General features: G+C 42.4%; 48 protein-coding genes (2 of these 48 cut by a window edge). 22 read left to right on the top strand and 26 right to left on the bottom strand.

Annotated features, from left to right (window positions below):
* On the top strand, window positions 1-2,046 hold the 3' portion of the coding sequence (gene mutS, locus ACROAE_RS00520; RefSeq protein WP_432398964.1) for a DNA mismatch repair protein MutS. It extends 531 nt beyond the left edge of the window; only the last 2,046 of its 2,577 coding nucleotides appear in the window; its start codon lies beyond the left edge, outside the window; its stop codon occupies window positions 2,044-2,046.
* An 88-nt stretch (window positions 2,047-2,134) separates the two neighbouring features.
* Here mutS and rpoS read toward each other — a convergent pair whose 3' ends face one another.
* The 13 genes from rpoS to rlmD all read right to left on the bottom strand — a co-directional run bounded on the left by rpoS (window position 2,135) and on the right by rlmD (window position 16,497).
* Window positions 2,135-3,106, bottom strand: coding sequence for an RNA polymerase sigma factor RpoS (rpoS, locus tag ACROAE_RS00525; RefSeq protein ID WP_432398965.1), 972 nt, complete (start codon window positions 3,104-3,106; stop codon window positions 2,135-2,137).
* Between the two features lie 78 nt (window positions 3,107-3,184).
* Window positions 3,185-4,117 carry a peptidoglycan DD-metalloendopeptidase family protein gene (locus ACROAE_RS00530; protein ID WP_432398966.1) on the bottom strand — a complete coding sequence of 311 codons (933 nt, stop codon included), beginning with the start codon at window positions 4,115-4,117 and terminating at the stop codon, window positions 3,185-3,187.
* Window positions 4,118-4,215: 98 nt separating this feature from the next.
* Complete coding sequence (locus tag ACROAE_RS00535) at window positions 4,216-4,851, bottom strand: protein-L-isoaspartate(D-aspartate) O-methyltransferase (RefSeq protein WP_432398967.1); 636 nt, start codon at window positions 4,849-4,851, stop codon at window positions 4,216-4,218.
* Window positions 4,848-5,597 carry a 5'/3'-nucleotidase SurE gene (surE, locus tag ACROAE_RS00540; protein WP_432398968.1) on the bottom strand — a complete coding sequence of 250 codons (750 nt, stop codon included), beginning with the start codon at window positions 5,595-5,597 and terminating at the stop codon, window positions 4,848-4,850. The genes ACROAE_RS00535 and surE overlap by 4 nt, the downstream gene beginning before the upstream one ends.
* A 3-nt stretch (window positions 5,598-5,600) precedes the next feature.
* Window positions 5,601-6,698, bottom strand: coding sequence for a tRNA pseudouridine(13) synthase TruD (gene truD / locus ACROAE_RS00545; protein WP_432398969.1), 1,098 nt, complete (start codon window positions 6,696-6,698; stop codon window positions 5,601-5,603).
* Window positions 6,699-6,720: 22 nt separating this feature from the next.
* Window positions 6,721-7,206, bottom strand: coding sequence for a 2-C-methyl-D-erythritol 2,4-cyclodiphosphate synthase (gene ispF / locus ACROAE_RS00550; protein WP_432398970.1), 486 nt, complete (start codon window positions 7,204-7,206; stop codon window positions 6,721-6,723).
* A 126-nt stretch (window positions 7,207-7,332) separates the two neighbouring features.
* Window positions 7,333-8,034 (bottom strand): 2-C-methyl-D-erythritol 4-phosphate cytidylyltransferase, encoded by a 702-nt coding sequence (ispD, locus tag ACROAE_RS00555; protein ID WP_432398971.1) that lies wholly within the window; start codon window positions 8,032-8,034, stop codon window positions 7,333-7,335.
* A 61-nt stretch (window positions 8,035-8,095) separates the two neighbouring features.
* Window positions 8,096-8,395 carry a cell division protein FtsB gene (gene ftsB / locus ACROAE_RS00560; protein ID WP_432398972.1) on the bottom strand — a complete coding sequence of 100 codons (300 nt, stop codon included), beginning with the start codon at window positions 8,393-8,395 and terminating at the stop codon, window positions 8,096-8,098.
* A gap of 98 nt (window positions 8,396-8,493) precedes the next feature.
* On the bottom strand, window positions 8,494-9,795 hold the full coding sequence (gene eno / locus ACROAE_RS00565; RefSeq protein WP_432398973.1) for a phosphopyruvate hydratase: 1,302 nt from the start codon (window positions 9,793-9,795) through the stop codon (window positions 8,494-8,496).
* Window positions 9,796-10,070: 275 nt separating this feature from the next.
* Window positions 10,071-11,708: a CTP synthase gene (locus tag ACROAE_RS00570; RefSeq protein WP_432398975.1), complete on the bottom strand. Its 1,638-nt coding sequence runs from the start codon at window positions 11,706-11,708 to the stop codon at window positions 10,071-10,073.
* 115 nt (window positions 11,709-11,823) lie between these two features.
* A complete protein-coding gene (mazG, locus tag ACROAE_RS00575) occupies window positions 11,824-12,636 on the bottom strand; it encodes a nucleoside triphosphate pyrophosphohydrolase (RefSeq protein WP_432399204.1) in 813 nt (270 codons plus the stop codon).
* A 104-nt stretch (window positions 12,637-12,740) separates the two neighbouring features.
* Window positions 12,741-14,948 (bottom strand): GTP diphosphokinase, encoded by a 2,208-nt coding sequence (gene relA / locus ACROAE_RS00580; RefSeq protein WP_432398976.1) that lies wholly within the window; start codon window positions 14,946-14,948, stop codon window positions 12,741-12,743.
* 184 nt (window positions 14,949-15,132) lie between these two features.
* A complete protein-coding gene (rlmD, locus tag ACROAE_RS00585; protein ID WP_432398977.1) occupies window positions 15,133-16,497 on the bottom strand; it encodes a 23S rRNA (uracil(1939)-C(5))-methyltransferase RlmD in 1,365 nt (454 codons plus the stop codon).
* Window positions 16,498-16,617: 120 nt separating this feature from the next.
* Between rlmD and barA the strand changes: the two genes are divergently transcribed.
* The 6 genes from barA (at window position 16,618) to ACROAE_RS00615 (ending at window position 24,769) form a co-directional block, all read left to right on the top strand.
* Complete coding sequence (gene barA / locus ACROAE_RS00590; protein WP_432398978.1) at window positions 16,618-19,479, top strand: two-component sensor histidine kinase BarA; 2,862 nt, start codon at window positions 16,618-16,620, stop codon at window positions 19,477-19,479.
* Window positions 19,469-20,065 carry a YjaG family protein gene (locus ACROAE_RS00595; protein WP_432398979.1) on the top strand — a complete coding sequence of 199 codons (597 nt, stop codon included), beginning with the start codon at window positions 19,469-19,471 and terminating at the stop codon, window positions 20,063-20,065. Before barA ends, ACROAE_RS00595 begins: the two co-directional genes overlap by 11 nt.
* A gap of 235 nt (window positions 20,066-20,300) precedes the next feature.
* Window positions 20,301-20,474 carry a DUF3319 domain-containing protein gene (locus tag ACROAE_RS00600; RefSeq protein WP_432398980.1) on the top strand — a complete coding sequence of 58 codons (174 nt, stop codon included), beginning with the start codon at window positions 20,301-20,303 and terminating at the stop codon, window positions 20,472-20,474.
* 286 nt (window positions 20,475-20,760) lie between these two features.
* On the top strand, window positions 20,761-21,729 hold the full coding sequence (locus tag ACROAE_RS00605; protein ID WP_432398981.1) for an AEC family transporter: 969 nt from the start codon (window positions 20,761-20,763) through the stop codon (window positions 21,727-21,729).
* Window positions 21,730-21,910: 181 nt separating this feature from the next.
* On the top strand, window positions 21,911-23,569 hold the full coding sequence (recN, locus tag ACROAE_RS00610) for a DNA repair protein RecN (protein ID WP_432398982.1): 1,659 nt from the start codon (window positions 21,911-21,913) through the stop codon (window positions 23,567-23,569).
* A 69-nt stretch (window positions 23,570-23,638) separates the two neighbouring features.
* Window positions 23,639-24,769, top strand: coding sequence for a hypothetical protein (locus tag ACROAE_RS00615; protein WP_432398983.1), 1,131 nt, complete (start codon window positions 23,639-23,641; stop codon window positions 24,767-24,769).
* A gap of 105 nt (window positions 24,770-24,874) precedes the next feature.
* Here ACROAE_RS00615 and ACROAE_RS00620 read toward each other — a convergent pair whose 3' ends face one another.
* The 9 genes from ACROAE_RS00620 to glyA form a co-directional block, all read right to left on the bottom strand.
* Window positions 24,875-25,366, bottom strand: coding sequence for a phosphatidylglycerophosphatase A family protein (locus tag ACROAE_RS00620; RefSeq protein ID WP_432398984.1), 492 nt, complete (start codon window positions 25,364-25,366; stop codon window positions 24,875-24,877).
* A gap of 6 nt (window positions 25,367-25,372) precedes the next feature.
* The gene (gene thiL, locus ACROAE_RS00625; RefSeq protein ID WP_432398985.1) at window positions 25,373-26,332 is read right to left on the bottom strand and encodes a thiamine-phosphate kinase; all 960 of its coding nucleotides are present in this window, start codon (window positions 26,330-26,332) and stop codon (window positions 25,373-25,375) included.
* A gap of 87 nt (window positions 26,333-26,419) precedes the next feature.
* Window positions 26,420-26,824, bottom strand: a complete 405-nt coding sequence (nusB, locus tag ACROAE_RS00630; RefSeq protein ID WP_432398986.1) for a transcription antitermination factor NusB — start codon at window positions 26,822-26,824, stop codon at window positions 26,420-26,422.
* 13 nt (window positions 26,825-26,837) lie between these two features.
* Complete coding sequence (gene ribH, locus ACROAE_RS00635) at window positions 26,838-27,314, bottom strand: 6,7-dimethyl-8-ribityllumazine synthase (RefSeq protein WP_160053672.1); 477 nt, start codon at window positions 27,312-27,314, stop codon at window positions 26,838-26,840.
* 123 nt (window positions 27,315-27,437) lie between these two features.
* A complete protein-coding gene (ribBA, locus tag ACROAE_RS00640) occupies window positions 27,438-28,541 on the bottom strand; it encodes a bifunctional 3,4-dihydroxy-2-butanone-4-phosphate synthase/GTP cyclohydrolase II (protein WP_432398987.1) in 1,104 nt (367 codons plus the stop codon).
* Window positions 28,542-28,635: 94 nt separating this feature from the next.
* Window positions 28,636-29,295 carry a riboflavin synthase gene (locus tag ACROAE_RS00645; protein WP_432398989.1) on the bottom strand — a complete coding sequence of 220 codons (660 nt, stop codon included), beginning with the start codon at window positions 29,293-29,295 and terminating at the stop codon, window positions 28,636-28,638.
* A gap of 64 nt (window positions 29,296-29,359) precedes the next feature.
* Window positions 29,360-30,505, bottom strand: a complete 1,146-nt coding sequence (ribD, locus tag ACROAE_RS00650; protein ID WP_432398990.1) for a bifunctional diaminohydroxyphosphoribosylaminopyrimidine deaminase/5-amino-6-(5-phosphoribosylamino)uracil reductase RibD — start codon at window positions 30,503-30,505, stop codon at window positions 29,360-29,362.
* 72 nt (window positions 30,506-30,577) lie between these two features.
* On the bottom strand, window positions 30,578-31,027 hold the full coding sequence (gene nrdR / locus ACROAE_RS00655) for a transcriptional regulator NrdR (protein WP_432398991.1): 450 nt from the start codon (window positions 31,025-31,027) through the stop codon (window positions 30,578-30,580).
* A 102-nt stretch (window positions 31,028-31,129) separates the two neighbouring features.
* Entirely contained in the window at window positions 31,130-32,383 is a 1,254-nt protein-coding gene (glyA, locus tag ACROAE_RS00660; RefSeq protein ID WP_432385522.1) for a serine hydroxymethyltransferase, read from the bottom strand.
* A 249-nt stretch (window positions 32,384-32,632) separates the two neighbouring features.
* Here glyA and ettA point away from each other — a divergent pair, with 249 nt between their 5' ends.
* The 8 genes from ettA (at window position 32,633) to ACROAE_RS00700 (ending at window position 46,254) form a co-directional block, all read left to right on the top strand.
* Window positions 32,633-34,300, top strand: coding sequence for an energy-dependent translational throttle protein EttA (gene ettA / locus ACROAE_RS00665; protein ID WP_432398992.1), 1,668 nt, complete (start codon window positions 32,633-32,635; stop codon window positions 34,298-34,300).
* Between the two features lie 319 nt (window positions 34,301-34,619).
* On the top strand, window positions 34,620-35,858 hold the full coding sequence (locus tag ACROAE_RS00670; RefSeq protein ID WP_432398993.1) for a hypothetical protein: 1,239 nt from the start codon (window positions 34,620-34,622) through the stop codon (window positions 35,856-35,858).
* Between the two features lie 357 nt (window positions 35,859-36,215).
* Entirely contained in the window at window positions 36,216-37,319 is a 1,104-nt protein-coding gene (locus ACROAE_RS00675; protein ID WP_432398994.1) for an efflux RND transporter periplasmic adaptor subunit, read from the top strand.
* Entirely contained in the window at window positions 37,319-40,423 is a 3,105-nt protein-coding gene (locus tag ACROAE_RS00680) for a multidrug efflux RND transporter permease subunit (protein WP_432398995.1), read from the top strand. The genes ACROAE_RS00675 and ACROAE_RS00680 overlap by 1 nt, the downstream gene beginning before the upstream one ends.
* Window positions 40,424-40,439: 16 nt before the next feature.
* On the top strand, window positions 40,440-40,913 hold the full coding sequence (locus ACROAE_RS00685; RefSeq protein WP_432398996.1) for an NYN domain-containing protein: 474 nt from the start codon (window positions 40,440-40,442) through the stop codon (window positions 40,911-40,913).
* Window positions 40,914-41,032: 119 nt separating this feature from the next.
* Window positions 41,033-44,845 carry an EAL domain-containing protein gene (locus ACROAE_RS00690; protein WP_432398997.1) on the top strand — a complete coding sequence of 1,271 codons (3,813 nt, stop codon included), beginning with the start codon at window positions 41,033-41,035 and terminating at the stop codon, window positions 44,843-44,845.
* Window positions 44,846-44,978: 133 nt separating this feature from the next.
* Window positions 44,979-45,794, top strand: coding sequence for a substrate-binding periplasmic protein (locus tag ACROAE_RS00695; RefSeq protein ID WP_432398998.1), 816 nt, complete (start codon window positions 44,979-44,981; stop codon window positions 45,792-45,794).
* 19 nt (window positions 45,795-45,813) lie between these two features.
* Window positions 45,814-46,254, top strand: coding sequence for a thioesterase family protein (locus tag ACROAE_RS00700; protein ID WP_432398999.1), 441 nt, complete (start codon window positions 45,814-45,816; stop codon window positions 46,252-46,254).
* Window positions 46,255-46,278: 24 nt separating this feature from the next.
* On the opposite strand, the gene ACROAE_RS00705 is transcribed toward ACROAE_RS00700, so the two are convergent.
* Both ACROAE_RS00705 and ACROAE_RS00710 read right to left on the bottom strand, forming a co-directional pair.
* Window positions 46,279-47,757, bottom strand: a complete 1,479-nt coding sequence (locus ACROAE_RS00705; RefSeq protein ID WP_432399000.1) for a putative bifunctional diguanylate cyclase/phosphodiesterase — start codon at window positions 47,755-47,757, stop codon at window positions 46,279-46,281.
* Window positions 47,758-47,914: 157 nt separating this feature from the next.
* Window positions 47,915-48,757, bottom strand: coding sequence for an HDOD domain-containing protein (locus tag ACROAE_RS00710; RefSeq protein WP_432399001.1), 843 nt, complete (start codon window positions 48,755-48,757; stop codon window positions 47,915-47,917).
* A 249-nt stretch (window positions 48,758-49,006) separates the two neighbouring features.
* Between ACROAE_RS00710 and yegQ the strand changes: the two genes are divergently transcribed.
* Both yegQ and ACROAE_RS00720 read left to right on the top strand, forming a co-directional pair.
* Window positions 49,007-50,371 (top strand): tRNA 5-hydroxyuridine modification protein YegQ, encoded by a 1,365-nt coding sequence (gene yegQ, locus ACROAE_RS00715; protein WP_432399002.1) that lies wholly within the window; start codon window positions 49,007-49,009, stop codon window positions 50,369-50,371.
* 6 nt (window positions 50,372-50,377) lie between these two features.
* On the top strand, window positions 50,378-50,626 hold the full coding sequence (locus tag ACROAE_RS00720; RefSeq protein ID WP_160055203.1) for a YfhL family 4Fe-4S dicluster ferredoxin: 249 nt from the start codon (window positions 50,378-50,380) through the stop codon (window positions 50,624-50,626).
* 98 nt (window positions 50,627-50,724) lie between these two features.
* On the opposite strand, the gene ubiT is transcribed toward ACROAE_RS00720, so the two are convergent.
* Window positions 50,725-51,231 carry a ubiquinone anaerobic biosynthesis accessory factor UbiT gene (gene ubiT / locus ACROAE_RS00725; protein WP_432399003.1) on the bottom strand — a complete coding sequence of 169 codons (507 nt, stop codon included), beginning with the start codon at window positions 51,229-51,231 and terminating at the stop codon, window positions 50,725-50,727.
* 140 nt (window positions 51,232-51,371) lie between these two features.
* Here ubiT and ubiU point away from each other — a divergent pair, with 140 nt between their 5' ends.
* The 4 genes from ubiU to ACROAE_RS00745 all read left to right on the top strand — a co-directional run bounded on the left by ubiU (window position 51,372) and on the right by ACROAE_RS00745 (window position 55,583).
* A complete protein-coding gene (ubiU, locus tag ACROAE_RS00730) occupies window positions 51,372-52,373 on the top strand; it encodes a ubiquinone anaerobic biosynthesis protein UbiU (RefSeq protein WP_432399004.1) in 1,002 nt (333 codons plus the stop codon).
* An 8-nt stretch (window positions 52,374-52,381) separates the two neighbouring features.
* A complete protein-coding gene (locus ACROAE_RS00735; RefSeq protein WP_432399005.1) occupies window positions 52,382-53,311 on the top strand; it encodes a U32 family peptidase in 930 nt (309 codons plus the stop codon).
* A gap of 458 nt (window positions 53,312-53,769) precedes the next feature.
* Complete coding sequence (locus ACROAE_RS00740) at window positions 53,770-55,047, top strand: YjiH family protein (protein WP_432399205.1); 1,278 nt, start codon at window positions 53,770-53,772, stop codon at window positions 55,045-55,047.
* A 170-nt stretch (window positions 55,048-55,217) separates the two neighbouring features.
* On the top strand, window positions 55,218-55,583 hold the full coding sequence (locus tag ACROAE_RS00745; protein WP_432399006.1) for a PilZ domain-containing protein: 366 nt from the start codon (window positions 55,218-55,220) through the stop codon (window positions 55,581-55,583).
* A gap of 85 nt (window positions 55,584-55,668) precedes the next feature.
* On the opposite strand, the gene radA is transcribed toward ACROAE_RS00745, so the two are convergent.
* Window positions 55,669-57,048 carry a DNA repair protein RadA gene (gene radA / locus ACROAE_RS00750; RefSeq protein ID WP_432399008.1) on the bottom strand — a complete coding sequence of 460 codons (1,380 nt, stop codon included), beginning with the start codon at window positions 57,046-57,048 and terminating at the stop codon, window positions 55,669-55,671.
* Between the two features lie 463 nt (window positions 57,049-57,511).
* Here radA and ACROAE_RS00755 point away from each other — a divergent pair, with 463 nt between their 5' ends.
* Window positions 57,512-57,671, top strand: the 5' end (the start) of a protein-coding gene (locus ACROAE_RS00755) for a PilZ domain-containing protein (protein ID WP_432399010.1). The gene runs 2,228 nt beyond the window's last position; 160 of the gene's 2,388 nt are visible here — the first part of the coding sequence; the start codon lies at window positions 57,512-57,514; its stop codon lies off the right edge, out of view.

Consider the following 57,671-nt stretch of genomic DNA (forward strand, 5'->3'; position numbering starts at 1 on the left):
GCTGAATTACTTTACAGCGAAGATTTTACTGACATGCTGTTAATCAATAACATGAAAGGGATCCGACGCCGCCCTGAATGGGAATTTGATTACGATACCAGTGTCAATTTATTGCTCAATCAATTTGGCACTAAAGATTTGCATGGCTTTGGTATTAGCGATGCGCGCTTAGCATTACAAGCTGCAGGCTGCCTAATGCAGTATGTCAAAGACACCCAAAAAATGGCCTTACCGCACATCAATTCGATTGTGCGCTTTAATCAATCTGAATCAATCATTTTAGATGCTGCGACTCGTCGCAACTTAGAGCTAACCCAAAATTTATCTGGCGGCCGTGATAACACCCTGGCATGGGTACTCGACAATACAGCGACGCCTATGGGCAGCCGCATGTTGCAACGTTGGATCCATGAACCACTTCGCGACCGTAAAGCCGTTCAATTACGCCACGGGGCTGTAAATGAATTAATTGAACAAGACCTTTACCACACTCTGCATGAGCAACTGAAAAGCTTAGGTGATATTGAACGTATTATGGCCCGCCTTGCTTTGCGCAGCGCCAGACCACGAGATTTTTCGCGTTTAAAGCAAGCTTTAGCATTACTGCCGACCATTCAACAAACGCTATCAACTTGCCAGCAACAGCAAATGTCTACGTTAGCGGCGCAGTTGGGTGAGTTTCCTGAGCAGCACGACTTGCTCGAACGCGCTATTGTCGATAACCCACCGATGTTAATTCGTGATGGCGGCGTGATTAAAAGCGGTTACCATGCTGAGTTAGACGAATGGCGTAAGCTGAGTGAAGGCGCCAATGATTACTTGGTCGAAATGGAAGCTCGCGAAAAACTGCAAACTGGGATCAGTACCCTCAAAGTGGGCTATAACCGCGTGCATGGCTATTACATTGAAGTCAGTCGCTTACAAGCAGATAAAGTCCCATTAAGTTATCAGCGCCGCCAGACACTAAAAGGAACTGAACGCTATATCACCCCAGAGCTTAAAGAATACGAAGAAAAAGTACTTTCAAGCCAAGGTAAAGCGTTGGCAATAGAAAAACAGCTATGGGAACAACTGTTTGACTTACTGTTACCTAAATTACAAGAACTGCAAATCTTCGCCACTGCAGCCGCACAGTTAGATGTATTAAGTAACTTTGCCGAACGAGCAGAAACCCTCAATTATCAGTGTCCACAAATGACTGACGGTATTGGGATTCATATTGATGCAGGTCGCCACCCTGTGGTTGAGCAGGTGAGTCAATCTGCCTTTATTGCCAACCCAGTTAGCCTGACGCCTCAGCGCAAAATGTTGATCGTAACCGGCCCCAATATGGGCGGTAAGTCAACTTATATGCGTCAGGTAGCACTTATCACTTTAATGGCTCACATTGGGTGTTTTGTGCCCGCAGATTCTGCTCAAATAGGTGAAATTGATCGAATATTTACACGTATTGGTGCATCAGACGATTTAGCATCGGGTCGTTCAACCTTCATGGTAGAGATGACCGAAACAGCCAATATTTTGCATAATGCGACAGCCAATAGTTTGGTATTAATGGATGAAATAGGCCGAGGAACCTCAACCTATGATGGTTTGTCGCTAGCGTGGTCTGCTGCTGAATATCTCGCTAAACAAGTCAGTGCGCTGACCTTGTTTGCAACACATTATTTTGAGCTAACTCAATTGCCAGAATTATTACCAGCTGTCGTCAATGTGCACTTAGATGCGATTGAACATGACGATACCATTGCCTTTATGCATGCCGTTCAAGAGGGTGCAGCCAGTAAAAGTTATGGTTTGCAAGTTGCCGCATTAGCCGGTGTGCCAAATCAAGTGATCAACGCGGCTAAACATAAACTGCATCAACTCGAAAACCGTGATAGTGCAGTATCAGAACATGCACCATCACAAGTGAGCATGAATTTACTTGCGCCGATGCCGGAGCCTTCACCCGCTTTAGTTAAGCTAACGCAAATAAATCCTGATGATTTTACGCCTAAGCAAGCTCTTGATTTATTGTATGAATTAAAACGTTTAGCACGCTAGGACCACAAAAAGCAGGCCATAAAAAGGACACTAAAATGTGTCCTTTTTTATTGTGGGCAAGTTAACATTACTCTTAATATGCTAAATATTAGTCCCTAAAAAGCGCTTCTACTGACAACCCTTGCGAGCCGAGTAAATCTTTTAGACGCTTTAACGCTTCAACCTGAATTTGACGAACTCGCTCGCGCGTTAGCCCTATTTCAGCACCCACGTTTTCAAGTGTTGATGGTTCATAGCCTAACAAACCAAATCGTCTTGCAAGCACTTCACGTTGTTTCGTATTAAGCTCATTTAACCAACCTACAATTGAGTTAGATAAATCTTCGCTTTGTACTCGATGATCTGGCCCAACGGAATCGTCGTCAGCAATCACATCTAATAATGCTTTTTCATTATCGCCACCTAACGGTGAATCAACGGAGGTAATTCTTTCATTCAGTTTAAGCATGCGACTCACATCGCCCGTTGAAACATCGAGTTTTTCAGCGATTTCTTCCGCGGTGGGTTCATGGTCAAGTTTTTGTGCGAGCTGCCTTGCAGTGCGAAGATAGACATTTAATTCTTTTACAACATGGATAGGAAGCCTGATCGTGCGAGTTTGATTCATAATGGCACGTTCAATGGTTTGTCTAATCCACCAGGTCGCATAAGTCGAAAAGCGGAAACCACGTTCAGGGTCAAACTTTTCTACCGCTCTGATCAGGCCTAAATTGCCTTCTTCAATGAGATCGAGCAACGCTAAACCACGATTGTTGTATCTTCTGGAAATTTTAACGACAAGACGTAAGTTACTTTCTATCATGCGGTTGCGAGATTTTTCGCAGCCTTTGAGGGCTTTACGTGAAAAATAGACTTCTTCTTCAGCTGTAAGCAAAGGAGAAAAACCAATTTCACCTAAATATAATTGAGTGGCATCGAGGTTTTTTTGTAAGTCTTCTTGGACTTTGTCTTCTATTTCGAGTTGCTGCACCAAATCGCCTTTTTTGGCTGCAACCTCTTGTGGTTGTTTAGCTAGATCGACAAGTGGTTCTGCTATTGCAGTACTGTTTTTGCGGCTCATAATTGCTCTCCCAAACCTAATTTGTGATATGTAATCTACTTCACTTGCCTATCCTCCGTTATTTATGTTGCTAAACAATTACTGTTTAGGTAGATATCGTAATGGGTTAACTGACTTGCCGTGATAACGCACTTCAAAATGAAGCATCACTTGGCTTGTCCCTGTACTGCCCATTTTTGCAACTGTTTGGCCTGCGCTAACATATTGCTTTTCTTTAACCATAATCGTGTCTGCATGAGCATAAGCACTTAAAAAATCATCGTTATGTTTGATAATCACTAAGTTGCCATATCCTCGAAGCGCATTGCCTGCGTATACGACTCTACCATCTGCTGCGGCCTTAATAATGTCTCCGCGATTACCAGCAATCTTAATACCTTGATTGCCTTGTTCTGACGCCGAAAAATACCCGATTATTCGACCTCTAACTGGCCAGTGCCATTGCTGAACTTGTTGTGGCAAGTTTGCGACAGGACCGTTTGCATTTTGGTTAACTATTTGTTGGGTAGTTGTTACAGAATACGCAGGCTTTACTTTGTGATCAAGATCTTTTTTCGTTCTGTCTGATACGACCACTGGCTGTGGCTTTGCGACTGCAACAGGTTGGATTGTTTGCGATTCAGTACGACGGGGAACCGATGAGTATGGCTGAGTAATGGCTTTAGTTTGCACCGCTGAAGCATAAGCTTGTGGTGCGCTAGCACCAGTAGACACTGAACCATTAGCGCTTGCTAAATTAAGTGTTTGCCCTGGATAAATGGTATAAGGCGCGTGCAGATTATTCTCTCTGGCAAGCGCAGCAAAGTGTCTCCCAGCGCCCCATGCAATAGAATACAAAGTATCACCTTTTTTTACGGTGTACTTATGGGTTTTAAGCGAGCCTTTGTGATAACGAGGACCATGATTTTTTGATGATAAACTATCAACCGGCGCGGGACGTTCAGCTTGAAAGCTACATCCTGTCAGCATGATTGCTAAGACCAAACCATTTGGCCAACCGGTATTCATCAAACAATGTCCTTAAGGAAAATACATAGGCGCACAGCGAATAGGCGCATTTTACATGATAAAGCATCACTCAGATCAAAACATGAAGCAGAACTCATGTTTTAGGCTAAATCACCATTGATTAATGGCACAAATTTAACCGCTTCGATTATTTCAGAATGGAACGTTGCGCCAGTGCGAGTAATTTTAAGCAATTGTTGTGTATCTTCGCCCACGGGAATAATTAATACCCCGTTATCAGCAAGCTGTTCAAGTAATGCTTGTGGGACAGAAGCCGCCGCCGCGGTCACCATAATGCCATCAAATGGACCACGATTAGGCCAACCTTGCCAACCATCACCGTATTTAAATGACACATTGTGCAAGTCTAGGCGCTTAAGCCTTTGTCTGGCTTGAATTTGCAGGGCTTTTATTCTTTCTATTGTACAAAGCTCTGGAATGAGCGAAGCAAGCACTGCCGCTTGATAACCCGAACCAGTACCAATTTCGAGTACTTTTTGTGGGTTATGCTGCAGCAAAAGCTCTGTCATGCGCGCCACAATGTACGGCTGAGATATTGTTTGACCTTGGCCAATGGGTAACGCGGTATTTTCATAGGCTTTGTGCGCTAAGGCGTCGTCGAGAAATAACTCACGCGGGGTGGTGGCGACTGCGTGTAATACCGCAGGGTGGCGGATCCCAGCATCAGACAACTTTTTTGCCAAATTCATTGCTGATGTTGAAGCAACCCTAGTCATATTTTTGTTATCCACTCAGCTAATCCGTTTAGTTGATTGTATGCAGTTAAATCGACAGTTAACGGTGTAATCGACACGTACCCGGCTGCAACAGCACCAAAATCAGTGCCTTCGCCAGCGTCTTGTTCACTGCCAACTGGACCCAACCAATAGATATCTTTACCAGCAGGGTCTTGGGTTTTTATCATACCTTCCGCTTTGTGCCTGGCACCTAAACGAGTGACTTTAATCCCTTTAATTTGTTCAACAGGCAAGTCTGGCACATTCACATTTAAAATTTGATCGCTATTTACAGGGTGTGCTAATAACCCTTTTACAATTTTTGCAGCATAGACAGCAGCACTATCATAGTGAGTTAACGATTTACCCACTAACGAAATTGCTATCGCCGGTAAACCTAAAAAGCGCCCTTCCATCGCAGCCGCAACGGTCCCTGAATAAAGGGTATCATCACCCATATTGGCACCCGCATTAATGCCTGAAACCACAATATCGGGCTCATCTTGGCACAACTGCCTAATGGCTAAATGCACGCAATCAGTAGGTGTGCCATTGACTGAAATATAACCGTTATCTAAGTTATTAATTCTTAATGGATTAGTCAAGGTTAATGAATTGCTCGCGCCTGAACAATTTCGATCGGGCGCAACGGTAAGCACTTGTGCAAACTCACTCAGTGCCTGGGTTAATGCGATAATACCTGGGGCATTAACACCATCATCATTACTGACTAAAATATTAATCATTGCTTAGGACTCTTTATTAGGTTGCTGTTCATCTTGCAATAAACGCTGCGCTTGTTGTTCTGCCACCATGATTTGTCTTTGTTGTTCTTGGACATCTTGATAATCAGCAAGCTCACGCAACACAGATGTCGCATAACTGCCTGCAGGCAGCATAAACTCAAGCGTTAATACATTGTCGTTAAACTGCCATTTCATCCCTTGCGGCTCAAGTAAAAGAGGTCGTCTTTCTTGGGAGAGTCCTGCATTTTCAAGGCCAGATAAATCATCGAAATAATCGCTTAACGGCGCCATTTCAAGTGCCAGCGCATCATCTTTTGCCAAGGGAATTCCACGCCCCCAAAGAGGAGCAGATAATTGAATGTCTTTTTCAGCTAGGCGGGAATTAAGCACATCATCCCACGCATCAACAGTAAAATAACTCTTGCTGCCCGCTAACATCACACAATCACCTGCGATGGTATTGATTTGTTGTGTGGCTAAGCGATGTGACACCACTAAGTTAAATATGTTTGATCGCACTGCAGACAAGTACATGCTGCGTTTATTGCGATCTTTTATATTACGGCCACCGCTTAACATCTGACGACCCATGACTAAATTTTTACCATCGTGACCAAAACGTTGTTCACCAAAATAGTTAGGCACGCCGACTGAAGCAATACGTTGTAAGCGAGATTCAACATCAACTACATCGGTAATATTGCGTAAAGTGAGCACAAAACGGTTGCCTAATAGCGCACCAATGCGCAGTTTTTTACTGTGACGACTACTTGATAAAATAGTGAGTTTATCGCTATTAAGCTGTGCCCACTCTGGGGTTTCTTTGCCAGGAATACGAATGCCAAACCACTGCTCTGTGACGGCGTTTTTGTCTTTTTGGCCAGCATAAGTCACTTCTTTAGGGTGGACTTTAGCAAACTTCGCCAGCATCTCAGCAACATAAACTGTGTTCAAGCCATTTTTTTGAATATGCAACATATGATGCTCGCCTTCACCTGTTGGGGTAAATGGCAAAATTTCTTTCACAATAAAATCACTATTGTGTGTGCGTAAATCAGCTTGGCTTAACGGTTTATCTAGCAGGTAATGTAATTCGTTCATCTGGCAAACATTCTCTATATTATTAACGCGATTGATTAACCATCAGTACGACAGCTTCTACAGCAATACCTTCTTTACGTCCGGTAAAACCTAATTTTTCAGTGGTCGTTGCTTTTACATTGATGTTATCGATGTCCGTTTGCAAATCAGCACTTAAACACTCACGGATTGCTTCAATATGCGGCGCCATTTTAGGGGCCTGGGCAATCACCGTGACATCAAGGTTACCTATCACAAACTGCTTTTGACGAGCGAGCTCATAGCAATGCTTCAACAGCTCACGACTATCCGCTCCGGCAAAGTTAGCATCGGTATCGGGAAAGTGTTTACCAATATCGCCTAATGCCATCGCACCCAATATCGCATCACTGACAGCATGTAAAATTACATCACCGTCAGAGTGAGCAATTAAGCCTGTCTCATAAGGCACGACCACGCCCCCTAAAATAAGCGGTTTGTCGCCACCAAACTTGTGTACATCAAAACCATGGCCAATACGTATATTCATGTTAATCCTTGTGATGAGGTTATCATTACAATAAGGCTATTATGTTTATTGCATAAATTTTAGTGTGTTTATTGCATAAATTTTTTGTCCTTGTTGCATATTTTTATTGTGTTTATTGCATAAATTTTATTGTGCTTGTTGCATAAATAATGCTGCAAGTTGTAAGTCATCAGGGTGAGTCACTTTAATATTATCCACACGACCACTCACTAGCCCTGGCATCACTCCGGCCCATTCCATTGCACTCGCCTCATCAGTAATATTGACCGTTGCAGCAAGTGCCTGAGATAAATTATTTTTCAGAGCAGTGATGGGGAAAAACTGTGGGGTTAATGCGTGCCAAAGTAACGCTCGCTCAACGGTATTGGTGATTAAACCACTGGCATCGCTGCGCTTCATGGTATCGCGCACTGGCGCCGCCAAAATTGCACCTTGAGGGTATTGTTTTAGCGATGCAATCAACTTGTTAATATCTTCATGGCGTAAACAAGGTCTGGCAGCATCGTGAACTAACGCCCATGCTGTAGGATTAATCGACATGGCATGTTCCAGCGCAGCAAGAACTGAGTCAGCTCGCTCACCACCGCCAATCACTTTTATAAGCTTAGGGTGTTTAGCTTGGGGAAGTTGCTTGAAATATTGATCTTGTGGATGCAAAGCGACAATAACCTGATCAATGCGTTCGTGCGACAATAATACATCCAGGGTGTGAGCCAAAATACTTTGCTGACCGAGCATTAGATACTGCTTTGGCTTATGAGCTCCCATGCGACTGCCGATACCAGCAGCTGGAACAATGGCAATAATTGACTGAGGATTATTTTGCATAGTAAACCATTTTTAGAATTATTATAGCCCGTTTAACGCGTCATTATCACTGCACAACAAGCTATGGATTAAACGGTTGATCCCGTGATTCGGTGCTAATTACACGATAAAAGGTTTCGCCTTCTTTAACCATTCCAAGCTCGTTTCGGGCGCGCTCTTCTATCGCTTCAGTGCCACTGAGTAAGTCGATGATTTCTTCTTTGAGGATTTGATTGCGAGCCACCAGCTTTTGATTGCTTTGCTGTTGGGCTTCAATCTGGGTTTGCAGCAAGACATATTCAGAAAAATTATTATCGCCCTGCCATAGCCGATATTGTAAAACAGCCAGTAAACCAATCATTAATAATATTAGTTGTTTCATAATATCAAGTTACGTCGCATTAACCCTTAGAATGTATATTGGATATAGTACAACAAAAAAGGCCACCGAGTGGTGGCCTTTTTAAGCTAAAGCAAAAATTATGCTTGGCCTTTCACTTCTTTAAGACCATTGTATGGTGCTTTTGAACCTAGCGCTTCTTCAATACGCAGTAGCTGGTTGTATTTAGCAACACGATCACTGCGGCTTAATGAACCGGTTTTGATTTGGCCTGCTGCGGTACCTACGGCTAAATCAGCAATCGTTGAATCTTCAGTTTCGCCACTACGGTGAGAAATCACCACGGTGAAACCGGCATCTTTTGCCATTTTAATTGCAGCCAACGTTTCAGTTAACGAACCGATCTGGTTGAACTTAATTAAGATAGAGTTAGCGATGCCGTTGTCGATACCACGCTTAAGAATTTTAGTGTTGGTTACGAATAAATCGTCACCCACTAATTGGATTTTATCACCCATTAATTTAGTTTGGTGAGCAAAACCATCCCAGTCAGACTCGTCAAGACCATCTTCGATAGAAACTATTGGGTAACGTTCAGTAAGACCTTGTAAGAAGAAGTTGAATTCTTCAGAAGTGAATTTTTTGCCTTCACCTTTAAGATCATAAATATTAGCTTCTTTGTCATAAAATTCAGAAGCTGCACAATCCATCGCTAATGTGATGTCTTTACCTAACTCATAACCTGCGTTGGCAACAGCGACTTTAATTGCTGCTAGCGCGGCTTCGTTAGAGGCTAAGTTTGGAGCAAAACCACCTTCATCACCTACTGCAGTTGAATGGCCATCAGCTTTAAGGACTTTAGCAAGGCTGTGGAATACTTCTGCGCCCATACGTAAACCTTCACGGAATGTCTTAGCGCCAACCGGTTGAATCATGAACTCTTGAATATCAACACTGTTGTCTGCATGCTCGCCACCGTTGATGATGTTCATCATAGGGAGTGGCATTGAATAAACACCAGGAGTACCGTTTAGATCAGCAATGTGCGCATATAAAGGTACGTGCTTAGCTGCAGCAGCGGCTTTAGCAATAGCCAATGAAACAGCAAGAATGGCGTTAGCACCAAATTTAGCTTTGTTTTCTGTACCGTCTAAGTCAATCATAATTTGGTCAAGTTCTGCTTGAGCCAATGCATCTTTACCTTTAATCGCGTCTGCAATTGGGCCATTTACAGCAGCAACAGCTTTTAATACGCCTTTACCTAAGTAACGCGCTTTGTCGCCATCACGAAGTTCTAATGCTTCACGACTACCCGTTGATGCGCCAGATGGTGCTGCAGCCATACCCACATAACCGCCTTCTAAATGCACTTCTGCCTCAACGGTTGGGTTGCCACGCGAATCCATAATCTCGCGACCAATCACTTTAATAATGTTAGCCATAATATCCTCGTACTGTGTCAGTAAATTAAAAAATGTAATAAAAGTTAAAAGCCAATACCAATAAAACCACTCGACAACCTAATATTGCTGACTTATTGGTATGTAACTTTCAGTTTTGTAATTTTATTCTATTTAGAGCTTAGGATAAATCGAATTGGTCTCTGCTTCAACTTAGTTTTAACCACAGTGAGACATCAATAAGCCGATTATTTGATCTTACGCATATATCATAGACAAAAAAGCCGCTAATGCAGAACATTAGCGGCTAATACGTATTAGCTTATGTCGCGTTTTTGATACGCATAAGAAGCAGCAATAAAGCCTTCAAATAATGGGTGGCCATCACGAGGCGTTGAGGTGAATTCTGGGTGGAATTGACCAGCAACAAACCAAGGGTGATCTGGCAACTCAATCATTTCAATCAACTTACGATCTGATGACAAACCACTAAACACTAAACCGGCTTTTTCAAGACGTTCAATGAAGTTGTTGTTTACTTCGTAACGATGACGATGGCGTTCAACACAGGTTGTTGAATTGTATGCTGTAGCCGCTCTTGTGCCTTCTTTTAAATGGCATAACTGAGCGCCTAAACGCATTGTGCCACCTAAATCAGAAGATTCATGGCGTTTTTCAACATCACCTTCTTCATTAATCCATTCGGTAATCAAACCCACGACTGGATAAGGTGTTTCAGGATTAAACTCCGTAGAGTGAGCACCTTCTAAACCGGCAACATGGCGTGCAAATTCGATTAACGCAACTTGCATACCTAAACAAATACCAAAGTAAGGTAAGTTGTTTTCGCGTGCAAATTTAGCCGCAAAGATTTTGCCTTCTACGCCACGTTCACCAAAACCGCCAGGGACTAAAATACCGTCAAGGCCTTGTAATACTTCTTCGCCTTTAGCTTCAACCGTTTGTGAATCAATGTATTTGATGTTCACGGTAACGCGGTTTTTTAAGCCTGCATGTTTTAATGCTTCGTTAACTGACTTATAAGCATCTGGCAATTCAATGTACTTACCTACCATACCAATAGTGACTTCACCATTTGGATTGGCTTCTTGGTAAATAACATTTTCCCACTCAGACAAATCAGCTTCGTTGCAGGTTAAATTAAAACGTTTGATAACTAAGTCATCTAACCCTTGTGAACGCAGCAACGCTGGAATTTTGTAGATGCTATCAACGTCTTTTAATGAAATAACAGCACGTTCTTCTACATTACAGAATAACGAAATTTTTGCTTTTTCATTGGCTGGGATCGCACGGTCGCCACGACAAACCAATACATCCGGCGCAATACCAATAGAACGCAACTCTTTAACAGAATGCTGCGTTGGCTTGGTTTTAATTTCCCCTGCGGCACCTAAGAATGGCACTAAGGTTAAATGCATAAATAAAGTGCGTTCACGTCCTAGTTCTGCACCTAATTGACGGATAGATTCAAGGAAAGGTAATGACTCGATGTCACCTACCGTGCCGCCAATCTCTACGATTGCAACGTCATGACCTTCACCACCGGCAAGCACTTTTTCTTTGATGGCGTTGGTGATGTGCGGAATAACCTGAATGGTTGCACCCAAATAATCACCGCGGCGTTCTTTACTAATAACTTCTTCGTAAATACGGCCAGTAGTAAAGTTGTTACGACGGTTCATTTTAGTGCGAATGAAGCGCTCGTAGTGACCTAAGTCAAGATCGGTTTCAGCGCCATCTTCAGTCACGAATACTTCACCGTGCTGAGTAGGACTCATCGTACCTGGGTCGACGTTAATGTATGGATCCAGTTTCATAATGGTTACATTAAGGCCACGCGCCTCTAAAATTGCTGCTAGCGAAGCTGCTGCAATGCCTTTACCTAGTGATGAAACAACGCCACCAGTAACGAAGATATACCTTGTAGTCATGCTGAACCTGAGAAAATGTGTTGGAAAAAAACGTGCTTGTAAGAAAGCACTAGGACGGGGCGATATCATACCAAAGCCACCTCGATTCGACAAACTTAAACGCGCTATATTTAGCTTAATTTGCCTTTTCGTGCTGCTTTACTCGATCCCAATAGCCGTCTAATTCAGTTAATGTATGCTGTTCAATCGCTTTACCACTGTCGGCTACATATTGTTCAACCCCCCTAAAACGTCGCTCAAACTTAGTGTTTGCTTGGCGTAAAGCTTGTTCAGGATCGACTTTTAAATGGCGGGCTAAATTCACGACTGCAAATAATAAGTCGCCCATTTCATCTTGCACTTTATCTTTAGAGTAATCGGCATCATTAGGCTGCTTATTTACCTCAACGAGTACTTCATCAATCTCTTCATGTATTTTAGCCACAACGGGTTCAAGCTCTGCCCAGTCAAAGCCGACTTTAGCCACCCGATGCTGAATTTTTCGCGCTCGCGACAATGCCGGTAACGCAGTGGGGATATCATCAAGGGCTGAGTGCAACTGTTTTTGTTGACGCTCATTAGCTTTAAGCTTATCCCATGCCTGGTTCAAGTCCTGAGAATTGATAATAGGACCACTGATTTGGCCATCAGCCTGAGCAAACACATGAGGATGACGTCGGGTCAATTTATCGCTAATGCGCTCTATAACCGTGGCAAAGTCAAACATGCCTTGCTCTTGACCTAATTGGCAATAAAACACAACTTGAAATAACAAGTCGCCCAACTCATCGGGTAACTCCTGCCACGCTTTGCGCTCTATGGTGTCGACCACTTCATAGGCTTCTTCTAGGGTAAAAGGCACAATGGTGGCAAAGTCTTGAGCAAGATCCCACGGACAACCGGTTTGCGGATCGCGTAATTTCTTCATAATGTCTAATAACGGCTGCATGTTTGCCACGTTGTTTATCCTCTAAATTTGAAAAGCTTTTAAATTAAAAAGGCACCTAGATTAAGGTGCCTTTGCGCTGAGTCTTGCCTTTTAATCTTGCGGCGTTATAGCCGGCGAGATTCAATCACACCATCAACTTGCGATAATTTAGCAATAATGCGCGATAAACCGTCTAGGTTATACAACTCAAGTTCAAGCTCTACCGTTGCGGTTTGGGTTTTCACATCTGATGATGAGCTCATGGCCATCACATTCGACTTTTCAGCGGCTAGCACTGTGGTTAAGTCGCGTAATAATCCACTGCGGTCGTGGGATAATACTCGCACTCGAATACGGTATCCGCCAGAGTAGTTTTCGCCCCAAATTACATCAACACTGCGCTCAGGGTGAGCCCGCATGAGCTCTTTTACTTGTTCACAATCACTACGGTGCACCGAAATACCACGGCCCATGGTGATATAACCAAATATTTCATCGCCGGGCACTGGCTGACAACAACGAGCAATATGGCTCATCAAGTTACCAACACCATTAACTTCTACTTGGCCTTTATCTGATTTTTTCGGTTTATGTGATGCTTTCTTAAGAATGTCTTCAACTAAGTCTTCGTCCGTATCGACGACTTTGCGGATTTTAGTTTCGGTAAAATTCACCACCTGATTTAACCGTAAATCACCACCGCCAATGGCCGCTAGCATGTCGTCCATCGTGTTAAGATTAAAACGCTCAACGGCCACTGCAGCATCTTTAATTTTTAAACCAACACGCGACAATTCAGATTCGAGCATCTCTTTACCGGCGGCAATATTTTTGTCGCGGTCTTGTTGCTTAAACCAATGTTGAATTTTAGAACGTGAACGTGACGACTTAATATAACCTAAGTTTAGATTTAACCAGTCGCGTTTAGGGTTAGGCGTTTTTGAGGTGATAATTTCAATGCGCTCACCCGTTTCGACTTGATAAGTAAATGGTACAATTCGGCCATCAACTTTAGCGCCTATACATTTATGTCCTACTTGCGAGTGAATGTAATAAGCAAAATCGAGTACGGTTGAGCCAAGCGGTAAATCGACCACTTCACCGTTAGGAGTAAACACATAAACACGGTCTTCAAATACTTGGCTACGAACCTCATCAACCAAGTTACCACTTTCGGCCACATCTTCTTGCCACTGTAAAATTTTACGCAGCCAGTTAATTTTTTCTTCGTAACCGGTTTGCTTGGTGTTACCCGCGCCTTCTTTATATTTCCAATGCGCAGCAACCCCTAACTCAGAGTCTTGGTGCATCGCTTCAGTACGAATTTGAATTTCGACGGTTTTGCCTTCAGGCCCCACCACTACGGTGTGGATCGATTGGTAACCATTTGGTTTTGGATTGGCCACGTAATCGTCAAATTCGCGCGGAATGTGGTGCCATAAATCGTGCACCACGCCCAAGGCGCCATAGCAATCTTGCAATCGCTCGGTGACAATACGTACAGCTCTTACATCAAACAATTCATCGAATTTAAGATCTTTGCCCTTCATTTTGCGCCAAATACTGTATATGTGCTTTGGGCGGCCATACACTTTTGCGCGAATTTCGTCGTTGTCTAAACGTTGTTGCAGTTGCGTGACGAATTTGTCGATAAACACTTCGCGGTCAACACGTTTACCGTCTAACTGTTTAGCAATGTCTTTGTATACTGTTGGGTGCAAATAGCGGAACGAAATATCTTCGAGCTCCCACTTAAGCTGACCAATACCTAAACGGTTAGCCAGTGGGGCATAAATATCGGCGATTTCACGGGCTAACAATACACGAGTTTCTTCGTCAGCATTTTTAACCGCACGCAATAAACACACGCGCTCTGCCAATTTAATGACGACAGCGCGCACATCTTCAACCATCGCTAACAGCATTTTACGAATATTATCGATTTGCGGTTCGGCATCACGCGAGTTTTCGCTGACTTTCAGTGCGCCAATGGCATTCATGGTGACAACACTGGCAACGAGTCTTGCTAAATTGTCGCCATACTGTTCAGCTAATTGCTCTTCGTTTAATACATCAGCTTCAAACATTAAAAACAGCACTGCAGCTTGAAGCGTTTCAATGTCCATGTTGAGCGGCGCGAGGATTTCGATCATTTCACGAGCGCGCGCAAGCAATTCAGTATGAGCCAGTTTATTTTTGACCGGTAAGGCCTCAACTTGCTGGATCAATACTAATAATTTTTGAGCGTCGTCTTTGTCGTCGAGATAACGAGCGACCCACTCATCTAATTGGAATGCTTGCGTATTAAAATGTGCTTCGCGAACAGATACCATGAACCCTTCCTTAGCCGCATGACCGACTGATATCGACCATCATTGTATTCTTAAAGGAATAAATGAGGCATTAATTACAACTGAACACGTCATCTTGAAGCCATAGACTTTTTTGTCAATTTAAACGAGCTCAGTTGAACAAATTTATAGCATACCATTTGATATTGCAGTAAATACTGCCAGCTTATTTACATAATTCAAATAAAACCATGGCTTCGGTATGGTGCGTTTGCGGAAACATATCCACTAAACCTACTTTGGCAATACGATAACCATTGGCTAATAATACACTACTGTCGCGCGCTAAACTTGCTGGATTACACGATACGTATACCACTTTTTTAGGTTGCATCTTCTGTAACCACTGTAAACTTTCATAGGCACCAGCACGGGCTGGGTCGAGTAATAACTTATCAATTTTACCTAACCAGGCTTGTTCTGATAAGTCAGCACTTAAGTCTGCATGATAAAACGTTACATTGTCTAAGTGATTATCTAACGCATTTTGCTTAGCCTGCTCAACCATTTCTGGCACACCTTCAACCCCAATCACTTGCGCCGCTTTTTTAGCAAGAGGCAAGCTGAAGTTCCCGACACCACAAAACAAATCAAGAATACGCTCACCCGCTTGAGGGTCTAGCCATTCAATAGCTTGATCCACCATCGCTTGATTAATGGTGCCATTAACCTGGACAAAGTTACCCGGGGTAAATGAACATCGCACACTTTCGGCGGCCAAATGATAATAAGGCAACGTTACAGCTTGCTCAATCGAAGCGAGCGAAGGATAAAGCTGGGTTAGTTGCCCGGCATCATCTTGTAGCAACAGATTAAGCTGATGTTTTTCAGCAAAGCCACTTAACCAGCGAATATCGGAGTTAGGCAGTTTTTTAGTCACTCTGAGTGCAACAAAATGACCATTATCAGCCTGAGTCAATTCAACATGGCCGATGCTCGCTTTGGCTTTTAATTGGTTTAAGTTAGCCGCTAAAGGCGTAATTAAATCTGACAAAGGAGCCGCTAATACCGGGCATTGGTTAATTTCAATAATTTGATTACTGTTACCAGCACGAAATCCCAGCTGTAAACGTTGGCTGCGTTTATCCAGTACGGTAGCGAGGCGAGCCCTGCGTCGATAATGCCAGCCATCGCCAATAATCGCCTCTGCCAACATCTGTGTATCGATAGCATCTGAACTCGACTTAGCCATTAAATCAACCAAGGCTGATTGCTTATAATCACGCTGAGCTTGAATGTCCATATGCTGTAAATCACATCCACCACATTGACTGTAATGCTGACAATGAGGTTTGACTCTACTTAGCGCTGGACTGGCAATATTGATTAGTTTGGCTTTAGCATAACTTTTCTTTTGCTCAATAAGCTGCACCGTTGCGCGCTCGCCGGGTAACGCACCGGCAATGAACACCACCTTACCTTGAAGCTGTGCCATACCTGCACCGAGGTGGTCTAGTTGGGTGACATCTAGCGTGAGCTTTGCAGATAATTGTTTAGATTTGTTCGGTTTTTCTTTGAAAAATTGTGCCATTTCGGCCTCAGATGTCGAATAAAAAACTAGTCAAGAGTGCGCTGTTTCTGGCAGTCTAGACGTAATAATAGCGATTTAGCATCAGGAACACACCTAACAGCCATGAAAAGTGCCAACAATATGACCAAATACAGCCTACGTTCTTGGGTTCTGGTACTTGCGTTAGCGCCCACAATTGTCGTGGGTATTCTACTTGGAAGTTATTTCACGATAAACCGCTTTTATGAATTGGAAGACACCTTAATTATAAAAGGCAGCAATATTGTTGAACCTTTAGCCATTGCCAGTGAGTTTGGCATTATTAATCAAGACCGCGAATCGACAAAACGCCTTCTGGCGGCATCGCAAATTAATAATGCTTCGTTAATTCACTCCATTGCGGTATTTGACGCTGAAAATCAATTATTTGTAACGTCTCATTATCATAAAGATTTTGAAACAATGCGCTTTAAAAAGCCATTAACGACACTCATAGGTACAGAACACGAAACCATTGGCGATACGCTCGTTATCCGTGTACCCATTATTTCGCATACCGGCCTTGAAAGCTCGTTGCTCAGTAGCTTAAATCGCGTTAACGATACCGAACAAAACACACAACAAAACACACAACAAAACACACAACAAAATCAGCATTTCATAAAACCTATCTTCAACAACCAGCAAGAGCAAATTCTAGGCTATATTTCCGTTCTGCTTAATAAAGAAAATGCACTACTCGAGCAACATAGAGCGGCTATAGCGGCCTTTATTATTGTGTTAATAGGCGTGCAATTTAATCTATTTTTTACATTCCGTCTGGTAAAGCATGTTAACCATCCGATTACTGAAATGGTGCGTGTGGTAGCAAAAATTCGTGAGGGTAAACTGGATACACGCCTTGAAGGTAATTTAATCGGTGAGCTTGATTTACTTAAGCGCGGTATTAATGCCATGGCGGGCTCTTTATCCGAATATCACGACGAGATGCAGCAAAATATTGACCAAGCCACATCAGACTTACGTGAAACCCTAGAGCAAATTGAAATTCAAAACGTTGAGTTAGACTTAGCCAAAAAACGTGCCTTAGAAGCAAGCCGAATTAAGTCTGAATTTTTAGCCAACATGTCGCACGAGTTACGAACACCGCTCAATGGTGTCATCGGTTTTGCAAGGCAGTTGTTAAAAACGCCTCTGCATACTAGCCAGCTGGATTACATTAAAACCATTGAACGAAGCGCCAGTAACTTACTGGGTATTATTAACGATATTCTCGACTTCTCTAAACTTGAAGCTGGCAAAATGGTACTTGAAAAAATGCCATTTGCACTGCGTGAAACACTTGCTGAAACGCTTACCATTATTGCTGGCAGCGCCCAAGAAAAGGGTCTGGAGTTGGTCATTGATATTGATAGCAATGTCCCTGAGAGTGTGAGTGGCGACTCCATGCGAGTGAGTCAAATTATTACCAACTTAGTGGGTAACGCGATTAAGTTTACCGACTCTGGCAGTGTCATCCTTAAAATTCACTTAGTCGGTCATGACGAGGACAATATTACTCTTCGATGTGAAGTTATCGATACCGGCATTGGCATCGACGAGAGCCAGCAAGAATATTTATTCCAAGCATTTGGCCAGGCAGATTCTTCTATATCACGCCGATTTGGCGGCACGGGATTAGGCTTAGTTATCACCAAGCGACTCATTAACCAAATGGGGGGCCAAATTGGCTTTACGTCTGCCCCCAATAAAGGCTCAAACTTCTGGTTTATTTTACCACTTGGGATCAGCCAATTTGAAATAGGCGAAGTCTTGCCAGTCAATGTCCTACAACATAAATCTGTGTTGCTGTATGAGCCTCGCGAGTTGTCTCGAGACACCCTTAACCGCCGATTAGTCTCTTGGCAGTTAATTTTAACCAATGTCGCAAACCCAGAAAACTTGACCTCGGTACTGCAAAGTCAAAATAGTAAATTTGATTATATTATTATGAGCTGTCATGGTTTTGTTGATAACGCCGAATTAATTCATTTATTACAGCAAGCACGTCAGCATACTGATTGCTTAGTGCTGTTGCATGACTGTGTTGATCAAGATGTGATTATTAACGTGCTTAAAGCCAATGCAGATGTCCTGCTTAACACGCCAATAAGTGACTTTACCTTAGCACGCCATTTAATATACCCACCCACGCAAGCTACATTAGTCAGCTTGCCTGAACGGCCCATTGTCGAAGACACTCACCGTATTAAGGCCTCTGTGCTAGCGGTTGACGATAATATGGCTAATTTAAAACTAATTGACACCTTATTAAAAGAATTGGTTGTCAATGTAGTGACCGCAAGCAACGGTAAAGACGCCATAAAGCAAGCTCAAGAACATGCATTCGATTTAATTTTTATGGACATTCAAATGCCCGGTACAGACGGTATTACAGCTACCCAACAAATCCGCTTCGCATCGCTTAACCGTCACACCCCTATTATTGCAGTTACGGCTCATGCGATTGCAGAAGAGCGAGAGAAAATTCTCGCCTGTGGCATGGACGGCTTCTTACCAAAACCTATCGATGAAGTATCGTTAAAAGGGGTGATTAATCGCTGGATCACCAAGCCTAAATTTACCCATTTCGACAACACCATATTAAATTGGGGTTTGTGTTTAACTCAAGCCAATCAAAAACCAGACTTAGCATTAGACATGCTAAAAATGCTGGTTAGCTCGCTTCCTGAAACAGTTGCAGCTATCGACAATGCCTTAGAAAAACGTGATTCTGCAACATTATTACAAGCAGTGCACAAACTGCATGGCGCAACATGCTATTGCGGCGTACCGACAACACAAAAACTTTGTAAAGATATCGAATCAGCCTTAAAGCATAAAATTGATATCGATGATCTTGAACCTGAAATACTAGAGTTACTTGATGAGTTAACTAAGGTAGAATCAGCTGCAAATCAAGTGATAAACCAGCTATCAGTGGATACTCCTAATGACCAGTAAACCCGGATTCTTTAAACGCCTTAAGGCGCTATCTTTACCGCAAAAACAGCTTTTTGCACTTGCCTTGTGTCAACGTATGTTACCTAATTACAAACTATTCTCTGAAGTATGTGAGTTTGGTGAGCCTCAAGTATTAAGCACCGCACTTGAGCTATTATGGCAAAGCCAATACGACAAAAAGCTTAAATTCAATATTGATGTACATTTACAACGTCTCGATGAAAACACTCCAGATCCAAGCGATTTTGAAGCTTATGGTGCCTACCCCGCGATGGATGCTGCCGTTGCTATCGCAACGTTAATGAGTGCTATCGACAGTAAAATTGAAGAAGACATTACCAATATCAGCAAATTATCATCAAGTACCGTCGCAAACTACATTGAAGCGATTAGTGATGAATCATTAATGGATGAAGAACTAGATGAGTTTGTTTTTTCGCATCCAGTAATGGAAGAAGAAAAAGAGCTTCAAGGTATGTTGCTTGATATTATCGAAGCCAACCCAGACATTAACAGCGAGTTAGTGAAAGGATTGCGTAAAGATATTATTGACGCTGGCGTATCAAACATTGGCATTAGCGAGTAATCGGTACAGGCATTAACGAGAGGCTACAAATTGATGTTTGCAGCCAAGTGAACAACTTGATACCTTAATAATAGCCTTAATAACAGCCTTAATAATAGCCTGAATAATAGCCTGAATGTTTCAGGCTATTATTCGTTATAATGAGTAGGAAGATAAAACCTCATACCTTACAATACCCCTTATAATACCGACCATTACACGCTGTGATATTGAGTTTTAAAACGTCAAAGGCCCTATGAAAAAAATTTTCTATCAAGGCTTTACCTTCACCAATCCAAACGGCAAAACCGACAATTGGACACTCGTGATTGGCAATCAAGTTCGCGTAGGCTCGTTATTTGAATTAAGACGACAAGTGCACTTTTTTACCGAACTGGGTATTTTACCTCAGCCTAAAATCGCTAAATAACGCGCATTCACAGTGTGGTGTTCTCAACATTTTGACTCCTCAGCGATAAGCCTCAACTGCGGATCTAAACGATAAATTTCTGCAATAACTTCAACTATATATCTAAGCTATAAATCTAAGCGATAAAATCAATTATCTACGTCCAACAACAAAATAGTCTTCACATATCAGTATTAATTCAATGAAAAGATGAAAAACTATCACCTTGAGCCTAAGTCTAATTGCATCGCAGCGAATAAAAGCAGTAAAGTGACAACATTATCATTTTGCTAAGGAATTGCGAGGGATGTCTAGTATTCTTACCCCGCTAATCGCTGTCTTCGCCATTATGCTGCTAGGCAGCTTAGTCCAAAAGTTGAGACTGCTTCCCGCCGACACCGATGTCGTGCTTAATCAGTTTGTATATTATGTGGCCTTCCCTGCTATTTTATTAATTGTATTAGCAGAAACACGTATTGAAGACATTGCTCAATGGGGCTTTATTGCCGGCTTTAGTTTAGCCATGGTAATCACTTATGCATTCGTTATTGCGCTGTCTCTTTGGCAAGCACCAAAGCAACAAGCCATCGCGGCAATGCGTGGATTAAACTCAACCTTTGGCAATACTGCCTTTATTGGCATCCCATTAATGAGTTTAATGTTTCCCGATAACAAAATGGCTCTCGTCGCTGCGGCCATCGCCAGTTTGTTATCAGTCATCATGTTCGCTTTTGCACTAGTGTCTATCGAACTTGCTAGCCGAAACAAACAATCCTCTGAACCAGCCATTTTAATCATGGCTAATGCACTGGGTAAAAACCCTATCGTTGTTGGCAGTGCCATTGGGATAGCATTATCGGCTTGTCATATCAGCCTCCCTAATAGCGTGTCACTGATGTTACATCAATTGGGTAATACCTCGAGCCCTTGCGCCCTGTTTGCCATTGGTATGGTATTAGTCAAAGCCTTACGTCAACAAACAGGCAGTAAGCTGTTTACAGCCAGCTTAATTGCTGAACTCAATGTGATTAACCTGTTTAAGTTGGTCATTCAACCTCTTATTGCCTACGGCTTATTAATTGCATTTGGGGTTGAGCAACAATGGTTAATAATGGGGGTGTTACTAGCCTCACTTCCTACTGCAGCAAGTGTTTACTTACTGGCAGACCGTTACCAGGTGCATGCAAATGTGAGTGCGCAAGCAATACTCTATGGCACGTTAATGACCTTTATCAGCCTGCCGATAATTGAATCTTTATTGAAAACTTACGCTTAACGTTAATTGAATTAATGATGTGTTCAATCGGCTAATGATTGAGATTGGTATAACTATCGTGCGATTCGTGATTAACAAATAGACAAAGATAATTTTCGGTCTACTACTTTACTGTATAAAAAATCAGTATATACTGTTTATCAATACAGTGGTTTGGTGGTTTCATAGACAGGAATTCATTATGCTTTGCCAACTCAGCATCAACAATTTTGCTATCGTACGTTTTTTAGAACTCGACTTTAAAGCCGGTATGACAAGCATCACCGGGGAAACCGGTGCAGGTAAATCGATTGCAATCGACGCTCTGGGTTTGTGTTTAGGCAACCGCAGTGATGCCAATACTGTGAGACCCGGCGCGAATAAAACCGAGGTCAGTGCACGCTTTACCCTGCTCGATGTGCCGTTAGCAAAACGCTGGCTTGAAGATAATGATCTCGACGCTGACGACGAATGCATTCTTCGTCGTACCATTAATAGTGATGGACGTTCTCGCGCCTACATCAACAGTAATCCCGTTCCAGTGACGCAATTAAAAGCTATAGGCCAATTATTAATTGGTATTCATGGCCAACATGCCCATCATGCGATGCTCAAAAGTGAGCATCAATTAAATCTGCTCGACAGTTACGCCAACCACAAAATATTACTTGATAACGTGAGCGCTAGTTATGTTAGGTGCAAACAAGTTGAAAATGAACTCAAGCAACTAGAACAAGCTCAGCACGAACGTATTTCACGCCAACAACTGTTGCAATATCAAGTAGAAGAGCTAAACGAATTTAACCTAGGCTTAGACGAGTTTGATGACATTGAGCAAGAACATAAACGGTTGGCAAATGGCACTGATTTAATCGAACGTTGCCAGGCTGGTTTGCACTTACTTACCGAAAGTGACGATGGCAATATTGAATCACTGTTAAATAAAGTCGCCGCCATTGCAGACACGCTTCAAGGCTATGATGAATCCCTTGCGCCTATTAGTACTATGCTTAACGATGCGTTAATCCAAGTTCAAGAAAGTGCTAGCGAAATCGAGAGTTATTTAAGCCGTCTTGAATTAGATCCTGAGCATTTTGCTTATCTTGAAAAACGCTTATCAACGGCAATGCAATTAGCACGTAAGCATCATGTAGGCCCAGATAAACTGGCTTTGCATCACCAAGCGCTAATGGCAGAGTTAGCAGAACTCGCTGGTGATGAAAATAAACTCGACGAGATAAGACTGCAATTAGATGCAAGCAGAAACGCCTATTTAGTCAATGCACAGAAACTCAGCCAAAGCCGCAATCGTTATGCTAAAGAGTTAGATAAATTAGTCACCCGCTCAATTCATGAACTTAATATGCCTAAAGGTAAATTTAGTATCGAAGTGAATCACGACCCAGCCAATATCTCAGTGAATGGCTGTGACAACATTGAATTCATGGTGACCACTAACCCAGGGCAACCTTTACAACCGATTTCCAAAGTCGCTTCAGGCGGTGAGCTATCGCGTATAGGTTTAGGTATTCAGGTGATAACCGCTAAAAAAGTCGCAACCCCAACATTAATATTTGATGAAGTTGATGTAGGTATTTCAGGCCCTACGGCATCTGTAGTCGGCAGAATGCTGCGCAGCCTTGGAGAATCAACTCAGGTGTTGTGTGTTACCCATTTACCTCAAGTTGCAGGAAATGGCCATCAACACATGTTTGTAAATAAGTTTAATAAGGCCGGCAGCACTGAAACCACCATGCAAGCACTAGATAAAGATCAACGCGTTAATGAACTGGCACGTTTACTCGGTGGAGACGTAATTACTGAAAACACCTTAGCCAACGCCCGCGAATTATTGCAATAGCGTCATGGCTTATCAAAAGCTAACCATCATGTTACCATTGTGTTAAATGGACTTTGAGGATAAAGAGTGATGATGACTTTGTTAAAAACGATAGGCGTGCTGGTTGGGTTAATAAGCAGCTTATTAGTCTTTGCCGTTGTTTGCTTAGTGGCAATCAACGCGTCTGACAGAACAAAGTCTCCAAATACATTATTAGTTGAAAGCTGGCTAAAACAGCAGCCTGTTGAGTCGAATGAAAATGGATTTACCTATGCCATGGCGTTACTCAACGCCACAAAAGAGAATCAATCGGGCCAATCAACCACGGCGCTCACTTTTAATGCTCAACAGAATAAATTAACAGCTAACTTTAAAGACGCTTGCCAACTAACAGATTGGGATACTTGTAATGCGTTTTTTAGCCACAATAGCGAAACCATTAAACGTGTAATTCATACTCATCAAGCGAATATTAAAAAATACAATACATTAATTGCTATGCCCGATTGGCAAGAAAGCGATGAGTCTTTAACAACTCAACACCTACCTCACTGGAGCCTGCTTTTTCAACTAAGGGATTTAAGCATACTTGCAGCAATAAATAGACCTGACTCAACGCCCCATAAAATCGATGTTGATGCTGCGATAGCATTCTTAAACAAAGATGCTCATTTTTGGAATAACGTTTATCACTCCTCTCGTTCGGTATTAAGTCATACTATCGCCAATAATATGCTTAAAAAACAGCTGAGTTTTGCGAGTACTTTAGTGAAAGAAAATCCAAATATCGTGACGAAAAATACTACTTGGCAATCAGCTTTTACATTGTCTCAACGTGACTTTGAGCGTATTTTTTCAGGTGAATGGCTATTTTCTCGTAATATCATGCAACAAGCGGTTACAGATGCACAAAAAAACAGCGCGCCATTTTACGAAAAATGGTTGGTGAATACTTTTGTTCATCTCATTGATGATGATAATCTTCGTTCTGAGTATTTCGTCAATGTGGTCAAAGAGCCAGTGTTAGCCAGCTCATCAACACTTAAACAGCCTGATTATTGCGGCACTGACAATAAGTTGCAGCAATTATGGCAATTACGCTATAACCCGATTGGTAAAATATTAAGTTGTACTTATTATGAAACAGATCTGAAGCTGCGCGTCGTCAACATGAATAATGAAATAGAACAGCTACGCAACAATTTAATGTTGCCTCAATAAACTTTAATATCGTTGAGTTTGTAACAATAAGCATCAAATATAAAAAAAGAGCACATAGTGCTCTTTTTTTCGATGTTTAAGGCTTCGTTATAATTTATGGCAGCGTTATAAATAATACACAGCCAACTGCACGCCGATTAATGCAAATATTCCCGCTAAGACATCATCGATCATAATCCCAAAACCACCATGAACTTTGGCATCAAGCCAGCGGATAGGCCAAGGTTTAATTATGTCAAAAAAGCGAAATAATGCGAAACCAAGTACTAACCACATAATACCGACAGGCACCGCTATCATAGTGATCATTAAACCGACCACTTCATCCCACACAATCGCACCGTGATCATGGACGCCCATGTCTTTGGCGGCTTTTCCACAAATATAAAAACCAGCAAGCATACTCAACACAGTAATTAACAAGTATTGCGTTAAGCTTAATTGTTGCATTAATAGCACTATAGGCACAGCGGCTAAGGTGCCAAAGGTACCAGGTGCTTTCGCCGCTTTTCCGCTACCAAAGCCTAATGCTAAAAAGTGAATAGGATTAGCTAAAGACAGCTTATTGACGAATTTATCTTGAGTGATAAGTTTCATAATCGGTTAACTAAAATGTTCAAAAGTTCGGGAAACAGGGACAAATGCCTTACCATCGTCGACTAATTTAAGTTTATCACCAGCACAGATTTGGCCAATTTTGACAAATTTAACCCCTGCATGGATAAGCGCAGTATCAATAGCGCCACGTTGAGACTCTGGAACAGTAAACGCTAACTCGTAATCTTCACCGCCTGTTAACGCATAACTCAGCGCGTCTTCACGATTTAAGTTGGCTTTAAGTGAAGCAGATAACGGTATTTGATTCACATCGATAATAGCACCCACTTTAGAGGCTTTTAACACATGGCCAATATCTGACATTAACCCATCAGACAAATCAATCGCACTGGTGGCTAATGTTCTTAACGCTTGGCCTGCTAATACCCTAGGGGTTGGATAATAATGACGATTAATCAGGTATTCTTTATCTTCAGTATTAACGGTTTTAGTGCCTCTTAAAATATCTAAGCCTAACGCTGAATCACCTAATGTACCAGTGACATAAATCCAATCGCCAATTTTAGCGCCGGCACGTGTCAATGCTGTGCCTTTTATCACCTGGCCATTGATGGTGATGCTAATACTGCGCGGGCCGCGAGTGGTATCGCCACCAATTAATGCTACGCCATAATATTCTGCAATTTCAAAAAGCCCTTCGCTGAAACTTGCTAACCATGATTCATCCACACTCGGCAGCGTCAAAGCCAAAGTAAACCATGCTGGCTCAGCACCCATTGCGGCGAGATCAGATAAATTTACGGCTAAAGATTTATACCCTAATGCGTGGGCTGGAATGTCGGCTAAAAAATGGACATTTTCAACGAGAGTATCGCATGAAATCGCAATTGATTTGTTTTCAGCAGGATTAACCAAAGCGCAGTCGTCGCCAATGCTAAGCGCAACATCGCGTCGTTTTTGGCCTTTATTACGAAAGTAATGTTCGATAAGTTGGAATTCTTTCACATTCAGTTTGGTGCGGTAAACCGACCACCTTAATTTAGAAACAATTAATAGAAATGAAAAACGGTATCCGAAGATACCGTTCTGGTATTACTTTTGCTTCACAATCTTATCAAGCAGACCGTTAACGAACTTGTGACTATCGTCTGCACCAAACACTTTCGCTAATTCGATACCTTCGTTAATTGCCACTTTAAACGGCACATCTTTACGGAAGGTCAACTCGTAAGTTGCCAAACGCACGATAGCTTTTTCAACTGGTGAAACATCTTCGAAATCACGATCTAAATGTGGCTTTAGCAAATCATCAATCTGTGAAGTTTTTGACGCTACACCTGATAATAATTCACGAAAATAAGCAACATCTACACCATCAGTGTTCTGCTCAGTTAAAAACTCATGTTCTACGTCAGCAACATTGTTCTTACTTAACTGCCATGAATAAATGGCTTGAACGGCTAAACGGCGGGCCTTACGGCGCTCTGAAGGTTTCATACTTTTCCTACTATTACAGCTGTTGTTCTAGTTGTTGCAGTACGTTAACCATTTCAAGTAAACCCAGTGCAGCTTCGCCGCCTTTATTACCTGCTTTAGTACCTGAACGCTCAATAGCTTGTTCAATGGTATCTGTAGTTAACACACCGAATGAAACAGGTAGGTCATATTCTAAAGCAACTTGTGCAAGACCTTTGTTACATTCACCGGCAACAAAATCAAAATGAGGAGTACCGCCACGGATCACCGCACCAAGTGCAATAATGCCGTCAAACTTGCCACTCGCAGCAACACGCTTCGCCGCTAGTGGTAATTCAACTGCGCCAGGTACACGTACAACAGTGATGTTGTCGTCACTTACCTGACCGAAACGCTTTAATGTGTCTATTGCACCATCAAGCAGACTTTCAACTAAAAAGCTATTGAATCGCGATATTACGATCGCCACTTTGGCATTTTTCGCTTCGATATTACCTTGAACTACGTTCATTCTATCTTACCTAAATTAGCTAAAGCACCCGGCTCGGGGCAAAAAGAGGCGCTATGATATCACAGCCATTAGCCCTGAGCGCTATGCAATTAATGAAATTGTTAAATTTACCACTTGCCAACATTACTCGGCAATATAGTCCGTCACTTCTAAACCAAAGCCTGACAACGAGTGGTAACGCTTTGGTGAACTTAATAGGCGCATACTCGTTACACCTAGATCGGATAAAATTTGCGAACCGACTCCCACCCGACGTGATGTTCCTTGCCACATTGCGGGCGCTGGCGATTGGCCATTATCTTCAGCTTCAAACGCTTTTACTTTTGCCAATAACTGACTTGAATGTTCATCGTTACCCAGCAGCACTAAAACGCCGCCATCTGCTGCGATACGTTCCATGGCTTTCTCTAACGGCCAACTGCGTTTTTGATCGCGCTCAGAGTGCAGTAAATCGTTGAAGGTATTTTGCAAATGAACCCGTACCAAACAGTTTGCTTTAACCTCGTCTTTAACCAAAGCATAATGCAATTGATTATCGATAGTGTCTCTAAAGGTGACCATGGTAAATTCGCCATAACGGGTCGGTAATTTACACTGTGCTTCACGTACTACGGTGGTTTCATTGGTGTTACGGTATTCAATTAAATCGGCAATAGTACCGATTTTAATGCCGTGTTTTTCGCTGAATATTTCAAGATCTGGGCGGCGCGCCATGGTGCCGTCGTCATTCAAAATTTCGACAATGACACCCGACGGCTCACAACCGGCTAATCGCGCTAAATCGCAACCGGCTTCGGTATGACCAGCGCGCGTTAACACGCCACCTTCTTGTGCCATCAACGGAAATATATGACCAGGCTGTACTAAGTCAGACGCTTTAGCATCTTTAGCCACAGCCGCTTGTACCGTTAACGCGCGGTCGTGGGCGGAGATACCTGTGGTTACACCCGTTGCCGCTTCAATCGAGACGGTAAAGTTAGTCGAAAATTGGGCGTTATTATTGGTAACCATTAGCGGTAAATTAAGCTGCTGACAACGCGCTTTGGTCATCGTTTGGCAAATAAGCCCACGGCCGTAGGTTGCCATAAAGTTGATTGCTGCTGGCGTCACTTTATCAGCGGCCATAATCAAATCACCTTCATTTTCTCTGTCTTCATCGTCCATCAAGATAACCATTTTACCTTGACGAATATCTTCAATGATTTCTTCTATGCTATGTAGCGCCATTGTCAGACCTTTATATATTAAGAGTTTGCTTCAATACTGAAGTTGTCATTCTATTTTTATTTTATAAGTTAAGTGGATACAAAAGTTAATACGCTTAACGTAAGAAACCAGACTTGGCCAATAACTCCATCGTCACACCCGATGACGACTTAGCATGGTCTGCTTCAGGCTGCATTAACCGCTCTAAATAACGAGCAATTAAATCCACCTCAATGTTAACGTTATCACCCACTTTTAAATTCACTAATGTAGTTTCACCGGCAGTGTGAGGCACGATAGTTAATCTAAAACGACTTCCATCTACTTCATTAACGGTTAAGCTCACACCATCGATAGTAATCGATCCTTTGTGAGCGATATAGCGACTCAGTGTTGCGGGTGCTTTTAACCAAAATTCTAGCGCTTTGCCTCTGTAGGCACATTGCTCAACTTTAGCAATACCATCAACATGGCCGCTGACCATGTGACCACCTAACCTTGTTGTCGCCGTAACGGCTTTTTCAAGGTTTACTTGTTGGCCTACTTGATAATAACTAAAACCGGTTAACGCCACTGTTTCAGCTGAGATGTCAGCCACATAACCGTCAGCTAAGCGCTCTACCACGGTTAAACACACACCATTAGTGGCGATACTGTCGCCTAATTTCACGTCGGTTAAATCTAATTTACCACTGGCAACGGTTAAGCGAATATCGTTACCTTTGCGATCAATTTTACGTAATGTACCAAGGGCTTCGATTATCCCAGTAAACATAATGACTCACTTTTAACGTTTATACTTTGCTGTCGCTCAGACTTTTAGCCTTGGCAACAAGCAATTAATAGGGTTTGTTATATCTGAGGATATAACGCTTATCATTGCCAATACTGCGCTCATCAATGAGTTGCAACATGGGCGTTTGTTCTATGGAAGTATAATCTGGCAATTGCAGCATATTGCGTCCATGACTGCCAAGGATCTTAGGAGCTTGGTAAAGCACAATATCATCCGCTAAATTTTGTGCTACAAATGCACCCGCTAACGTTGAACCAGCTTCGACTAACACTGAATTGGTTGTGTTGCCTAAATACGTTAACAAGGCCAACAACGGGATTCTACCTACCGAGTCACACTCTAGAACTAAAAAAGACACATGCGCTGGAAATGTCGCTTTGACTTGCTCAGGATATTCACGACACGAGACCAATAAAATCGGGCTCAGTATAGAAAATAATTGTGGCGTTGCCGTTAGTCTTGCACGGCTATCTAATATGACTCTTAGAGGCTGAAAAATGTCATTCGGGTTAAGACGAGTTGTTAACTCACCTAATAACTCAAAACGGACATTTAAACTGGGATCGTCAATTAGCACGGTTTCAACGCCAGTAATTAACGCACAGTGACTGGCTCGATACTTTTGCACATCAGCACGAGCAGCGCTGCCTGTAATCCATTTTGATACGCCATTAGATAACGCTGTTTTTCCGTCTAAACTGGCAGCCACTTTAACCGTGACCCAGGGTAAACCGGTTTTCATGCGTTTCATAAAACCCAGGTTAAGTGCATAAGCTTGCTCAGTGAGTAACCCCACATCCACTTGAATGCCGGCCTCTCTTAACATTGCAATACCACGACCAGACACTTCAGGATTGGCATCTGTCACTGCGACGACCACTCTAGCAACCTTGGCATTTATCAAGCCTAATGCACATGGCGGCGTACGCCCATAATGACTGCAAGGCTCTAATGTTACATACGCTGTTGCACCCTGCGCAGTTAATCCATTTTCATTAACCATCTTTAGGGCGTTCACTTCTGCGTGTCCCTGGCCGGCACGTTGGTGATAGCCCTCACCGATAATCTGTCCATCAGCAACAATCACACAACCGACACATGGATTGGGCCGCGTGGTATAACGGCCTCGCTCTGCCAGCATAATGGCTCGGCTCATCATTTCAATATCGACGCTAGACCCGTTAGACATGGTTATCACTCTCGTTTGATATCATGTTAAGCACACAAAATAGAATTCAAAAAATTAGCGTTTAGTCGGTGATTATTTTTGCAGCTTGGCAATCGCTTCGCCAAATTGAGAGACATCTTCAAAAGCACGATAAACCGAAGCAAAGCGAATATAAGCCACTTTATCTAAGCTCATTAATTGCTCCATCATCAGATTACCAATCATTTCAGAGTCTACTTCACGTTCACCTGTTGCGCGCAGCGTTGATTTAATCTTAGTCAGAGCTTGATCAATTTCATCAATGGATACTGGACGTTTTTCCACTGCACGCAACATACCGCCGCGCAGCTTATCTTCGTCAAACGGTTGTCTGGTGCCATCACGTTTTATCACTCTAGGCATGACTAATTCAGCACCTTCAAATGTGGTAAAACGTTCATGACATTCGGTACATTCCCGGCGACGGCGTACTTGATGGCCATCGGTCACTAATCGAGAATCGATAACTTTGGTGTCGGTCGCGCTACAAAAAGGGCAATGCATTGAACCTCCTGCAGAAAACAAAATGGCCGCTAAAATTAGCGGCCATTAAAGTTTATCCTATTTGTTGAGCAAGGTTAACCTAAACCTCAACAGCAATAGTGATTAACCGTATACAGGGAACTTAGCACATAACGCCAACACTTGGCCTTTAACGCGCTCAATAACCGCTGTGTTAGATGCATCATCTAAAATGTCGCATATCCAGGTTGTCAGCTCTTTCGCTTCAGCTTCTTTAAAGCCGCGACGCGTAATGGCTGGTGTGCCGATACGCACACCTGATGTGACAAACGGTGAGCGTGGATCATTTGGTACTGAGTTTTTGTTAACCGTAATGTTGGCACTGCCTAAAGCGGCATCGGCTTCTTTACCGGTTAAATCACGACCGATTAAATCAACCAACATTAAGTGGTTTTCAGTTCCGCCTGAAACGATTTTGTAACCGCGCGCTAAAAATACTTCAACCATGGCTTTGGCATTTTTAACCACTTGCTGCTGGTATACTTTAAACTCTGGCTCTAATGCTTCTTTAAATGCAACCGCTTTGCCCGCGATAACATGCATTAATGGGCCACCTTGACCGCCAGGGAATACCGCTGAGTTTAGCTTCTTATACAAGTCTTCATCATCAGCCGCAGAAATAATAATGCCGCCACGTGGACCCGCTAAGGTTTTATGCGTTGTTGAAGTCACAACGTGTGCATGAGGCACTGGCGTTGGATAAACACCAGCAGCGATTAAACCTGCAACGTGCGCCATATCAACAAATAAATAAGCACCGATTTTATCCGCAATTTCACGCATTTTAGCCCAGTCAACAATACCTGAGAACGCCGAGAAACCACCAATCATCATCTTCGGCTTATGTTCAACTGCTAAGCGTTCCATTTCGTCGTAGTCAATTTTGCCAGACTCGTCGATACCGTAAGGGATGATGTTATAAAGCTTGCCAGAAAAGTTAACTGGAGAACCGTGAGTTAAATGACCACCGTGAGCGAGGTTCATCCCTAGAACAGTATCACCAGGTTGTAATAACGCCATAAACACAGCGCTATTAGCTTGTGAACCTGAGTGCGGTTGCACGTTGGCGTAAGTGGCGCCAAATAATTCTTTTGCGCGTTCTATTGCTAATGTTTCAACAACATCAACATACTCGCACCCACCATAGTAACGCTTACCTGGATAACCTTCAGCATACTTGTTAGTTAACTGAGAACCTTGCGCTTCCATCACACGTGGACTGGTGTAGTTCTCAGACGCAATCAATTCAATGTGTTCTTCTTGACGACAAGTTTCATCTTCAATGGCTTTAAATAATTCTGGATCGTAATCCGCAATATTCATCGCTTTCTTCAACATGGTAGCTCCAACATCAATTTCTATATAGTAGGGTTGCGCGGTATTCTACTCTGCAACGATGATCATTCACAGTATAAACAACATGAAATTCACTGTGTTCTGAATACAAAACGATTCAAGTTAATCCGCCGAGGTGGTATTTAATCTGCTTCGCTGCACCGCAAAATTAATTCCATAATCCCCTGTTGAGTTACGCAAAGAATACAGTAGAATTATCGTCATCTTTGTTGACAACTAGACTGAATAAACATGGCTCAATTTGTATATAGCATGCTTCGCGTGGGTAAGATTGTCCCACCTAAAAAGCAAATTTTAAAAGACATTTCATTAAGCTTTTTCCCCGGCGCTAAAATTGGCGTACTGGGCTTAAACGGTTCAGGTAAATCTACTCTGCTACGCATCATGGCCGGTATTGATACCGACATTGAGGGTGAAGCACGCCCAATGCCTGGGCTTAAAATTGGTTATTTACCGCAAGAGCCGCGCTTAAATGAGCAGCAAACCGTCCGCGAAGCCATTGAAGAAGCGGTAGGCGAAGCTAAAAATGCCTTAACCCGTTTAGATGAAGTGTATGCTGCCTATGCTGAACCCGATGCAGATTTTGATGCACTGGCAAAAGAACAAGGTGAATTAGAAGCCATTATTCAATCTCAAGATGCCCATAACCTTGACCGCATTCTTGAACGTGCCGCTAATGCGCTACGTTTACCAGAATGGGACGCAAAAATTGAAGTGCTTTCTGGTGGTGAACGTCGTCGAGTCGCGATTTGCCGTTTGCTGCTTGAAAAACCAGAAATGCTATTACTTGACGAACCAACCAACCACTTAGATGCTGAGTCAGTGGCATGGTTAGAGCATTTTTTACAAGAATATAACGGCACCGTTGTGGCCATTACCCACGACCGTTACTTCTTAGATAATGCTGCTGGCTGGATTTTAGAACTTGACCGCGGCGAAGGTATTCCATGGGAAGGTAACTATTCATCATGGCTGGAGCAAAAAGATGCACGTTTACAGCAAGAGTCATCAACTGAAAGCGCTCGTCAGAAAACCATTGCTAAAGAATTAGAATGGGTTCGCCAAGGTGCTAAAGGTCGTCAATCAAAAGGTAAAGCCCGTATGGCTCGCTTTGAAGAATTGAACACCAACGATTACCAAAAGCGTAACGAAACCAACGAACTGTTTATCCCACCTGGACCTCGCCTAGGTGACAAGGTCATCGAAGTGACTAATTTAACCAAGTCATACGGTGATCGGGTGTTAATTGATGACTTAACATTCACTGTGCCTAAAGGGGCTATCGTGGGTATTATTGGTGCTAACGGTGCCGGTAAATCAACGTTATTTAGAATGATATCGGGTGCAGAACAACCAGACAGCGGTTCGATTTCTGTGGGTGAATCTGTGCAAATTGCTTCTGTTGAGCAGTTCCGTGATTCTATGGATGATAAAAATACCGTGTGGCAGGAGATTTCTGGCGGTTTAGACATCATGCGCATCAACAACACAGAAATACCAAGCCGTGCCTATGTTGGCCGCTTTAACTTCCGTGGTGGCGATCAACAAAAAATCATTGGCACCTTATCGGGCGGTGAACGTAACCGTGTTCACTTAGCCAAGCTACTGCAAGCTGGCGGCAACGTATTATTACTCGACGAACCGACCAACGACTTGGACGTTGAAACTTTGCGTGCACTAGAAGAAGCGTTATTGGAGTTCCCTGGTTGCGCTATGGTTATTTCGCATGACCGTTGGTTCCTCGACCGAATTGCAACGCATATCCTTGATTACCGTGATGAAGGTAAAGTGAACTTCTATGAAGGAAACTATACTGAATACTCAACATGGCTAAAAGAAACACTGGGTACTGATGTAGTTGAACCACACCGCTTAAAATACAAGCGCATAAGCAAATAGCCTTGGTTCTTTACAAGTAACGTTTGGTTCTTTATAAGTAACGTTAGGCACTAAAACAGAGACTTCGGTCTCTGTTTTGCTTTATCAGGTTGATTTACGTTTATATTTATGCAGTTTCAATATAAACTCGCTTCAACATCTAGAAGTGTCAAAATTTTGTCAATTTATTGTGAGCAATGCACCACAATCTGTTTGTAAAGCCAAAATAACTTCAGTATTATAAATTATTAACGGATTATTTTGCTCTTTGCTGATAACACTCAGCGCATTACAGAGTGTTGATGGTTCCAGCTTGTAGAGAAATATTATGGAGAGATCAGTGAGATACGGTTCAATTAGCCTTGCTTTATTGTGCTTATACGCAAGCAATTCGTTTGCGGCACTCGAAGTCATCACCAATTCAGAAAAACAGACACTTAATAAAATCGAAACCGAATATGATATCGATAGCCTGCTGATCAATGTGAATGACAAATTCTCTCAACTTAATAAGAAAGCTTACGACGTTGAAGGCCTAAAGAAAACTATCGCATCAGAACAGCAACGTTATGATGAACTAATCGATGGTTTGCCTCAGGCTATCCGTGCAAAATCGGCATTGCCAGATACCTACAAACAAATTGAAGAGTCTGTAATATTAGTCGATGAATTAACACTTAAAGCTGAAGAAGACAGTAAACGTCTTGAAACAGAAAAAGTAGAAATTCTGTCAGAATACGAACAAATTAATAAACAACGAACCTCAAAAAGTCAGCAGTTGTTTAAACTCAAAACTGACATTACTAACCGCTTAATTGCTGACTTATCAAAATCAAGCAGCACCCTTCCGGTTAACATTAATGGCTCAACTGAATGTTCTAAGTACCAAACGATTGCCGACTGCTTAAAAGAATCTCAAAGCAGTATTCTTAGCAATACGCGTAACGAGTCTCCATTCTTAAACGATAAAAGTGTATTACTTTCGTATGAAGTGATTGACGCGAACATGAACATGAGAGGCGATTTAAACTATAAAGTGGCCATGAAATTCAAGCCATCTTATAACAACAAAATCGACGACATGCTCAATGAAAAATTAGGCTTAAAATCAGCAATGGTCACGTTAGTCAGTAACGTACCTGCAGATTGGTTTGTTAACGGTATTAAAATTGGTACTGGTAAAAAACTGTTCCACGAAATTCCATTAGGCAAGCACGGTATTTTAGCGTCTTACCAAAACCAAGACCAATCTAGTGTAGAAAGCATTGAAGGCAATGGCGTATTCAATTACAAGTTCGCTAATGTGGCCGCCGCTAAAAAACCAGTAAGCAAACCCTCAGTTGTGGTTGCGGAAGTACCAAAAGGGATACTTAAGCCATCGGTAAAATCTACACAACAACCCGTAGTTCAAAAACCTAAAGCGAAATACACGCTGTTTTCAGACCAAACAAGCATTAAATTAAGTGATGATGATGCAAAGAAAACATCGAGCGATAAAGGCTATGAATACTTTATGGGCGTAACCCCTGCCACGAAAAAGCAAAACATTGAGTTCACTAACGAGCCTATCGAAAAGTAATTCTGTTGTGCTAGAAATATGATGGGATGACCCATTTGTAAAACCGAAAGCCATATCATTCGATATGGCTTTTTTGTGGATAACTGAGAGTAAAAGTCTCAAGTCGGCCGGTCCATCGCCAGTGAAGGATTACTTGGAAATGAGTATTTGAGCATGATGGTTTGAATCTGATTGTTTGAATATGATGGTCTGAATTTGATGGTTTGAATATGGTTATTTGAAAAAGTGCCTTGTTACAAACAAACCAAAAGCTTTACATTACTTTACGCTTATTTTTGTCCAACATAATTACAATATGTTCATATGCCAATTCACCACCAGCGGCTCCCCGCACATTGTTTATAGAGATGTCCCAACATGATAATAAAGCATGGCTTGAATACGCTTTCAGCGGCCTTGATGATCCTCACCATCAGCATATTAAGTATCAGTGTGATAGCGGCGCCAAAACCTCAACGGGTTGAAAAAGTGGTCCCGGTGGTCACCGCAAGTGTCGAACAGCATGACTTATCTCAATCTATTACGCTTATCGGTAAGTTAGCCGCAACAGATTCAGTCATGATTGCTCCGCAAGTGGGCGGGAAAATAGCCAATATTGCAGTGACCTCTAATCAACATGTCACCAAAGGCCAAGTCTTGCTGAGTTTAGATAATAGCAAGGCGAAAGCCAGTGTTTTAGAGGCTCAGGCTTACCATAAAGATGAAGTCCGTAAACTCAATGAGTTTTTAAAGCTGATTAATGTCAATGCCATCACTCAAACCGAAATAGAAGCGCAAAAGTCGAGTGTCGACATTGCCCTCGCCCGTTTACAGTCGGCACAAACCGACTTGGCTTATCACACCTTAGTGGCCCCTTTTAGCGGCAATACCGGCCTAGTCAATTTTAGCCGCGGAAAAATGGTCAGCATGAATGAAGAATTATTGTCATTAGACGACTTATCGATTCTGCAATTAGATTTACAAGTCCCTGAGCATTACTTAGCACTGTTAAGCACAGGCATGGCGGTTAATGCTATCAGCAGAGCCTGGGCAAAAGACACATTTGTCGGCAACATTATTGCTATCGACCCACGCGTTAATGAACAAACACTAAACCTGAATATTCGCAGTCAATTTGACAATCAACACGGTAAATTAAAACCAGGCATGATGATGTCGGCAACACTTACGTTCCCCAGTGTTTCAGCCCCTATCGTTCCAGTGCAAGCGTTAGAGTACTCAGGCACCAAACGATTTGTGTATGTGATCAACCAGGATAACATCGCTAAACGCACCGAGGTGGTTTTAGGTGCAAGGATTAAAGATCAGGTATTAATTGAATCTGGGATCAAAATTGGCGACAACATTGTGGTCCAAGGGCTAGTGAATATGCGCGATGGCATAAAAGTGAAAGACCTTGCCCATCCAAGCTCAGCAGAGCAAACCCGCGCTAAAACAGCTCTAACACAGGAGCGCAAATAATGTGGCTGAGTGATACCGCCGTTAAACGCCCGGTTGTGGCCATTGTACTGAGCTTGTTGCTTTGCGTGTTTGGTATGGTGTCTTTTTCTAAACTGGCTGTAAGAGAAATGCCTGATGTACAAAACCCTGTTGTGACGGTTATGACAACCTACAGCGGAGCATCGGCAACCATTATGGAAAGTAAGATCACTAAAGCCCTTGAGGATGAACTCACGGGGATCAGTGGTATTGATGAGATCACCTCAACCACCCGAAATGGCATGTCACGCATCTCAATTGAATTTGAATTAGGCTGGAATTTAACCGAGGGTGTCAGTGATGTCCGTGATGCGGTAGCCAAAGCCCAACGCCGTTTACCCGACGAAGCAGATGACCCCATAGTGTCAAAAGATAATGGCACGGGTGAGCCCTCAATCTACGTCAATTTAAGCTCAGAAAACATGGACCGTACTCAATTAACGGACTATGCACAACGCGTATTAGAAGACCGATTTAGCCTTATCACCGGCGTCAGTTCTGTCAATATCTCTGGCGGCCTGTATAAGGTCATGTATGTGCAGTTAAAGCCTCAATTAATGGCCGGCAGAAATGTCACCACTAGTGACATTATTAGTGCATTAAACACCGAAAACCTTGAAACACCCGGCGGTGAAGTCCGTAACGACACTACGGTGATGTCTGTTAGAACCAAGCGACTCTACTTCAGCCCTGAAGATTTTAATTACTTGGTGGTGCACACTGCCTCAGATGGCACCCCCATTTATCTCAAAGATGTCGCCAATGTCTTTATTGGCGCAGAGAATGAAAACTCAACCTTCAAAAGCAATGGCATTGTTAACTTAAGCTTAGGCATTGTGCCGCAGTCGGATGCCAATCCATTAGAGATTTCAAAGCTCGTTCAACAAGAAGTCGACAAGGTACAAGGCTTTTTACCACAAGGGACTAAGCTCGTCGTTGATTATGATGCTAACGTGTTTATCGACCGCTCGATTAACGAGGTCTACAACACCTTGTTCATTACGGGAATATTGGTTGTCTTGGTCTTGTATATTTTTATTGGCCAGGTCAGAGCCACATTGATCCCCGCAGTAACGGTACCAGTGTCATTAATCGCGGCATTTATGGCTGCATATAGCTTGGGATATTCGATAAATTTATTGACGTTAATGGCCTTAATTTTAGCGATTGGTTTAGTCGTTGACGATGCCATTGTGGTAGTAGAAAACATCTTTCATCATATCGAAAAAGGCGAGGAGCCATTACTTGCCGCCTATAAAGGCACTCGTGAGGTGGGTTTTGCGGTCGTATCGACCACGCTAGTGTTAGTTATGGTCTTTCTTCCAATTTCATTTATGGATGGCATGGTCGGCCTGCTTTTTACTGAGTTCTCAGTCATGTTAGCGATGTCAGTGATTTTCTCATCATTGATCGCGCTCACTCTTACGCCAGTGATGGGCAGTAAGCTTCTTAAAGCCAACGTGAAGAAGAATCGCTTTAATCTTTGGATTGATAAAGGTTTTGCTCGCCTAGAAACCAACTATCGCCGTATGGTGACATGGGCATTAGCTTGGCGCATTGCCGCCCCTGTTGTTATCTTAGCCTGTATAGGCGGCAGTTACTTACTCATGCAACAAGTGCCCTCACAGCTTTCTCCTCAAGAAGACCGTGGTGTGTTATTTGCCTTTATCAAAGGCGCTGAAGGCACTAGTTATAATCGTATGATAGCCAACATGGACATTGTCGAGAGCCTATTGATGCCGCTTTTAGGCCAAGGCGTAGTGAAATCATTTAGCGTTGAAGCCCCTGCTTTTGGTGGTCGTGCTGGCGATCAAACCGGCTTTGCGATTATTCAGCTAGAAGATTGGGCCGATCGTGATATCGATGTAAAACAAGCACTCGGGTTAATCAGTCAAACCTTAAAAGACATTCCAGATGTGATGGTTCGCCCTATGCTACCCGGCTTTAGAGGCCAGTCGAGTGAGCCAGTGCAGTTTGTGCTTGGTGGTTCTGACTATCCAGAATTGTTTAAATGGGCGCAAATTCTGCAACAAGAAGCTGATGCCAGCCCGATGTTAGAAGGCGCTGACTTAGACTATGCCGAAACCACACCTGAACTTGTGGTTACCGTTGATAAGCAACGTGCGGCCGAGTTAGGTATTAGCGTTTCTGAAATATCAACCACACTTGAAATCATGCTCGGAGGCAGAAGAGAAACCACTTTTGTTGAGCGCGGTGAAGAATATGATGTGTATCTTCGTGGTGACGAAAACAGTTTTAACAGCGTGACGGATCTTAGTAAAATTTACTTTAGAAGCGGTAAAGGCGAGCTAATCACGCTAGACACGGTGACTCACGTTGAAGAAGTCGCCTCGCCGCAACGCTTAAGTCACACCAATAAACAAAAGTCGATCACCATTAAAGCCAATTTGGGTGAAGGCTATACTTTAGGCGAGGCGCTCGACTTTTTAGAGCAACGCGCCGTGAGTTTATTGCCTACCGACATTTCCATTGCTTATACCGGTGAGTCAAAAGACTTTAAAGAAAACCAATCGGGTGTAATGGTGGTATTTGGCCTAGCACTTCTGATTGCTTACCTGGTATTGGCTGCACAGTTCGAGAGTTTCATTAACCCCGCCGTGGTTATGTTCACCGTACCTATGGGTATTTTTGGTGGTTTTATCGGCTTAGCTCTCACAGATCAAGGCATGAATATTTACAGCCAAATTGGGATGATCATGCTTATCGGTATGGTGACCAAAAACGGCATTTTAATTGTCGAGTTTGCCAACCAATTACGTGATAGAGGTTTACCACTTGATACCGCTATTATCGATGCTTCTGCACGCCGTTTACGGCCTATTCTCATGACCGCATTTACCACCTTAATTGGCGCGATCCCGTTAATCATGTCAACAGGTGCAGGTAGCGAAAGCCGAATTGCGGTTGGAACTGTGATATTCTCCGGCATGGCATTTGCTACTTTCGTCACCTTATTGGTGATCCCAGCAATGTACCGCTTAATCTCAGCCTCAACTCACTCTCCAGGGTACGTTGAAGCGCAACTTAATGACGCCATTGCCGCTCAAAAAGTGCAACAGCCTTAATCAAACAGGTGTAATAATGACTAACCTTGCAGTATTTGTAGACGTACAAAACATTTATTACACCTGTAAACAAGGTTTTGGCCGCTCGTTTAATTACCGGGCCTTGTACCAACAATTGTCACAGCGTGGCCACATCAGCCATGCCATTGCATATGCCATTGCACCTGCTGATGATGGCCAAATTAAATTTCAAGATGCCCTCAAACACATTGGCTTTACCGTAAAAACCAAACCTTATATTCAACGCAGTGACGGTTCAGCAAAAGGTGATTGGGATGTTGGCATCACCATTGATATGCTAGAGATTGCACCTGAAGTAGACGAGGTTATTTTATTATCTGGCGATGGCGATTTTGACTTACTCCTTAAAAAAATCAATCAAAGTACACAGTGTTATACCCACGTAATGAGTGTTGAGCGATTAACCGCAAAATCGCTCAGTGACCAATGCCAACAATTTACCCCTATAGACCGCACATTATTGCTTTAATGATTTGATCATTAGCTGCATTTCATATACAACTTACCGACATTTTTTTACAATATTTCATCCTGTATGGTTGTGTAACGACTTTCATCTAGCAATGATCACTCTATAAAAGGTCAGTTATGTTTTTCCCTTTTCACAAAATAACCCATTACCTTTTAGGATTATTGTTATCGTTAACACTCGTTTTAGAAGCTAACGGCAAACAATATCAAATCGAGCGACTCAATGTCGCCGACGGCCTCCCCTCTACGATGGTAAACATGATTTACCAACAACAAAATGGCTTTATGTGGTTTGCAACCGATGCAGGTGTTAGCCGATATGATGGCCAAGAGTTTGTTAATTTTCAGTTCTCTCCTGGCACAAAAACCCATATATCCAATAACTTTGTGACTGATGTTATCGAAGACAACCTGGGCAATATTTGGTTTGCGACCGAAGACGGTTTAAATCAACTCAACCTTGATGATGAGGTCGTAAACTTCCCGCTATCGCAACAACACTTTAGTCAAAATACCAATTGGATAATGAAAATGTATCAAGACACAGAGCAAAACCTGTGGGTCGGTACGGGCAGTGGGTTACAATTAAAGCAGCCTAATTCAAGCCAATTTATTTCCATTCCTTTATATCTGGATTCTCAAAGCATTCCGATAGAAACCTCGATTTACAGTATCGTTGCCGATGCACAAAATCGATTATGGCTTGGAACCGATTACGGTTTAGCCATTGTCGAACCTGAACAAAAAAGCATGCGATTATTTGATGCCAGTAAAGCCACTTCAGCCATCGAAAACACCGCGGCGTCCACCTTATTTAGCGATTATGTGCTCGCCAGCGAGGTTGACGCAAAAGGTCAACTTTGGCTAGGCACCCAACACTTTGGACTGGTTCAATTCAACCCAATATCAGCTGAATACCAACAATATGCAAACAGTAAGAAAATAGGCGCCATTCCAAGTGATTATGTCACCAGCATTACCATCGATACAGACAGCAATATATGGGTAAGTACAGACAAAGGTGCTGCGCTCTTATCTGTTAAAACCGGCCTGTTTGACCTGATACAAGCGCAAGCATTTAATGAACACACCATCCCGAGTAATTTTGTCGATGATGTGTTTATTGATGCATCTGGGCTCGTTTGGTTTGCCACCACTCAAGGTGCTGCATATTACAGCCCACTGAAACAATCAAGCCGCATATATAAACCTTTAGCAACACTATCTGAACTCTCAGGGGACAATACTTACGCCATTAGCATTAATTCCCAGGGCGATGCTTGGATAGCCAATAGTAATGGCCTGGATAAAATTGATACCCAAAAACAAACGGTCAGCCTGTCACCATTAACGGTAAAGAACAATGACGCGTTAACAGGCAATATTTGGAACGTAAAAGCCGATAAAAAGGACAATCTTTGGGTTTCACATTCCAATGGACTCAGCTACTTGGACAATAACACTCAGCAAGTGAGTCACTTTAGTAACAAACTTGGCAATATTTATGGCTTTCCTGATACCGACTTCTACACAGTAAACCCTGATAATCGCGGCAATGTGTGGATTACGGGTTATTTAGATGCTGGCGTCATGCTATTTAACCCAAAACAGGGGCTGTTAAAGCATTACTTTAACGATAAAAATAATCTCTATACCTCGGGCGGTAATTTTACCTTTGATTCAATCATCGCTAAAAATGGTGATTTGTGGCTCGCGACAACCAGTGGCATTTTTATTATTGATCCCTCAACCGATACTACCGAACATTTAAGCTTGGGTAATGAGCGAGAAAACATTCGTATCGGTGGGATATATCAAGATGAACAAGGCAATATCTGGGCGGCAACTCAAGGCCTTGGGCTAGCTAAAATAACTCCAACACCTAATGGTAAAAAGCCTTACCACATTGAATATATTACTCGTAAGCAAGGGTTAGCCGACAATAGAATTAAAGCGGTAACCGGAGACGGTAAAGGTAATTTATGGTTAACCAGTCGTCATGTATTAAGCAAATACGTTATACAAACAAAGCAGATCACCGACTATCCTAGCGCCATTAATGACACAAACTTAACCTTTAATGAAGGTGCAATTGAGTTAACGCAAACTCAACTATTACTGGGCAGTAATAAAGGGGTGATACAAGTTGATACCGACCGTATTAGCCAAAATCACTTTATTGCTCCAGTGCACATAACCGCGGCAAAAATAGCCAATACATCTTATACATATAGTAATACTAACAAGGTCATTGCACCGCCCAGTGTCGATTACGACAACAATATGATCCAATTCTCTTTTGCCTCTCTCGATTTTACCGCGCCAGAACGCAATATTTACCGATTTATGTTAGCCGGATTTGACCAGGGTTGGATTACCACTCAACAACCTAATGCGATGTACACTAACCTTGCTGCGGGCGATTATGTCTTTAAAGTTCAGAGTACCAACAGCGATGGCATATGGAGTCCACAACAAGCTGAATTTGCCTTTACCGTCAATAAAGCATGGTGGTATTACGCGTTAATCGCATCGGGCATGATCATTATATTGGTTGTTATGTTGTTTATTTTATCGCGCATTAAACAAATTAAAGAGCTCAGCAGTAGAGCTAATTATGACAGCCTGACTGGACTTGCAAATCGATTTAACTTCAATCAGCAATTAGCCTTACTCATTAACCATCCGCAAAAGACAGCAGCCGTTGTCTTTATCGATTTAGATCATTTTAAAGAAGTGAATGATTCTATGGGACACGATATTGGTGATGAGCTGATTATCCAGGTCAGTAAACGCTTACAGCACTGTTTAAAACAACAAGATGTGCTGGCTCGTTTAGGGGGGGATGAATTTGCACTTATCATAGAATACGAACCAGCTGAAAATGAGGTTAATCAAGATTTAGTCAACATCATCGAACGGATCAGAATGGCCCTTAACGCTGGTTATCAAATTAATCAATATTGGCTCAACAGCTCAGCCAGTATTGGCGTCGCTTGCTACCCAAGTGACGGCTCTGATGCTAAAACATTATTAAAACACGCCGACACGGCGATGTACGCGGCTAAACAAAATGGTCGAAATGGCAGCTATTTCTTTAATGAAAAACTTTCTACTGCACTTTTAGAGAGGTTGTTGATTAAAAATCAGTTAAATAATGCCTTGCCAGACAATCAACTCAGTGTGTTTTATCAACCAAAATGCTGCGTCAGCACTAGCAGGATTTTGGGACTTGAAGCGCTATTACGATGGAACCACCCAACGAACGGGATGATTTCGCCTAGTCGCTTTATTGATGAGGCAGAAGACAGTGGGTTAATTATCGACATTGGTTTATGGGTATTAGCACAAGCGTGTCAGCAAGGTTATCAATGGTATCAAGAAGGTATTTTACACGGTAATATTTCAGTCAATATTTCGCCATTGCAATTGTCTCAACCCAGTATAGTGGCCGATATAGCGGCCATTTTACAGCAAAGCCAATTTCCGGCTCATATGCTAGAACTTGAAATTACCGAGTCGTTATTAATTAAAGACATCAAAGCCGCCAAGGCGGTGTTATTCCAGTTAAAACAGCTCAAAGTGCGTATTGCACTCGATGATTTTGGCAAAGGCTATTCATCACTTAACTATCTGACTCAGTTTCCTATCGATACTTTAAAAATTGATAAAGCCTTCATCAACTCAATGCTTCCAAGAGAAACCAGTAATATCGTATTAAAAAGCATCATAAAGCTAGGGCATGAACTAAAATTAGACGTGGTCGCAGAAGGGGTAGAAACCCATGCTCAATTAATAAAACTAAAGCACTACCAATGTAAAATAGTACAAGGCTTTTTATTCAGTCCAGCACTTAACTCAGCGGGCACCCAAAATTTATTGCAACAAAGCAGCATTATGAATGACGAGCTCGAAGCGGCGTATCCATAACGGTTAATATGCTCGCTTACTCGCGGGCAACCCAGTCGCACAACATAGAAACGCCTTAACGCGGTGCATATCACTTTGGAGATAAAAGGTGTTATCATCGCCCGTAAAATTAGGGCCAGTCAAAAAGGATTACATGTTGTTTATCGGTTGTTCAAAAAACCTACTTAAAACTAACTTTACGCGTTATTTTACGCGGATTTATACTCAAGTAATGTTTTGTTTACTTGCCATTTTTTGCGCCAGTATGATGACTCATACCGCGATGGCTGAACCGATAAAAATCACCTTAGCCGCCGAAGATGGTTGGCCGCCATTTGCCGACGAATTTGGTAGCGGTATATCTCACAACCTTATCCAACAAGCTTTTAAACAAGTCAATGTAGAAGTTTCAACCATTGTGGTTCCCTATACACGCGGGCTCATCATGACCGAGCGCGGTACCGTTGATGGCGTGTTTAATGTCACCAAAGAACAAAGCACACAAGAGCGATTTGTTTTCGGCAACGAGCCATTATTCACAGTAAACGCATCCTTTTTTTTCGCCAAAACACAAACAGTCATCGCTAAAGACAAATGGCAATTACCATTGGGTAGTGTGATAGGCATTATCGACGGTTACGAATATGGCGATGAGCTTCTGCAGCTAATAAACCAACGCCAATTAAAGATAGTGAAGGTAAATAGCCAACGACAATTGATTAATTTACTGCTAGTCAATCGAATAGACGGTGCCATTATGTATGATATGGTTGCCGATGTTTATATTGAGCAAATGGGTGTTAAGCAAGATATTGTCGCTCAGTTTATGAATCACACCAGTGAAATATTCGTGGCATTTTCAAAACAGAATCCACAAGCTACAGAGCTAAGCTTACTGCTTGATAAAGGCTTACAACAATTAAAGCAACAAGGTCACTATCAAAAGTTACTTGTACCACTCGATTTCTAAGCCCTAAGGTCACTGCAAAATGAGCCCAACTGCTAATAAACCACAATACAGCCCGGTCCACACTTTTAAAGTACAAATCTACTACGAAGATACCGATTTTTCAGGTGTGGTTTATCACCCTAATTTTTTAAAGTATTTTGAACGAGCGCGGGAACATGTCATTGGCGCTGAAATACTCAGTGATTTATGGCAGCAACAGCAACTTGGTTTTGCCGTTTATCGAACAGACATGGTGTGCCATGACGGGGTTGAGTTTGCCGATATTATTGAGGTTCGTACTCAATTTTATTTTGAAAGTAAATTTCGCACAGTTTGGCAGCAATCTATTTGGCGCCCTAACGCAACCAAAGCAGCGGTTACTGCTAACATCGAAATGGTGTGCATGAATCAAAAACGACAGCTCGCACCTATGCCGCCATCATTGATTACGCTCTTGTCGAGTGGGATGACGAGCACTTAACGATAAGCGCTCCTGATAGGCCAGTTATAGAGAATGCGTTAATTGCGGATAGATATGTTCAAACTCATCTGCAGTGGCGGGTTTAGCAAAGTAATCACCTTGAATAGTATCAACACCAAACTCATGTAACGTTTCTAACACCGACTTAGATTCGACCCCTTCTACCGTGACCTCAAACCCTAAACTTTTTGCCAATTCTATACTGGTTTTTACAATTTGTTTTGCTGCTTTTGAGGTTTCAAATTCATCTAAAAACGCTTTATCTATTTTGACTTCATCCACAGGTAAAAAACGCAAATACGCTAACGATGAATGACCTGTACCAAAGTCATCAATGGCAATTTTTACGCCGATATCACGCAATTGATTGAGGGTAATAATGGTTTGCTCTAACGACACCATCAAAGCACTTTCAGTGATTTCAATCATTATGCATTCAGCAGGGACTAAATACTGCGCCAGTTTAGTAGCGACATCGTTCGCCAAATTAGGATTATCAAGATCGGTGGACGATAGGTTAAGGGCGACTTTAACGTAAATCCCCTTTTCTCGCCATTTTGCTTGTTGTGCAATAACCGCATCTAACACCCAGGTACTTAACAGATCAATCATGCCTGTTTGTTCTGCTAAAGGGATAAATTCATTGGGTGATATTAACCCTAACCCTTCGTGCTGCCAGCGAATTAACGCCTCAACTTGTTGGCACTGGCCACTTTGAATATCAAGTTTGGGCTGAAACACCATAAATAATTCATTGAGCTTTAGCCCCTTGGGTAAACCATTAATGATCAGCAGTTCTCGATGCCGAGCTTTATCATCATCTTGATCATAAAAAGCAATCGGTTGTTTTAGGGTTTTGGCTTTTTTAAGCGCTAAATCTAAGCGCCTTAACATCAAACTGACATCGGCATGATGTTCAGCTAAAGACAACACGCCTAACTGCATTTTGATGCTTATTGGCTGTTGTTCAATCTCAAACGGTAATTGTAAATCCTGCTTTAGCTGGACCAGTTGCGCGAGTGTTAGAGCCTGCGGGAAAAATAATAAAAACTCATTGCCGTTCATACGAGCAATAAATTGCGGTTTGTTATCGACATTCTCTATGCGTTTTGAAAATGCTTTAAGTAGCTTGTCGCCAAACAAAAAGCCGAATAAGTCATTAACGAACCGAAACTGCTTAATGTCCACCAGCACTAACATGCCTTCAGACACAGGCATTTTTGCCAGCATTTTACGTTTAAATCCAACGCGATTTGTTAAGCCGGTCAATTTGTCTCGTTCAGTGCTAAAAAGACTGGATTGATGAAAGTTTTTAAGCGCGATAATGAGGGGTTTTAACGATGAAGATGACGTATCTAAGGTAAAAGTATCTTGATTAAGTATTTGCAACGCTAATGCTTGGGTTAATTGCCGCAACGCACGTTGCTGTCGCCAATGAATAACGCCGACGATACAACTCAATATCACCGCAATAAACACAATCAGTGTCAGCAAATTATTCATTTAAAATGTTTCATTAATAAGTGCTACTTCATTATTATAGGCTAATGGATAATCTCTCCAAGCCACGCTACTTTGAGCTATGCTGTGATTGTTTACACATTAGGCAACCACCTCATTGACGGCAAAACATACCGTCAATTAGGTCAAGGCATGACGCTTACTCGTAACTTTGTTTAATCGAATGGTACATATCGATAAACTCATCACTGGCTAAGTCTTCTGGCGTTACAGGCAAACCTCTATCGGCAAACACACCTAAACGCTCATCTAACTCTTCACCCGCACGCAATTCACCAGTGTAAAAGGCAGCCGAGCGAATAAAGTCTAAATAAGTGACTTTTTCTGGCATGTAATGCAAGTCAGCCCAACGTTCAACCACTTCCATTACTTCTGGCGCAAAGTCCCATGTTTTAAGCACCGCACGACCAATGGGGCCTTGCATTTTGCGCACAAGACTGCGTAACTGATCGATTTTGCTAAACAGTTCAGGATGAACTTCAGCTTCGGTTAAGACAGGTAAGGCACCAATGTTATGGACTAAGCCTGCAAGCGTTAATGTATCGCGATCTAACTTCTTGCCAGGATTTCGTTTGTTGTATATTTCTAACATGGCGCAAGATGATGCCGTCACCTCAATGGAGGTTTTCCACACTTCATCCATCACTTCCCATACCATTTCATTGGTAGAGATAAACAACTGCTCCATGGCCACAGAAGTGGTAATAGACTTAATTTGCACTAAACCAATACGGTTGACGGCTGCGCTAATGTTCTCGGCTTTGTTACCGCGTGAATATAATGCACTGTTAGCCACTTTAATAATACGCGCTGAAATCGCGGCATCTTGGCCAATTACATCACCAACCTGCTTGAGACTGGAATCTTTACGCGCCACCACCTCTTGCACTCTCATGGCCACTTCTGGCAATGTTGGCAACACCAACGCATCGTCTTTAAGCTTCTTTAATAATCCAACCAAGAGTTGATGTTCGGTAGACATGCGGTCTCCATAAAATAATGTTCACTAATGCCAAGATTATATACCCAAACGCATATTATTTGCGACGACTCAAAAACCACCAAGCCAATTAATTACGCTTTTTAGAATATTTGTTGATAAGGATGACGGCGAGAGCCATAAAAGTACAACCCACTTCACATTTCCCAAGCCTATATTTGTACCCACTAATGTCCTTAAGTAAGCTTTCGCCCCCTAAATATGCTAACCCTGTTGTAAACCGAGAAAACTATGTTTAAACCTGAATTATTATCCCCTGCTGGCACATTAAAAAACATGCGCTATGCCTTCGCTTATGGTGCTGATGCGGTATATGCCGGCCAACCTCGTTATAGCTTAAGGGTGAGAAATAATGACTTTAAAATGGAAAATCTCGCCACAGGGATTGAAGAGGCGCATGCATTAGGAAAAAAACTTTATGTGGTGAGCAATATCTCACCGCACAACGCTAAACTCAAAACCTATATAAAAGACATGGAACCAGTAATAGCCATGAAACCTGATGCGGTCATCATGTCTGATCCAGGCCTGATTATGATGGTACGTGAAACGTTTCCTGAGCAAGTGGTGCATTTATCTGTTCAGGCTAATGCCATTAACTGGGCTTCGGTAAAATTTTGGCAACAACAAGGGATTAAACGGGTTATTTTATCGCGTGAATTATCGTTAGATGAAATAGAAGAAATTCGCCAGCGTTGTCCAGATATTGAACTTGAAGTCTTTGTTCATGGGGCGCTATGCATGGCTTATTCAGGCCGCTGTTTGTTATCTGGTTATATTAACAAACGCGACCCTAATCAAGGCACATGTACTAATGCTTGTCGCTGGAAATATGACGTACACCCTGCCCAGCAAACTGAAACAGGCGATGTGATAGCCATGCCTGCTGAAGTACAAATAGCAACACCAACGTTAGGCGCTGGCGAGCCAAGTAGTGAGATAGTGTTATTGCAAGAAGCAGGTCGTCCTGGTGAATACATGCCGGCTTTTGAAGATGAGCACGGTACCTACATTATGAATTCTAAAGATTTACGTGCCATTCAACATGTTGACCGATTAACCCGTATGGGCATCGACTCGTTAAAAATTGAAGGCCGCACTAAGTCATTTTACTATGTCGCGCGCACCGCACAATTATACCGCCAAGCCATTGAAGATGCCGCTGCAGGTAAAGATTTTGATCGCACGCTAATGAGTAACCTTGAAGGTTTAGCGCATCGAGGCTACACCGAAGGTTTTTTACGCCGTCATGTGCATGATGAGTATCAAAATTATCAGTACGGTCATTCTGTGAGTAATAGCCAGCAATTTGTCGGTGAGTTTACCGGCAAACGTAATGAGCAAGGCCTTGCTGAAATAGATGTTAAAAACAAGTTTTCGGTGGGCGACAGCGTTGAAGTAATGACAACCGAAGGTAATTTTGTTATCACTATTGAATCATTAGTGAATCGCAAAAACCAACCCATCGAAGCCGCGCTAGGCTCGGGACACTTTGTCTTTATGCCTATCCCAATGAATATCGATGTCGAAAAGGCAATGCTAATGCGTAATTTACCTGAGGGAGTTGATACCCGAAACCCTCATCAACCAGGTTAACCTTATATGGCATTAATCATTGACGATAGCTGTATCAATTGCGACATGTGTGAACCCGAATGCCCCAATGAGGCGATTACCATGGGTGAAGAAGTGTATGAAATTGATCCGGCATTGTGTACCGAATGCGTGGGGCATTACGATAAACCCACCTGCGTATCGGTTTGCCCTATCGATTGTATTGACCCAGACCCTTTGCATGTTGAGTCACAAGATGAGCTGTTAATTAAATATGCAGCCATTACGGGCAAGTAAACACAAAAAATCCACTCCAGCTTTCGTAACTTAAACGGCGCATTGGCGCCGTTTAAGTTCTCTCTATATCTAATCTCGTTAAAATAGAATAACAATCATTAACCATTCTCTTTTGTCGACGTTAACGTTTGTAAAAGTTGAGCCAATTTATTTACCGCGATATTCACTGGAGCCGGTAACGAGTCAAGTTCAATCGACAGCAATATATTTTTCACTTCTAGCCCAAGTTCAGTGTCACCTTCAATGCGTAATTTACGTTGGAAAAATAGAGTGTCAGGATCTTCTTTCCCGGCTACCACTAACAATAACTCAGGCACGTTTGCACTGAAAATAACATTCGGATGACTCAACGGCTGTACCAGCAACTTATTATGCATTCCGACTTGAAACTGCAAATCAATATCATCGATACAAATACCGACTGATTTATCGTTTAAAAATGCCAATTCACCCGAATTCACTTGCTCAGCAAGCACTAGATTAAGCATTTGAGTGATAATCGTCATTTTTATTTTTGTAGGGACTATCGCTAATGAGCGACGGCTCATCTGTGGTGCAAAATGTAAAATGTGTGCCGATAAACGTTGTTGAAATGCTTGAGCCATTAAAGGTTCCTACCTGCAAAGAGATCGATTTAGCAAGCTAGTTTACTGGCAATTTATCCAACGAAACCTGTTTTAAATCAATTCATGTTAACTCAATCACATTTACACTCCTGTTCTTCAAAAATAATGAGCACATCAACATGGAACTCTTATGCCCAGCAGGTAATTTAGCCTCGCTAAAAGCAGCCTTAAATGCTGGTGCCGATGCGGTGTACCTAGGACTTAAAGATGACACCAACGCGCGTTCATTCGCAGGCTTAAATTTTTCGGCGCCACAACTAGCCCAAGCAACTCAACTGGCTCATAGCCAAGGTCGTAAAGTTTTTTTAACCTTAAATACTTTCCCTAAACCTGGGCATGAACAACGTTGGTATCAGGCGGTTGATTTAGCCGCGCAACTCAATATGGATGCGTTAATCGTGGCTGATTTATCATTATTAAGTTACGCCCATCAACATCATCCGCATTTGCCTTTACACTTATCTGTGCAAGCGAGTGCCACCAACTTAGGCGCGTTATCGTTTTATAAAGAAGCATTTAACATAGAGCGCGCAGTCTTACCTCGAGTGTTATCGATAAAACAAGTCAGAGATTTAGCAAAAGTGAGCCCTGTCGAACTTGAAGTCTTCGCCTTTGGCAGTTTATGCATCATGGCTGAAGGACGTTGCCACTTATCATCCTATGTGACAGGTCAGTCACCCAACACTGGTGGTTCGTGTTCGCCTGCTAATCATGTACGTTGGCAAGACAGTGGTAGCGACAAATTAACCCGATTAAACGATGTGTTAATCGACAAAGCAGATGCCAGCCAGCAATTAGGCTATCCCGTCGTGTGTAAAGGTCGTTATGTGGCTCAATACGATCAAGATGCCAAATACTTACTTGAATCACCCACCAGCTTAAACACCCTGAGTCTGTTACCCGAACTGGCCCAAGCAGGCATTACGTCATTAAAAATTGAAGGGCGTCAAAGAAGTCCGGCCTATGTAAGTCAAGTGACTCAGGTCTGGCGCAGTGCCATTGATACTTATTTAGCATCACCGACATCGTTTGCCGAGCAACCTCAATGGTCACAGGCATTAGCCAAAGTGTCAGAAGGACAAATTACAACATTAGGTGCTTACGAGCGCCAATGGCAATAAGGGTTACGATGAAAATATCTCTTGCACCAATAAGTTATTGCTGGTCTAAAGCGGATGTTGAGCAATTTTATCAACACGTCGCAAACAGCAATATTGATACCGTATACCTAGGCGAAACGGTCTGTAGCCGTCGCCGAGAACTCAAGTTTGCTGATTATTTGGCTTTAGCTCACATGCTCAAAGCCCATGGTAAGCACGTGGTATTGTCGACGATGGCGTTAGTCGAAGCGCAATCTGAACTCAATGAATTAAAACGTGCAATCAATAATGGTGATTTTAGTATTGAAGCCAACGATATGGCGGGAGTGTATTATGCCCACCAGGCTAACCTTCCTTTTGTGTGCGGACCTACCATTAATAATTACAATCGCGCCAGCTTGGATTTGTTACATCAAAAAGGCATGTACCGCTTTGTAATGCCATGTGAATTATCACAAAGTTGGCTGCAAGCTGTTATCGACTCAGACATTCACCCACAATATGAAATTGAAGTATTAGGCCACGGCTATATGCCATTAGCGCACTCAGCTCGCTGCTTTACCGCTAAACACTACCAGCTACCAAAAGACAAATGCCAAACCATTTGCCAGCGACATAGCAAAGGATTGCTAGCCCAAACGCAGGAGTCACAACCCTTGTTGAGGTTGAACGGCATTCAAACCCAATCTGCGGCGCAGGTGGATCTCATCAGCCAAATACCACAAATGATCAATATGGGTGTCGATTACTGGCGCATATCACCGAATAAATTAGCCGATGTTGCCTTAGGAAATACCTTAGCCACCTTACTTAATCAGGCTCAGCTAAATAATAATGCAACATTGCAAGACGAGCTGACACAATTTGAGCTTTTAAATACCAATGCTCATCATTGTAATGGATATTGGTTTGGGCTGCCGGGAATGAACTGTTCCGCCCCCTCTACTCCAGCAGAGTAAACACTTCACATCCAATGACAACAGGTTGGCATTGGATGTGAAGCTTTTCTTACGAATGATTTTGCAATGTCGCGATATTAATCACAACAGTGCAAAATCCTTTTTATCGCGACCACATCAAATCGTTAAAAATCGAATGAGATCGAGACTATCGCTCATTACTTTGTCTATTTATTAGGGCTGATACGTGATCATCAACACGTATATCTACCCACATTTAACTAATATCTATTCGTCTCAGTTATCATTTTACATACCACAAATAAGGGGGTAACCTTGCCTCCCTAAAAAGTACAGCTGAATGGACATTCACTTATCGTCCATAATCGCAGTGGCCTTGCACAAAGAGCCACTTTAAAGCACATACGTAAGGTGTATTTAACGTGACACACAAAAAACATAATATTAAAACAATACTGACCTTTATTATCCCATCCCTGATTGGTCTGTTACTGTTTATGACGCCTATCAGTATTGATGGCGCTATCACCATTCCGATTGCGATCATTTCTAAAGCGCTACAATCTGGAATGGGCAGTTCTATTCAGCTAATTGTTGCGGGTATTGTCGTATTGATGGCGATAGCCTCTTTACTGACACGTATTGTTAACCCCCAGTTTGTTCGCAAAAATCACTTTTTACGCACCTTACTTAAAGTTAATTTATTTTGGTTAGCGACGCGTATATTGGGCGCCATATTTATTGTGATGGTGTATTTGCAAGTGGGTCCTGAAATGATCACTTCTTCAGCGACTGGCGGCCTAGTACTCAACGATTTAGTGCCTGTTTTATTTTCGGTGTTTATTTTTGCGGGCATGTTGTTACCGCTATTGTTAAATTTCGGCTTGCTTGAGTTTTTTGGCACTTTACTCACTAAAGTGATGCGTCCGATTTTTAACTTGCCAGGTCGAAGCGCTATCGATTGTATGGCGTCTTGGTTAGGTGACGGCAGCGTCGGCATTTTAATGACCAATAAACAGTATGAAACGCGTTTTTATACTGAAAGAGAAGCTGCGGTTATAGGCACGACCTTCTCTGCGGTATCGATCACCTTCAGCCTAGTGGTGATTTCACAAGTTAAGCTTGAGCACTTGTTTGTGCCTTTTTACCTTACCGTCTGTTTAGCCGGTATTGTTGCCGCGGTTATCGTGCCTAAATTACCACCATTGTCGTGGAAGAAAGACACCTATATCGACAATACCCCACGTCATGAAGATGACGAAAGCGTGCCAGAAAACCACGGGGTATTCTCTTGGGGTTTTGAACAAGCTATGCAACGGGCTTCTACTGCTGGTGGCGTAAAGCATGTATTAGTTGAAGGGATTAAAAACGTTGTCGACATGATATTTGGCGTCATCCCCGTCGTAATGGCAATTGGTACTGTGGCACTCGTACTTGCAGAGCACACACCAATCTTTAACTACCTGGGTATGCCTTTTATTCCTTTGCTAGAGCTACTGCAAATACCGGAAGCCAACGAAGCTTCAAAGACAATTGTCGTTGGTTTTGCGGATATGTTTATCCCTTCTATCCTAGCCAGTTCAATAGAATCTGATTTAACCCGCTTTGTGATTGCGGCGTTATCTGTGACTCAGTTAATTTACATGAGCGAAGTCGGTGCACTCTTAATCGGCAGTAAAATCCCGGTTAACTTTTTTGAGCTATTTGTTATCTTTATCCTGCGTACTTTGGTTACACTGCCAATTATCGCGCTAATGGGTCATTTACTCATCTAAAGTAATACTGGCCATATTTGTGACCCATCCCATAAGGAGCGCAATGCGCTCCTTTTTTTAGCTTAAAAACCCAGCGAAAAAATTGAAAATCGAGTATGCTTAAACAATAACAATAGACTCAATGGTTGCGGACTGTATCCCGTTGCCACTCAATGCATTAAGGGTAACCCATGGACGACAGACGTAAGTTTTCTCGTATTTTATTTGCTGCTAGTGCTCATATAGAGCAAACAGAACAAACTTGGCGTACAAAAATTTTAGACTTGAGCCTTAATGGGGCTTTAGTGGAATTACCGTCAGGTTATACCGGACAACTTAATACCATTGTGACCTTGGCATTTGTGCTGCCAGACTCCGATATTGAGCTGCAAATGCAAGCGGCAATCGTTCATAAAACCCCAGAACATCTCGGGCTCAAATGTGTTCATATCGACGTTGAAAGTATCAGCCATTTACGCCGCATTATTGAATTGAATATGGGTGATGCAGAGCTATTGGACCGAGAACTTAATTCACTCGTAACCCCAACGCCGTAGCAACGTATACAGCTTTAGCACTAAAAAAATGGCAAACCAATCTGGTTTGCCATTTTTGTTTCAATTGCTCTGCCGACTCATAGCATTAATTAATCAATTCAAGTAACTCGTGGATCGTTTTAACCGGAGTAATTTTAGCCCCCAAGCCTTCCATCGATTTATGGTAATTACGAAATGGAATGAAAATCTCAGTAAAACCATGTTGCGCAGCTTCTTTCACTCTGGGCACGCCACTGTCAATAGGCCTAACATCGCCATTTAAACTCAGCTCCCCCATAATGCAGGTGGTTCGAGGGATAACAAAATCGTTTAAACTGCTGAGTAACGCCGTGACTAATGCCAAGTCGATGCAGGTTTCAGACTCATCGATTTTCAAACCACCCACGATATTAAAAAAAGTATCATGGAAAATTTTGGTCTTGGTGTGTTTACGCAAAATACCCGTTAACATTTTAATCCGGTTCATATTCAATCCCACACACACACGCTGTGGAAACTCAGACTCGGTCTCGGTGGTTAAGCATTGAATCTCTAGTAATAAATTACGATTACCTTTACGAATACAGGTAATGGTTGAACCTGGCGATTCAGTGGTTGAGCCTGACAAAAATATTTCACTCGGATTATCGACACTGAGCATACCGCGTTCGCTCATGCGGAAAATGCCCACAGTATCTACGTCGCCAAAACGGTTTTTGTTCGCTCTTAAGGTACGAATTTGACCGTCATTGGTATCGATGTGCAATAACGAATCAACAATGTGCACCAAGGTTTGTGGCCCGGCGATTTCGTTATTTTTATTCACATGAGCAATAATGAACATGGTGACGTTATTTTTTTTACAATATTGCGTAAATGCTTGAGCAGCAGTTTTAACTTGCGAAGGTGAGCCAGGGCTGCCATTGGCGTTTTCAGTAACCACGGCTTGAATCGAGTCAATAACCGCAAACTTAATTTGCTTCGCTTCTAATTCTTCAATGATGGATTCAACACTGGTTTCAGACAATAAGTATAAATTATCTTCGTTATAGTTAAGCTTTAAACGATTGACGCGGTTTTTAAACTGAGACAATGATTCTTCAGCGGTACAATATAACGATGCGGTAGACTGAGACATGCGTGCGACGAGATCTGACAATAAAGTCGTTTTACCTGCGCCAGGATCACCTGAAATAATATTCACAGAGCCAGTAGTGAGTCCACCACTCAATACTCTGTCTAACTCGCCAATTCCCGTGAGCCTTTTTTCGGCTTCAACAGACTCAACCTCATTAAGCTTTTTAGCACCGCCGCCAGCAGCGCCAGCATAACCTAATACAGCAGGACGAGACGCCGCCGTTTTAGCGCTAGAGAGACGGACTTCAACCAAGGTATTCCAGGCTCCACAACGACACTGTCCCTGCCAACGCGGATAATCCATGCCACAATCGTCACATACAAATGCCATTTTTGGAGCTTTAGCCATGCTATTTCCTACCATTTTCTCAATAAAAATCGGTTATCGGTGTTATTTGTACCAAAAGCACTCATGTTAGCGCTAATGCTGGGATCGATGTGAATGACCGAACTAGTGCGAGTACGCTTGTAACCGACACTCAATAAACCGATAAGGACAAAATTGATTTATTGATTCAACACATACAAGTGAACATAGACAAACGCGAGGATGACTGGTTAAATAAGTTAATAAAATGAGATAAATAACAACGATATTAATCTTGAACCTTGCCAATTATTACAATCTTGTTCACACTGATTGTTAATTAGCGGTAAATACACTCTGCTAATTAATTCACAGCCTCACCATATTAACGTACCTATAATGGATTGGTAATGAATAATTATGGTTAATATCATAAAGAACAGCACTTTCTAGCCGATAAAACATCAGCCAGACTCACAATAAGCCCAATAAAACGATAATATAAATGAGTTTAGATAATCACAGTGCATTAATTGAACAACTTAAGCCGCTAATAATGGAACCTGATTTTCAGGATATTTTTGAGCAGCTTACCGTTGATGAATCAAATTCCACCCGTTTTCTATTGAAAATGGAGCTTAACCGTATTTCATCACAATGCACCC

It is taken from the genome of Shewanella sp. MF05960 (assembly GCF_050849305.1).
Classification (GTDB): Bacteria; Pseudomonadota; Gammaproteobacteria; order Enterobacterales; family Shewanellaceae; genus Shewanella.

Bases quoted from the DNA above. Each gene is read 5' to 3' on its own strand.
- rpoS (WP_432398965.1), bottom strand. From the start codon at position 3,106: ATGAGCCGCAAAAACAGTACTGCAATAGCAGAACCACTTGTCGATCTA.
- ACROAE_RS00535 (WP_432398967.1), bottom strand. From the start codon at position 4,851: ATGACTAGGGTTGCTTCAACATCAGCAATGAATTTGGCAAAAAAGTTG.
- surE (WP_432398968.1), bottom strand. From the start codon at position 5,597: ATGATTAATATTTTAGTCAGTAATGATGATGGTGTTAATGCCCCAGGT.
- truD (WP_432398969.1), bottom strand. From the start codon at position 6,698: ATGAACGAATTACATTACCTGCTAGATAAACCGTTAAGCCAAGCTGAT.
- ispF (WP_432398970.1), bottom strand. From the start codon at position 7,206: ATGAATATACGTATTGGCCATGGTTTTGATGTACACAAGTTTGGTGGC.
- ispD (WP_432398971.1), bottom strand. From the start codon at position 8,034: ATGCAAAATAATCCTCAGTCAATTATTGCCATTGTTCCAGCTGCTGGT.
- ftsB (WP_432398972.1), bottom strand. From the start codon at position 8,395: ATGAAACAACTAATATTATTAATGATTGGTTTACTGGCTGTTTTACAA.
- eno (WP_432398973.1), bottom strand. From the start codon at position 9,795: ATGGCTAACATTATTAAAGTGATTGGTCGCGAGATTATGGATTCGCGT.
- ACROAE_RS00570 (WP_432398975.1), bottom strand. From the start codon at position 11,708: ATGACTACAAGGTATATCTTCGTTACTGGTGGCGTTGTTTCATCACTA.
- mazG (WP_432399204.1), bottom strand. From the start codon at position 12,636: ATGCAGCCGTTATTAGACATTATGAAGAAATTACGCGATCCGCAAACC.
- relA (WP_432398976.1), bottom strand. From the start codon at position 14,948: ATGGTATCTGTTCGCGAAGCACATTTTAATACGCAAGCATTCCAATTA.
- rlmD (WP_432398977.1), bottom strand. From the start codon at position 16,497: ATGGCACAATTTTTCAAAGAAAAACCGAACAAATCTAAACAATTATCT.
- barA (WP_432398978.1), top strand. From the start codon at position 16,618: ATGACCAAATACAGCCTACGTTCTTGGGTTCTGGTACTTGCGTTAGCG.
- ACROAE_RS00595 (WP_432398979.1), top strand. From the start codon at position 19,469: ATGACCAGTAAACCCGGATTCTTTAAACGCCTTAAGGCGCTATCTTTA.
- ACROAE_RS00600 (WP_432398980.1), top strand. From the start codon at position 20,301: ATGAAAAAAATTTTCTATCAAGGCTTTACCTTCACCAATCCAAACGGC.
- ACROAE_RS00605 (WP_432398981.1), top strand. From the start codon at position 20,761: ATGTCTAGTATTCTTACCCCGCTAATCGCTGTCTTCGCCATTATGCTG.
- recN (WP_432398982.1), top strand. From the start codon at position 21,911: ATGCTTTGCCAACTCAGCATCAACAATTTTGCTATCGTACGTTTTTTA.
- ACROAE_RS00615 (WP_432398983.1), top strand. From the start codon at position 23,639: ATGATGACTTTGTTAAAAACGATAGGCGTGCTGGTTGGGTTAATAAGC.
- ACROAE_RS00620 (WP_432398984.1), bottom strand. From the start codon at position 25,366: ATGAAACTTATCACTCAAGATAAATTCGTCAATAAGCTGTCTTTAGCT.
- nusB (WP_432398986.1), bottom strand. From the start codon at position 26,824: ATGAAACCTTCAGAGCGCCGTAAGGCCCGCCGTTTAGCCGTTCAAGCC.
- ribH (WP_160053672.1), bottom strand. From the start codon at position 27,314: ATGAACGTAGTTCAAGGTAATATCGAAGCGAAAAATGCCAAAGTGGCG.
- ribBA (WP_432398987.1), bottom strand. From the start codon at position 28,541: ATGGCGCTACATAGCATAGAAGAAATCATTGAAGATATTCGTCAAGGT.
- ACROAE_RS00645 (WP_432398989.1), bottom strand. From the start codon at position 29,295: ATGTTTACTGGGATAATCGAAGCCCTTGGTACATTACGTAAAATTGAT.
- ribD (WP_432398990.1), bottom strand. From the start codon at position 30,505: ATGTCTAACGGGTCTAGCGTCGATATTGAAATGATGAGCCGAGCCATT.
- nrdR (WP_432398991.1), bottom strand. From the start codon at position 31,027: ATGCATTGCCCTTTTTGTAGCGCGACCGACACCAAAGTTATCGATTCT.
- glyA (WP_432385522.1), bottom strand. From the start codon at position 32,383: ATGTTGAAGAAAGCGATGAATATTGCGGATTACGATCCAGAATTATTT.
- ettA (WP_432398992.1), top strand. From the start codon at position 32,633: ATGGCTCAATTTGTATATAGCATGCTTCGCGTGGGTAAGATTGTCCCA.
- ACROAE_RS00675 (WP_432398994.1), top strand. From the start codon at position 36,216: ATGATAATAAAGCATGGCTTGAATACGCTTTCAGCGGCCTTGATGATC.
- ACROAE_RS00680 (WP_432398995.1), top strand. From the start codon at position 37,319: ATGTGGCTGAGTGATACCGCCGTTAAACGCCCGGTTGTGGCCATTGTA.
- ACROAE_RS00685 (WP_432398996.1), top strand. From the start codon at position 40,440: ATGACTAACCTTGCAGTATTTGTAGACGTACAAAACATTTATTACACC.
- ACROAE_RS00690 (WP_432398997.1), top strand. From the start codon at position 41,033: ATGTTTTTCCCTTTTCACAAAATAACCCATTACCTTTTAGGATTATTG.
- ACROAE_RS00695 (WP_432398998.1), top strand. From the start codon at position 44,979: ATGTTGTTTATCGGTTGTTCAAAAAACCTACTTAAAACTAACTTTACG.
- ACROAE_RS00700 (WP_432398999.1), top strand. From the start codon at position 45,814: ATGAGCCCAACTGCTAATAAACCACAATACAGCCCGGTCCACACTTTT.
- ACROAE_RS00705 (WP_432399000.1), bottom strand. From the start codon at position 47,757: ATGAATAATTTGCTGACACTGATTGTGTTTATTGCGGTGATATTGAGT.
- ACROAE_RS00710 (WP_432399001.1), bottom strand. From the start codon at position 48,757: ATGTCTACCGAACATCAACTCTTGGTTGGATTATTAAAGAAGCTTAAA.
- yegQ (WP_432399002.1), top strand. From the start codon at position 49,007: ATGTTTAAACCTGAATTATTATCCCCTGCTGGCACATTAAAAAACATG.
- ACROAE_RS00720 (WP_160055203.1), top strand. From the start codon at position 50,378: ATGGCATTAATCATTGACGATAGCTGTATCAATTGCGACATGTGTGAA.
- ubiT (WP_432399003.1), bottom strand. From the start codon at position 51,231: ATGGCTCAAGCATTTCAACAACGTTTATCGGCACACATTTTACATTTT.
- ubiU (WP_432399004.1), top strand. From the start codon at position 51,372: ATGGAACTCTTATGCCCAGCAGGTAATTTAGCCTCGCTAAAAGCAGCC.
- ACROAE_RS00735 (WP_432399005.1), top strand. From the start codon at position 52,382: ATGAAAATATCTCTTGCACCAATAAGTTATTGCTGGTCTAAAGCGGAT.
- ACROAE_RS00740 (WP_432399205.1), top strand. From the start codon at position 53,770: ATGACGCCTATCAGTATTGATGGCGCTATCACCATTCCGATTGCGATC.
- ACROAE_RS00745 (WP_432399006.1), top strand. From the start codon at position 55,218: ATGGACGACAGACGTAAGTTTTCTCGTATTTTATTTGCTGCTAGTGCT.
- radA (WP_432399008.1), bottom strand. From the start codon at position 57,048: ATGGCTAAAGCTCCAAAAATGGCATTTGTATGTGACGATTGTGGCATG.